This window comes from Flavivirga sp. 57AJ16 (assembly GCF_028736925.1).
Taxonomy (GTDB): domain Bacteria; phylum Bacteroidota; class Bacteroidia; order Flavobacteriales; family Flavobacteriaceae; genus Flavivirga.
Map to the genome: position 1 here is coordinate 1 of NZ_JAQZAT010000001.1, position 57,671 is coordinate 57,671.

The window sequence follows — 57,671 nt, forward strand, 5'->3', positions numbered from 1 at the left end:
ACCTCGAAGCTTTTGTACCCTATCCTTCCGAAAAGTCGGGGACAGCCCTATGGCCTTTTCCCAACAACTAGCAGAGAGACTTGACCGTTCTATAAAAAGCGACCTCGGAGGTTGGCATAGCAGCCTATCTAGGGAGCAAGGGTATAGGGCGAGTTCTTTTTATTTGCGGCTGTGACAAAAGATCATGATTTGTGGGTACACCGTAGCTGCCGGCAGGCAGGTGTTGACATGACAAACAACTGTTTTTCACTCGATTAATTTAATTATTTTCAATAAAACTTACATCGAACTGGCGTTAAGTAATAAAAAAATATTCATACCGTTTCTAATTTAAATTTACTCATTAAAACGGCATTTTTTTGCCTAATATTTCAAAATAAAACAGAACCGTAGCCTTGCTCAATGTCATTAAGCTAAGTCCGTAATGTCAGCCTGAGCCTTTCGGCTCCGCTCAAGACAGGCTAAAGTCGAAGACCTATTGGAATTCTAGTTTTTATTAGCATTTCTGCGCTCAATGTGACAAAAAATGAACAGATTACCTTAACTTAATGACATTGAGCCTTGCTATGCTTGTATTTTCTTTTTATCTTAAAAATCTTCTACTTTTCTTTTGAGTAAATTTAAATCAGAACTGAACTGGTATTACAAATGTGATTTCATTCAATATAATTTTAGGAAATAAAGAATCACTCAAACTAACATAAATTTTCCTATCCTAGATTTACGTTAAATAAGATTATTTATTTTGGCAGTAGCAAAATACTCCTTCCCCCTTCTTTCTTTCAGCTATTAGGAGCCGTTATTGGTCGAAAATTTTTCAACGATCTATTGAAAGCACTATCTTTAATAATTACGATTTTTAACTCAAAAATCAATTAATCTAATAATCAAAACTTTAAATTAAAACGTATGTGTAAAAGATTACTTAATTTTTTAGTCTTTGTGTTTTTATTGTCAAGTAGCACAATAATAGCACAAAGTAAAACGGTTTCAGGTACCATTTCAGATCAGGATGGTTTGGCATTACCGGGAGCTAATGTGATTTTAGAAGGAACTAATACTGGTGTTTCTTCCGATTTTGATGGGAAATACTATATAGAGATACCCAATGATGGTATTTTAGTGTATTCAATGCTTGGTTTTAAAGAGCAGAAAGTATCAACAGCAGGACAGACCACTATTAATGTAACTATGCAAGAATCTACAGAAGCTCTGGATGAGATTGTTGTTACAGCCTTAGGAATAAAGAGAGAAAGAAAATCTTTAGGGTATTCGGTCCAGGAAATAGAAGGCTCCTCGGTCGCTCAAGCCAGAGAACCTAATATGGTAAATGCGCTATCGGGTAAAATTACGGGTCTACAAGTTGTTAAAGGAAGTGGAGGTCCAGCTGGGTCTTCTAAAATTATATTAAGGGGATTTAGTTCCTTAGTAGGAGATAACCAACCATTAATTGTGGTTGATGGTGTACCTTTAGACAATTTTACAGGTTCGTCAAATAACGAGTTTTTTAATACAGGAGAAGATTTTGGAAACGGATTAGGAGACATAAATCCAGATGATATTGAAAGTTTATCGGTATTAAAAGGTGCTTCGGCTGCAGCCTTATATGGTTCGCGTGCAGGTAATGGCGTTATTTTGATTACCACTAAAACTGGAAAAGCTCAAAAAGGACTAGGCATAGCATATTCTGTTACAACTGGATTTCAAAGTATCTTTATGACTCCTGATTTACAAAGTAGTTTTGGTCAAGGATCTCTTGGTACCTATGATGAGCTAAGCGGTAATAGCTGGGGGCCAAAAATTGAAGGACAAACAGAAACTGGACCTGTTAATGGATCTGTAGTCTTCAATGCCTTTGATAATATCAATAATTTTTACAAGAATGGGTTTAGCCAAAACCACAGTCTTTCTTTTCAAGATCAAGTAAGTGAAGCGACTTCATTATACTCGTCGGCAAATTATTTAAAAGACGACAGTAATATCCCTGGAGCCACTTTAGAGCGAATAAATTTAATAACCAGAGGTGTTTCTAAGTTTGGAGAAACTAAAAATTGGACGCTAGATACTAAAGTACAATACAATAAAACGACAGCTAATAATAGACCTCGTAATGGTTTAAACGCATTTAACTCTTATCGTACTATAGTTAACTTTCCAAGATCATTGGATATTAGACAGTTTTCTGCAGGATCAGATGAGTTTGGTAATCAATTATGGTATGATACAAATACAAATCAGATAAACCCATATTGGTTAGTTCATAACAATTTAAAGGAAGACTCAAGAGATCGTTTTATTTTTTCTGGATCTTTAAAACATGAGTTTAATGATTGGTTAAGTGCAGAAATTAAAGGTGGAGCAGATTTATATACAACAAATACAGAAACAAAGCTTTTTTCAGGAAGCCCAGACTCGGCTACAGGACGATATACCTTAGGAAAGAGCACCTTTACAGAGCAAAACTATAGTGCTTTAATTGTGGCTGCTAAAGATAATGTTTTTGGAAAATTTGGTGGTGCTTTTACCCTTGGAGGAAATTTAATGTCTACCGAGAGTAGCGGCATCAGTAGTAACTCTGGTCAACTAGAAGTTCCAAACGTATTTAGCCTGAATAACGGTATAGATCGTGCGACTGTAGAGCAATCATTTAGCAATAAAAAAATAAACTCACTGTATGGTTTGTTCCAATTGAACTATGATGGTTATTTATTTCTTGATCTAACAGGACGTAATGACTGGACATCATCTTTAAGTAAACAGAACAGGTCATTTTTCTATCCATCTATAAGTACTTCTTTTGTCATTTCAGATATGATTACAAAAGAAGGCGGGGAATTACCTAGTTGGTTAACTTTTGCCAAAATTAGAGCTTCGTATGCAGAAGTAGGTAATGATCTAGATCCTTTTCAATTAATAAATGTGTTTTCTGTAGGAAAAGATCCTTTCGACAATACGACTGCCACAACAGGAAATACATTGTTTGATCCTAATGTTGTAAACGAATTAATAAAATCGACAGAATTTGGTTTTGAAGCTCGTTTCTTAAACAACAGAATTGGTGTAGATTTTACCTATTATAAATCTAACGCCACCAATCAATTAATTCCTATTCCACTAGATCCTTTAAGCGGTTTCAATCAAAAAATCATTAATGCCGGTGATATAGAAAATAAAGGTTTTGAATTAACTTTAAAATCAAGAATATTGGATAATGATAATGGCTTAACCTGGGATATGGATATAAACTATTCTAGAAATGAAAATACCGTTAATGAATTAACCGATGGCGTTACTCAATTTGGTTTAGGTGGTTTTGATAATTTAGCGGTGTTGGCAGCAACAGGAGAAGATTATGGTGTAATATGGGGAACTAAATTTAGAAGAGTTGAGGATGAAACAGATCCTAATTTTGGAAGAATATTAGTTGATGGTGATGGTTTACCATTAGCGACCGAAGATAAATTTATATTAGGTTCTCAACAACCTGACGCCTTATTAGGGTTAACCAATTCATTTAAATATAAGAATTTCTCATTAGGCCTTTTAATTAGCGCTAGCATTGGTGGAGAAGTTTTCTCTGGAACGAACCAAGCATTACAAGCATCTGGTTTAGCTGCTGCAACAGTAGTAAATGGAGAAAGAGCTGATATTGTTTTCGACGGTGTTTTTGAAGATACGCCTGGCAATTTTGTTGAAAATACTACTGGAGCAAGCCCTCAAGATTATTGGACAGCCATCACTGCTCGTTCTGGTAATTTAGGTATCACAGAAGCTAACATTTACGATGCCACAAACGTAAGGTTAAGAAATGTAAGTTTAAGTTATGACTTTACGTCTAAATTTTTAGATAGAACGCCTTTTGAAGGTTTAAAAATTGGTGTTTCTGCTAATAATGTATGGATGATTACAAGTCACTTAAATGGTGTTGACCCAGAATCTGTTTTTGCTACAGGTTCAAATGCTACTGGTTTTGAATATCTTTCTTCGCCTACTACACGTACTGTATTCTTTAATGTAGCTGCTAAATTTTAAAAATAAAAAAATTGAATTATGAAAAAAATATTTAAACCCTTTGCATTGTTAAGTACAATGTTGCTGATTTTTTCTTGCAGTGATTTTGAAGAAATCAACAAAGACCCCTTGGCTGTTACTTCAGAGCAAGTTGAAGTAGAGTTTTTTATTAATGCTTCCATTGGTGGTGCACAAATGAATCCGCACATTGCAGAACGTGTATTTTATCTGTACTGGTTAGATGCATCAAAAATGGAAAGAATAGGTGTGTTAACCGAAGGTTCTCATAGCGATTCATGGACAAATGACTATTTTCAAAGTTATGTTTCCAAATGGCTAAAAGATATCAATTCGGGAGTTTCTGTTGCTGAAGAAAGAATTGCTACAGGCAATGTAAAAGAATACACTCACAACTTACTACAGATTGCAAGAATTTGGAGAGCCTATATTATGAGCGAAATGGCCGATAATTTTGGTCCGATTCCTGTAAATGGATTTCAAGCAGTAAACCCTGAGTATAATAGTGTTAAAGATGTATACTATTACATGTTAGCCGAATTAAGTGACGCTGTTAGCGAACTAGATGAGAATAACGATGCCAAGCCAGTAAGAGAAGGCCTTGATCCAGCTTATGGATTTGATTATACAAAATGGAAAAAATACGGTAATTCTTTAAGAATGCGTTTAGCCATGCGTTTATCTGAAGTTGATCCGGCTAAAGCACAACAAGAATTTGAAGCTGCTGCTAATACCGGTTTATATATAGATTCTTCAGCTGATTATTTTTCTGTGCAAGAAAAAGGAGATTGGGACGACTATTCAAATGTGATGTCAAGACAATGGAATAGCCACCAAATCTCTCCAACTTACAAAAATTTGGTACAAGGTTTAGGAGGTATCACTTCTGCTGCACAATTACCGGCTGATCAACATGCTACTATTAAACCCGTAAACTATATGGGTTTAAAATTTGATAACCACTTTACATCTCTTACAAACGATCCAACGGCTGGATTTTGGTTAGATGGTTTGCCAAATACGATCGACCCAAGAGCCTATAAAACATTTGTAATTCCAGGTGATCTTGATAACCCAGACATGAATTATTATCCTACTTGGGCTAATGATCATACAATTACTGAAAGAGATTTAATAATTGGTGAGGTAGATGATGCCGATAATGGTGAAACTGATGATATTACTATAGAGGCTGCTTTCACATATAATGCTTTACCTGTTGGAAATTTAGGAGTACCAGGATCTTTAAACCAGCTTAGTTTCAATGGGACGATCCCTCGTTTAGCTCATCATTTTAGAGATGGTACAGATAATGCAGATCGCCGGATATTTTTTGCTTCTTGGGAATCATTTTTCTTAATTGCAGAAGCAGCGGTAAGAGGTTGGAATACACCCATGGATGGCCAAGCTGCTTATGAAGCAGGTATTGGAGAAAGCTTTGCCTTCTTTGGAGTTTCAGACCATCTTGCAGCATATTTAACCTCTCAAGATTATAACAACAATGGTACTTCTGTTAGCTGGGGACATACTGTAGAGCCACCTGCTAGTGTAACAATGGATTATATCGATGGTTATACAGGTGCAGCAGGAACCGTTAATTATACATACCCTGAAAACACCATTTACGAAGGAGGGACTGTTAAGAATGATCATTTAAATAAAATTATTACACAAAAGTACTTGGCGCAAACACCATGGTTACCTTTAGAAGCATGGAGTGATCACAGACGTTTAGGCTTACCATTCTTTGAAAACCCTGCTGTAGAAAACCCATTACCGGACCTTCCAGCTTTAAACCCTGGAAATGTAATGACAAATCAAGTAGGATTTTTTGGTCAACGTTTAAATTATCCTTCTTCTTTTGAAAACAATGTACCAGCTGGTTTCACACAAGCTGTAGATTTATTAGGAGGCCCTAATGACGTTCATACACCATTATGGTGGGCCCAACAAAATTAAGATTACTAATCAATCCCATTATTCATAGAATTTTTAAAAGGGAGAGCTACTAATGCTCTCCCTTTTTTTATTATAAATTTGATTTTTACATAAATTATGTTGAAACGGATATCACAACTTTTATTTATTGCTATTTTATTAGTTAGCTATAATAATGACTATTGAGCACAGAGAAAACAAACTGCATGTAAACCAAAAGGATAACACTTCTAAAATTGAGTTTTTTTAAAATGATCTCAATCTCCACGCAACTATTTTAAGATTTGGGCATCTACTTACTAAACCTAATATTAAAATAAATTTAAAATGAAAAAATCAAATCTATTGCTAAGTAGTTTCTTGGCAGTTGCCCTATTAACTATTAGCTGTAACAATGATGATGGTCCAAATTGTCCAGAAGATCTAACAGGAGCACTAAGTGATAAAGAAACCTCATTCGCCCATAAGTGGGTGTTGTCGGATATCGTTTCAGAGGAAGAAATAGATTTAACCGATGACAACGAAAATAATCCCAGCACTAATATTTTCGATCAATACTCAGACTGCAACCAAGATGCTTTCTATGATTTTAAAGATGATAGGTCCTTCCAATATAAGCAAGGGCAGAACACATCAAATTGCAGCAATAAACAATCATCGAGCGGAACCTGGAAGTTAACAGAAAATGCTTTAACCATAGTAAGTTTCTGTAATACGCAAATAATTGATATTGAAATTAATACAGATACTACTTCGTTCTTTATTGAAGACACTTTTACCTTTACCGATGTAAATGGCAATCGCATCAATAGCAAAACCAAAATCACTTACAACAAGGAAGTTTCTAATTGATGTAAAATACATGTATTTTGAAAGGTTCTTTTATACCAAGAAAAATACATTTTTAATATTTTGATATTTCAGCATACTCTATGATTGAAATATCAAAATATTTTATCCTAGTAACGTTTGCTCTAGGGTTTAATTAATTATCTTCAACATACTCTAAATCGACCAGCGCCCTTACTAATCCATCAGTCACAGCCATTCCCGAGCTATATAGCTAAATCAATATAAAATAACATGAACCTTCAGAGTAAAAAACCGAATTTCTTCGTTAAAAATACTCGCCGTAACTAAGCTATGACTGCGCTTTTTATCTTGAACTTCAATTTTTTATATCTAAATATTCTATGCCATTTTATAGCGACTTAGCTATACATTTCAAATAGTTTACTAACTGGATGGCCACTGTCGTTCTAGTATCTTCCAAATTATAGTGGCAATAAACATAACTAATAGCATATAAAAAAGTACGTCCCACTTCAATGCCCCCTTTAATACCATTTCCACTTTAAAAGCTACAATATTACCTCCTAGTTCCATTTGTTTTTATCTATGCAAATGGCGACAAAGCAAGTCCTTTCTCCTGCATGAGTGCTACAAATCGATCGTAAGCACTATTTTTGAAAACTCTTTTTGTATACATTTTTTTACATAAAAAAATAGATAATATAAAATATTTACGTAACTTTAAAGTAGATTATTACAGATAGATCATTAGAATAAAGTTTTTTAATTTACTAAAAATCTATCTTTTTTACCGCTAAATTATACCTAAACCACCAATAAGACTTAGGTTAACCAGGCTTATAACAAAATGTTATAGCCGTTCTACTGGTTACAAAGACAAAAATGAAATTGGTTTAATTTTTAAGGATGCTAATCAATCATGATCATCGAAGAGAGATGATCCCAAAAAGATTGATTATGCAAAAACACATATACTATTGTGGAGAACTGAATGCCATTTCTTAAAAGAAATAGGTAAAGAAAGGTTAGTACATATTATAAATATGGGCTTACCATTTAATCAAAAAAATGTATTGAAATTGGAGTGACTCATGTAACTCATTAGACTTTAAAACCATTATAAACCTTAAAACAAACCAAATGAAACACAAACACCTATTATTACCGTTATTGTTCGTCATTTCTTTTATGACACACGCACAAGAAGATCAAAACAAAGCTTTTTATCATGGAAAGATATCTTCTGTAGAGTATATTTCTTCTATAGCATCAAGACCCAATGATCTTATCTCCCCCGATAATTCAGTTAGGGAGGCAAAAGATAAAAGATCATTAGGAAATCAGATTGTATCGGGCAAAGATCCTCAAACAACAAATGATTATTATGTAAGAAATAAGCATAAAAAGGAGCAAAGTGTACAAAGAGCTCCTGCTAGCCTAGTTTTTGACACCTACTCATCAAATTCCCAACCTACAGATCCGTCCATGGCCGTAGGTCCCAATCACATCATGGTGGTTTATAATACAGGGTTTATGATTTATGATAAATCCGGGAATCAATTGTTAGGTGAGACGTCTCCTAATCCAGCTATTTTCCCTTCGGGTGGATGTTGTGACCTTACAGCCTCTTATGATAATGCAGCAGACAGATGGGTCCTTTCATTTTTGGGGTCTGGAGCTCAAGTAGCAGTTTCAGATGGTCCTAACCCATTAACGGCAGGATGGTATATATACAATATCTCAGCCATAAACGATTATCAAAAATTATCTATTTGGAGTGACGGCTATTATATTACCGATAATACTGGAAGCTCCAATAAACTTTGGGTATTAGAAAGAGATGTTATGCTGACAGGAGGTTCTGGAGCTCAAATTATTGGATTTAACCTTCCTGGAATTATAACCAGCGGCTTTTTTAGTCCGCAAGTATTAAATGTTACCAATGGTAATTTACCTGCTCCTGGAGGTGCAACTATAGTCTATTTACAGGACGATGCTTGGAGCGGGGTCTCTCAGGATCATATTAAAGTTTGGACTGCTAATCTAGATTGGAATAACCCAGGAAGTTCGACAGTTTCAAACCCTCAGCAAATTAATACAGCACCTTTTATTAGTGTTTTTGACGGCGGCAGCTTTTCCAATTTAAGCCAACCAGGAGGAGGTACTTCTATTGATGCATTGCAAGCAACTATTATGAATCAAGCTCAATTTAGAAAATTTGCAACTCATAATTCGGCACTATTTAATTTTGTAGTTGATACCGATGCTGGTTCGGGTGAATTGGCAGGAGTACGCTGGTACGAGTTTCGACAAAGTGGGGATAATCAACCCTGGTCTTTACATCAAGAAGGCACGTATACCGCACCAAATGGAAGACATGCCTGGAACGCGAGTCTTGCAATGGATGGGCAGGGCAATATAGGCATGGGATATACATCTATGTCGGGGCCTACAACTTCAACAACAGTTAGGGTCAGCTCTTATTTTACAGGCAGATTGAGTACTGACCCATTAGGTACCATGACAAGTGTAGAACAGCTTATTGCAAATGGAAATGGAAATTTTAGCGGGATTCGATATGGGGATTATAGCAAGATTGATGTAGATCCATCGGATGATGCTTCGTTTTGGTTTATTACCGAGTATATCAACGGTAGTAGAAAAGGTGTTGTTGGAAAATTTCAAATTGAAGCCAGTACTCCTGATACTGAAGCACCAACAAGCCCAACTAATTTGGTTGCTAGCAACATAACATCCAGCGGATCGACACTTAGTTGGACCGCATCCACCGATAACGTAGGTGTAGCTCTCTACAATATCTCTATAGATGGTAATGCTGCTGGTACGTCTACAACGACTACTTTTAATGTTACTGGGCTTTCTCCTTTAACCACATACGTTGCTTCTGTAACCGCTCAAGATGCTGCGGGGAATGTTTCAGGAAATGAAACTGTTTCGTTTACTACCAATGCTAACGATATTAATTATTGTGACTCTGCGAGTACAAATGTAGATGACGAATTTATTAGCAATGTTCAGTTAAGTACTATCAACAATAGTTCTAATGCACAATTTTATTCAGATTTCACTTCAATCTCAACAGATTTAAACGAAGGTGAAACATATACGGTCACAGTTGTCCCGACCTGGACAGGAACCATATACCCTGAAGCATATGCCGTTTGGATCGACTACAATAACAATGGAAGTTTTAATGATGCAGGTGAATTGGTTTGGTCTAAAGCCCCTTCAACAGATGCTTCTAATAGTGGCTCTTTTACAGTTCCTAATGGCACTTCCCAAACTTCGGTTAGAATGAGGGTTTCAATGAAATATAATAACATTCCAACCTCTTGTGAAACTTTCACTTGGGGCGAAGTGGAAGACTATACTATTAACCTTGGAACTGGAAGCTCGGTGAATGCTAACGTAAAAGCATTGAGATCGTTCACTGAAACGGCAAACAAAAATATTACCATACATCCCAACCCGGCAAATTCAAGCTTAACTATTGATATTTTTGAGAGTGATTTTGATAAAGTCACCATATTTGCATCCACGGGAGCAATTATTAAAAAGGTAAATCCGAGTAAAGGTACCCATACTGTTGATGTGTCCCATTTTATGACAGGTATGTATTTTGTAAGGTTTGTTTCTAAAAGGCTGGCTATTACCAAAAGATTTATCAAACAATAATAGGCTCTCATTATAATTATTAAGAGGTCTAAAAAGTGTCGTTCAGAGCATTCCGACAGTTGTCGGAGTCGAAGAATCTTATTAAAAATTAAATCTAAAGATTAGAATTTAAAGAGATTCTTCAGTCGTTCCTACCTTCTGAATGACACTTTTTAAACCTCTTTTTGTAATTATTCTGAATGTATGTACTTCAAAAAATATAGACCCAAATATTCTGTTTATGATTTCTAAAACAAAAAACGATTAACCTAAAGCCTGCTCCAGATCTCCAATAATATCGTCTATATGCTCTAGGCCAACCGATACTCTTACCAAACCATCAGTAATGTTTACTTCCTGTCTATCGGCTTCAGATAGTTTACTGTGCGTTGTTGAAGCTGGATGTGTCACGATGGTTCTTGTGTCTCCTAAATTAGCGGACAATGAACATAGTTTAATAGCATTTAAAAAGCTACGTCCTGCTCCAATGCCGCCTTTAACTTCAAAAGCTACAATATTACCACCTAGTTTCATTTGTTTTTTAGCCACTTCATATTGCGGATGTGATTTCAAAAATGGGTATTTCACCCAATTCACTTTTGGGTGATTCTCTAAAAACTCAGCTACTTTCAAGGCATTTTCACAATGCTTATCCACTCTTACAGCAAGTGTTTCCAAACTTTTTGATAGCGTCCAGGCATTAAATGGTGACAATGCTGGCCCTGTATTTCTTGCGAACAAATAAATCTCACGGATTAAATCGGCATTACCTACCGTAACGCCTCCTAAAACACGTCCCTGGCCGTCCATTAACTTTGTTGCTGAATGTACTACCAAATGGGCGCCATATTTTATGGGCTGTTGGATATAAGGTGTTGCAAAACAGTTATCAATAATTAAAATCAGGTGATGCTTTTTAGCAATAGCTCCCAACAGCTCTAAATCTATAATATCAATCGCAGGATTTGTTGGTGATTCTGCATATAGGATTTTTGTTTTTGGCGTGATACAGCTTTCAATAGTCTCTGGTTTATTGATATCGAAATACGTTGTTTGAATATGCCACTTGGGCAGATATTTTGTAAACAAGGTATGTGTAGAGCCAAACACAGAACGCGCAGACACAATATGGTCGCCACTATCTAACAATGCAGCAAAGGTCGAAAATATCGCAGCCATTCCTGTTGCAAACGCATAGCCGCCTTCGGCACCTTCCATGCGGCATACTTTCTCAACAAACTCTGTGGTGTTAGGGTTTGTAAAGCGACTGTATATATTACGCTCCTTTTCTTCGGTGAAAGATGCTCGCATATCCTCTGCATCTTCAAAAACAAAACTGGATGTTAGATATAACGGACTTGTATGTTCTAAAAATTCGGTACGTTCTAATTGCGTACGAATGGCTTCTGTTTCAAACTGTTTTTTGCTCATCTTTATTTTTCTTAGACCTGTCAGGTCTGTTCTTATTTTCAATTAATATGTTTAGATAGTCTTAGAATATCTCCAAAAACACCTCTTGCTGTTACTTCTGCTCCAGCTCCGGCTCCTTGAATAACAATGGGCTGTTCTCCATAAGACTCTGTAAAAATCTCAAAAATAGCATCAGATCCCTTTACATGACCTAATGTACTGTCTTCTGGGACAGATACTAATTTTACTTCTAAATTCCCTTTGTCTTGAGATAAATCCCCAAATAGATCACCTACATATCTTAATACATGACCTGCTTCCTGTTTCTCTTTTATTTTTTGGAATGCTTCATCTAAAACATCCAACTGTTTTAAAAACTCCTGAACCGAAATGTTTTGGTAGGCTTCTGGAATTAAATTCTGAACGGCCACATCTTCAAATTCATTTTGCAGATCTAATTCCCTTGCTAAAATCAATAGTTTTCTGGCAACATCATTTCCAGAAAAATCTTCTCTTGGATCTGGTTCTGTAAAGCCTTTATCGATGGTTTCTTGAACAATAGCACTAAACGGTTTATCCTGAACCGAAAAATTATTAAATAAATAACTTAATGTTCCAGAAAACACACCGCGTATTCTGGTAATGTTTTCTCCCGATTCATGCAATAACTTAATCGTATCAATTAATGGTAAACCTGCACCAACCGTAGTTTCATATAAATACTGCTTATTATGCTCATGTAATTGCGAACGCAATGTTGTATAAAACTCATGTGAAATGGTATTGGCAATTTTATTTGATGATACCAAATCGAAACCAGCTTCAACCAACGGCACGTAATTCGTGTGGAAGTCTGAACTTGATGTATTATCTACTGCAATTAAATTCTCCAAATGATGGGTCTGTGCAAAAGCAATAATATCTTGAATAGAACTTTCTTTCGATGCAGATTCTATATCGCTTTTCCAACTTGAATTCACACCATTTTTGTCTAAAAGGAGTTTTCTGGAATTAGCAATGGCAAAAACATTTAAGTTAATGCCTTTACGATTTTCAATATCATCTTTAGATTTCAATATCTGATTGATTAAGGCCCCACCTACACCTCCATGTCCAAAAATGGCAATGTTTATTTTTTTTGAAATTCCGAAAACCTCACCATGAATAACATTCATGGCTTTATGCAATTGGTTCTTTTTTACCACTAAGCTTACATTTCTACCCGTCACCGTATTATTAAATAACAACGGTGTAATGTGGTTTTTAATCAAGGCATTAAATGGTTTATGGAATGAGCTTAATTCGATCCCTATAATTGAGATCACAGAAACATCATCTACTATTTCAATCCTATTAACGTCTTGTGAGTAAAAATCGTTTTCAAATTCACGCTCCAGTGCAATAACTGCCTGAGTCGCTGATTCTGCTTTTATAACTAATCCAATACCTCTTTCTGAAGACCCTTGGGAAATAATACTCACACTAATATCATGAATACTTAAGGCTTTAAAAATTCTAGCGTCTACCCCGATCTTTCCTAACAAACCACGCCCTTCAAAATTTAATAACGCTACATTATCTAAAACCGATAAGGATGTTACCTCCTTAGAGCTTGGTTTTGCCGTAATTAAAGTCCCTTCATCATCTGAATTAAAAGTATTTAAAATACGAAGGTTTATATTCTTTTCTACTAAGGGAATAATGGTTTTGGCATGTAAAACATTTGTTCCGAAATTAGCCAACTCATTCGCTTCACTAAATGACAATTCCCTAATTTTTTGCGCATCGGCAACCAAATCTGGATTTGCCGTATAAATACCGTTTACATGTGTATAATTTTGTAGCTCATCGGCATCCAAATAATTAGCTAATAAAGCGGCTGTATAGTTACTTCCATTTCTACCTAAAGTAGTCGTTTCATTTTTCGAATTAGACGCTATAAATCCTGTGACAATATTAACGGTATCTCCGTTATTTTGCTTAAAATAATTTCTAACATTATCTTTAGTTAATTGCGAAATAGGCTGTGCATTACCAAAGGCATCATCTGTTTTAATTAATTGTCGTGCATCTGTAGCTTTTGCTTTAATACCGCGTTGAACAAGTAATTCTTCTAGCAATTTAACAGATAACAATTCACCTTGGGCCAAAATTTCATCTTTTGTTTTTTGACTGCAATCGCGTAATAAGCTAACGCCTTCAAAAAGTTTATCAAGAATTGAAAACTGTTCAGAAAAATCTATTGTTTTTAAAGGGGCTTTTTGGTACACTTTAAAAGCTTCTAATTCGTCTTGAAAAGGCTCCCCTTTTAAAGCTTTATCCAAAATTCCCTCTAATGCATCCGTAGCATTTCCTCTAGCAGATACTACAGCAGAAATCCGCTCACCATTATTAACCTTATTTTCAATAATGGAAATAACTTTATCCAAACCTTCCCCGTTTGCTAAAGATCTCCCTCCAAATTTTAGTACTTTCATTTTTCTCTTTTTAGAATCCGGCACAAAAATGCCTTCTATAATTTTTTCTAATTGTTCGTATTCCATTAAAAAGGCATCATGTCCATGAACGGAATGTATCTCGCTATAAGTTACATTTGGATGCGTTAACGCCAATTGTTTATGGGTTTGTCTATTTTCCTCTGCTGTAAAAAACAAATCAGAATCCACACCTACAATATGGATATTAGCATCGATACGCTCTAAAATAACCTGTGCTGGACTTAATTCTGCATTAAAATCGTTAGCCCTATTTTTAGTAACATCAATCGTTTTTAATAATTGATTCATCAGCTTATAAGCTGACAACTGAAAACGTTCCTGTAATTTTTTACCATGATGCAGTAACCAACTTTCTACATTAAAAATCTCTAAATCCTCGTTTTTGGAACGTTGAAAACGTTCTTTAAATGATTCTGGGGTACGATAACACAGCATAGCATGCATTCTGGCATCATGTACCGGATTTCTTGAGTTTAATAGAAACTGCTCTTGTATTTGACAATTGGCAATTAACCAATCGGTCGATTTCCAATCTGTAGCTACAGGTATTAAATGCTCTGTAACATCTGGCTTTATAGCAGCCATTTCCCAAGCAATACCGCCTCCTAAAGATCCTCCTATAATAGCGAAAAGCCTATCGATCTTTAATTTTTCAAGCCCTGTTAAAAACCATTTTGCGACATCCCTGGCAACAAAATCCTTATAGTTATCAATAACAAAACCATCAAAACCGTTCCCAGGAATATTAAAAGCCAAAACAGTATATAAATTAGTGTCTATGACTTTATCTTTACCGATCAAATCTTTCCACCAACCACCATCTCCAGCAACATGACTATTACCTGTCAAAGCATGATTTACCAAAACGACCGGGGCAGTACCCAACGTTTTACCAAAAAGTTGATAGCTCAATTTAATTTCTGAGACTAAAGCACCACTTTCTGTAGTATAGCTTGGAATTATGATATCTGACAATACGTCTTTCATTAATAATTATTTAGGACTTCAATTTCGCTAAAAGCTGCTTTTAGATCGGCTTTTAAATCTTCTATGTCTTCTATACCAACCGATAACCTGATTAAATCTTTGGTCGCACCGGCCGCTATTTGTTGGTCATCACTTAGCTGTTGGTGTGTGGTGCTTGCGGGGTGTATAATCAATGATTTTGTATCTCCAATATTCGCTAATAACGAGAATATTTTTGTCTTATCTGCTATCGTTTTAGCGGCATCGTACCCGCCTTTAGCACCAAAAGTAACAATACCACTTTGTCCTTTGGGCAAGTATTTATCTGCTAATGCTTTGTACTTGCTACTTTCTAAACCTGGATAATTTACCCAAGCAACTTCGTCTTGTTTTTCTAACCATTTTGCAAGGGCCAAAGCATTTTCACAATGTTGCTTAATTCTTACTGGTAGTGTTTCCAATCCTTGAATAATATTGAAGGCATTTGTCGGACTCAAAGCACCTCCAAAATCTCTCAACCCTTCTAAAATTAATTTAAAAGTATAAGCAGCTGCTCCTAAAGCTTCACTGTAAACTAAACCATGATATCCAGCTGAAGGCTCTGTAAATTCAGGGAATTTCCCATTTGTCCAATCAAAAGTCCCGCCATCAATAATAGCACCTCCTAAAGAAGTTCCTTGACCTCCAATATATTTAGTAAGGGAATGAATGACAATATTTGCACCATGTTTTAATGGATTCAATAATGCTGGTGTTGCTACGGTATTATCAACAATAAAAGGGACACCTGCTGCTTTAGAATGTACGGCAATAGCTTCCAGATCCAAAACATCTAATTTCGGGTTTCCCAAAGATTCCACAAAAAATGCTTTTGTATTATCTTGTACAGCTTCCCTGAAGTTATCTGGATTAGAAGCGTCTACAAAGGTTGTAGTAATCCCTAATCTAGGCAACGTGACATTTAATAGATTATATGTGCCCCCGTATAAACTACTAGATGCCACAATATGGTCCCCTGCTTTTAAAAGGGTTAATAACCCTGTTGAAATAGCAGCTGTTCCCGAAGCAAATACAACAGCTCCAATACCTCCTTCTACAGCAGCTAAACGCTCTTGCAATATTTGATTTGTCGGGTTATTAAGTCTGGTATATATAAACCCTAGTTCTTTTAATGAAAATAGGTTTGCTACATGATCTGAATCTTTAAAAACATACGATGTTGTTTGATAAATAGGCACGGCTCTTGTACCTCCGTTTGCTGTAAAATCGTGACCTGCATGTAATGCGTTTGTTGCTAATTTTTGTGTACTCATTTTTCTAATTCCTTAATTAATTAATTTTCGTCTATACGAGAATAACATTTTTAAAAGTTATCTAAATAAAAACATTTAGAAATTCTTTATGATAAAACCAAAAGTCAAATATGCTATGCATAGCGTACTTATATAGAAAAATGTTAAAAAGAAAATTTAAAATTACTGAAAGTAATTTCGTTTGGTTATCTATCCGTGTAATCCTGAAATAATACTGAAATAAATTCAGTACATAATCCAGAACGGGGTAGAATTTAGCACCTTCTTTACGTATAAAGGGTTGCTAAGGTTTCATAGGGTCTAATCCCTCCGCCTTTCTTGATAACATTTCAATAAGTGATTGAACTTTGTATATGCAAATATTCGTTCAGAAAAATTTAATATCCTAATTTTTTTCGAAAAATTTTATAAAAACTTTATTTCGGTAGACAAATATATTGTTCTAATAAATATTCTCAGGGCAAACCCACGAGGTATTCAATGGAAAAGAACCTTTAAATTCCCGAAGCAGACTTCAAAGCATTAAACCTAAGATCTCGCCGAAAAAGGTGAGATTGGTTTTATGTCTTTTTACAATTTAGGTTCATCGCTGATTCTCAAGAAACTTATCCCTAATAACCAAGTCTATTGGTTTATTTTCGATTTTAGATTCTAACCATGAAATAATATCTAAATACAAGAAGGCACGACTTTGGTAAGGGTCATCTTCATATTGTTTTAATTTTTCATGAAGTTTGACAAACTCCCTTTTCACTTCATTTGGATAAATATCCCCTAAACCTCTTAAAAATTTAATAAATTCTTTTTGCACTTCATATAGGTCTTCCATTTTAATTAAAAACTTATAAGTGCTTCTTATTAAAACATCCAGATTATAGTCTAGACCTGCTTCGTAATGAGCCACAAGATTTAAAATTCTTGAAAAACACAATAAATCCTCGCGCATTTGTAAAGATTTATTACTTATTATTTTTTCTAAAAAGTAAATACACTTTTTATTCTCTCCTGCACCAAAATACATACTCGCTATTTTATAATAGAATACCATAATGTGGTGTTCATCAATGCGGTCTTTATAATCTCTTAGACGTTCTAATAGCTCGTCTATTAAAGGCAAACCTTTTTTAAAACTTCCATCAAAAAAATGGAGATTAAACTTATTATTATAGATGTACAAAAAAGCTAACCCATCTACATTGTCATCTACAGGAAACCATTTTTCTTTTGTAACCGCTTCTAAATTAAAAAGGGTTTCCTTAAATTTTTCATACTGCCTTAAATAAAATAAAGCTTCAAGTAAATAGTGGTTTCCCTTTAAAAAAAAGACAGGATTTAAAATAATCATATCCTTATTTCTATAAAATAAATCCACCCATTTAGAAGCATATTTATAGCTCGCTAAAAAGTCTGAGGTTAAAAAACTATACCACAAATAGGCTTTATACAACCAAAGTTTCTCTCTAAACCCTAATTTATTTATATCGTATTTTGGTAATCTGTTATTAAAATAATTAGTGACTCTTTTATTTTCTTTATCGTTTTTTATATAGCCCGTCTTTAGAAATAAACCGTATAACTGAAGCGACAAATTAGACAATTTACTAGCTATGACATTTTGCTGGCTTAGTTCTTTTGCCTGTACAGATAACTCGTCTGCCCTATTATTTAGGCTTCTGGTAATATATTGGGATTCAATTATTTTTTCTAGCTCTACAATTTCATAAGCAATGTTCTTTTCTTCATTGGCAATAGCCAAGCTTTTGGCTTTATCCAATATTTTCAAACTTTGCTTATAGAGTCCTTTATGATATAAAATAGTGGCAAAATCTAATTGTTCACGAATTTGAATCCTTACATTTTGATGGGAAGGGTTTAATCTTAAACTAATTAAAATTTGTTTATATAGATGTGCCTTTAAATTGGAAAGCTGTTGTTTTTTAACAATCCCTTTTTTAAGAATAACAGATTCGTCGTAGACGGAAAGTTTATCAAGAATATTAAAAAGTGTCAAGAATTTTGAATCTTCATTGACACCTAAACGACCAACATAAAGCTTAAACTGCCTCTTTTCTGATTTAGACAGCGACTTTATCAACACAAACAAATTATCTTTTTGCTCTCTTGTCATAGTTACAAAAACAACATTAATATATTGATTACCAATTTATTAAATAGGACATCCATGAGTTAAACATCGTAGAAATAAAAGCTTTAATTCTGCTTTTAGGAAACCAAAGTATAAATTCGTAGTACAATAAGAAAATATATTTTAAATAAATGTCTAATAATAACGTCCAAATTTTTGATACTACGCTTCGAGATGGCGAACAAGTCCCTGGTTGTAAATTAAACACTGAGCAAAAATTAATCATTGCAGAACAGTTGGATAATTTAGGGGTTGATATTATTGAAGCAGGTTTTCCAGTATCGAGCCCTGGCGATTTTAAATCGGTTGAGGCTATTTCTAAAATAGTAAAACATGCGACTGTTTGTGGCTTAACACGGTCTGTTGAAAATGATATAAAGGTAGCTGCCGAGGCATTAAAATATGCTAAAACACCAAGGATTCACACAGGTATTGGAACCTCTGATTCCCATATAAAATTCAAATTTAAGTCTACACAGGAAGCTATCATAGAACGTGCTGTAAAAGCGGTTAGTTATGCTAAATCTTTTGTTGAAGATGTAGAATTTTATGCCGAAGATGCTGGTAGAACCGATAACGAATATTTAGCACGTGTGTGCGAAGCTGTTATTAAAGCGGGGGCAACTGTTTTAAACATTCCAGATACGACCGGCTACTGTTTACCACATGAGTATGGCGCTAAAATTAAATACTTAAAAGAGAACGTAAAAGGTATTGACAAAGCCATTTTATCCTGTCATTGCCATAACGACCTAGGTTTAGCAACTGCCAATTCTATTGAAGGTGTTATTAATGGCGCAAGGCAAATTGAATGTACCATTAATGGTATTGGAGAACGTGCTGGAAATACTGCTTTAGAAGAAGTGGTCATGATCTTAAAACAACACCCCTATTTAAATCTGGATACTAGAATACAAACCGAAATGCTTTACGGTATTAGTCAATTGGTTTCAGATAATATGGGTATTTACACACAACCTAACAAAGCCATTGTAGGTGCAAATGCATTTGCGCACAGTTCTGGAATTCATCAAGATGGTGTTATTAAAAATCGTGAAACTTACGAAATTATAGACCCTAAAGATGTTGGGGTCACAGAATCTGCTATTGTATTAACAGCGAGAAGCGGAAGGGCTGCTTTAGCATATAGAGCAAAAAATATTGGGTACGAATTAACCAAACTTCAGTTGGATGATATATATATGAATTTCTTAAATTTTGCCGACAAAAAGAAAGAAGTTAATGATAATGATATCCATCAAATTATAGAAAACAGCAAAGTATATAGGGAAATTACTTCTGCTTAAAAATAGAGATTCCCACGTTACTGAAACAAGTTCAGTACATGTCGTGGGAATGACAAAAATGAATAAATGAAATGAAACTAAATATTGCCGTTTTACCAGGCGATGGTATAGGTCCTGAAGTTACAGCTCAAGCCGTCAAAGTCTTGAAAGCTATTGCTATGGAGTTTGACCATATATTTACTTTCGAAACCGGGTTAGTAGGTGCTTCTGCGATAGACAAAACAGGAGATCCTTTGCCAGAAGAAACTATAAGCATTTGCGAAAACGCAGATGCTGTTTTGTTTGGAGCCATCGGCGATGCAAAATACGATATAGACCCTAATGCTAAAATACGACCAGAACAAGGTCTCTTGGGACTTCGTAAAGTACTGGATTTATATACTAATATAAGACCTGTTATAGCTTATGAAGATTTACTGAACAAATCCTCATTAAAGAAAAAACAAATTAAGGACACCGATATTCTTATTTATCGTGAACTCACCAGTGGTATTTATTTTGGTGAGAAAAAACTAAGTGAAGATGGTAATACAGCATCCGATAGTTGTGAATATACACGTTTTGAAATAGAACGGATTGCTCATTTAGCATTTAAAGCTGCTCAATCTAGAAAAAACAAACTAACATTGGTAGATAAAGCCAATGTTTTGGTAAGTTCCCGTCTATGGCGTAAAGTAGTTCAAGAGTTAGCACCGCAGTATCCCGATGTAAAATTGGATTATCTATATGTAGATAACGCCGCGGTAGAACTCATTATTAACCCAAGACAATTTGATGTTATTCTAACCGAAAACATGTTTGGAGATATCCTATCTGAAGAAGCCAGTGTTATTGTAGGTTCTATAGGTTTATTAGCTTCGGCATCGATTGGTGACAAATATGCCATGTTCGAACCCATACATGGTGCTTATACAAAGGCAGCCAACAAAGGCATTGCAAACCCCATTGCATCCATTTTATCGGCAGCTATGTTATTGGATCATTTTGAACTGCATGAAGAAGCCGACCTCATTAGGGAAGGTGTGGATAAATCGTTAAAACTTCATATTACAACCCCAGACCTAAACACAAAATATAGTCATATAACCACCACTAAAGTTGGTGATTTTATAGAAGATTTTATAAATAACCCTGAAGAAACTAATTTAAATTTTACAAACATACATTTAGGACAGTCCACAATTATTTGATTATTTGAGTTAGTCACCAAATTAAAATTGTTGGGATTTACGAAAAGCACATCTAACCGATGTGCTTTTTTAATGCTCTTAACTAATGTGAATCTCGTTTAATACCATTTACACCTTGAATTCACCCAATAAAACACATCTTTTTGTGCTTTATTTCGTTATAAAAATAAACCAGAACTATAGCTATGCTTGATTTTTACGCCCATCTATCACAAAAAATCATCATTTTATTTTTTGATAAATTCAAAGTATAACTGGTATAAGAGTTAAAAATGTCACTTCTGTAAGGGGTTATACTAACTCGGGGACAACTTCGAGTTAAATTTCATAGAAATTTAGTGTCCAGAAACTAGAAATCTTCTTGTTTTCGACACATCAAATCATAGATTCGATAATCAAACTGGTAAAAATTTCAATTGACTTTTATCGACTCCTAGACATGTGTATGTTCTTATAAAATTAAATAAATTCTAACCTGGAAATTTATCACGTATTTTATCCAAACTCAAATTATGAATACTCCCAACATGTGTATGATGTTTAGAGGTATCCGGCACATAAGTCCCATCCTGTACTTGGCCTCCAATTTTTTGATATGCTTCTCTAAAGCTTTGTCCTTCAACAACCAAGGTATTGATATTATCAACGGTAAATAGATATTTATATTTATCATCATTTATATCAACATCCTTTACAATAACCTGTTGAATGGAATAATTAAAAATATCCAAGATATCTTTTACTTCTTCAAAAGCTGCAATGATATTTTCTTTTAATAACTGAAAATCCCTGTGATAGCCACTTGGCAAGTTATTGGTTATTAAAATCATCTCACTCTGTAAAGCTTGTATTTTATTACATTTCCCTCGAATCAATTCAAACACATCCGGGTTCTTTTTGTGGGGCATAATACTACTACCAGTTGTTAATTCATCTGGAAAGGAAATAAATCCAAAATTCTGACTCATATATAAACAGATGTCCATGGCAAAACGAGACATGGTATTACATAGACTCCCTAAACTGGAAGCTATCGTACGCTCACTTTTCCCACGGCTCATTTGTGCAGCTACCACGTTATATTTTAGAGTAGCAAAGTCCATTTCTTTTGTGGTTAACGCTCTATCGATAGGGAATGAGCTTCCATAACCTGCCGCAGATCCCAACGGATTCTGGTCGACCGTTTGAATGGCTGCATTTAATAAATAGACATCGTCTATCATGAGCTCGGCATAGGCAGAAAACCATAACCCGAACGATGATGGCATGGCTACTTGTAAATGTGTGTAACCTGGTAATACTTTATCTTTATAAGTTTCGGCCAATTCAAGAAGTGTTGCAAAGAACGTTTTTGTTTTTTCTTTTACTATACCTAGATTTTCTTTGTAGTACAACTGTAAAGCCACTAAAACCTGATCGTTTCTGGAACGTGCCGTATGTATCTTTTTACCAACGTCCCCTAAAGATTTTGTGAGTTCGAATTCTATTTTGGAATGTACATCTTCAAACTGAGGCTCAATAACAAACGTGCCGTTTTCTATTTGGGTTTTCAAAACCTTTAACCCACCTAACAATTCAACTAATTCTTCGACGGTAATGATACCAATTTTTTGGAGCATTTTAGCGTGTGCCTTGGATGCTATCACATCATATTTCGCAATATGAATATCTATTTCCCTATCATTTCCAACAGTGAACTGTTCTATTTTTTTATCAATTGATATGCCTTTGTCCCAGAGTTTCATTTTCTATACTTTTTTGTCATTCCCGTGAAGACGGGAATCTTTTATATCTTAATATTTCTATGGTGCTTGAGACCCTTCGACTGCGCTCAGGGTGACAACACGTTTCTATTTGTTTAATCGAAATATAGTTCAACAAACTTAAAACCAATATTTAAGACTGCTTCACTTCTAGAACTAAAATTTGAACTTGGACTATAATCCAGTCTATATTCTTGGTTCTATTTTCTTAATTCTTTTTTATAATACTCTTTCTAACAATTCAACATAAATTTTAATACCCTCTTTAATCTCATCCACATAAATAAATTCATCTGCCGAATGTGAACGTGTGCTATCTCCTGGCCCTAATTTTAACGATGGACAAGATAACACTGCTTGATCGGATAGTGTTGGTGATCCATATGTTGTTCTGCCAATGGCGATACCAGCTTTAACCAAATCATGATCTACAGGAATACTTGACGAATTTAAACGTAAACTACGAGGTGTAATGCTCTTACATGGTGACTGTTCTTGTAATATTTCTGCAATTTCTGCATTGCTATAGGCATCATTTACGCGAACATCTATGACTAAATCTAAATGTGCCGGTATAGCATTATGCTGCTTTCCTGCATTAATTTGTGTGACCGTTAATTTTACATCTCCTAGTGCTTCTGATCCTTTTTCAAATTTAAAATCCTTGAACCATTGCAATACCTCAATGGCATTGTAAAGCACATTATCGTCATTAGGATGTGCTGCATGGCTTGGTGTTCCAGAAACGACGGCATCAAAAACGACCAAACCCTTTTCGGCAACTGCTAAATTCATAAGTGTTGGTTCCCCTACAATGGCCACATCTACTTTTGGAATCACAGATAACATACTATTTAATCCATTTGGACCACTGCTTTCTTCTTCTGCGGAAGCGACAATAACGAGGTTGTATTTTAAGTCTTTTTGATTATAGAAATGAGTAAATGTAGCAATTAACGATACCAAACATCCTCCTGCATCATTACTTCCCAAGCCATATAATTTGCCATCTTCTACAATAGCTTTGAATGGGTCCTTGGTATAGCCACTGTTGGGCTTTACAGTATCATGATGCGAGTTTAACAATAATGTTGGCTTACCCTCATCAAAGTATTTATTAATTGCCCAAACATTATTTTCTGTTCTTTTATAATCAATCCCATAACGTTTAAACCAATCTTCTATATGCAACGCTGTTTGATCTTCTTCTGAAGAAAACGACTGTGTTTCTATCAGCCTTTTTAAAAGTGATATGGCATCGTTTGTTAATTTCTGTGGCGTCATGTTATAAAGTTATGGTTGTAAAATTATCATTTTCTTGGGTTAACATGGATGTATTTCCCATATTAATTGTGCTAACGCCATTATTTAAGGCATCGAAGCAATTTTCTAGCTTTGGTAACATCCCATCGGCAATAGTGCCTTGCTCTAACAACTCTGCATACAATTTTGTGTCGATATGCTTAATGACCGATTTTTTATCGTTTATATCTTCTAAAACACCATTTAATTCAAAACAGTAATAAATGGATGTTTCGTATAAATGACTCATGCCTACTGCTACTTGTGATGTAATGGTATCTGCATTGGTATTTAATAATTGTCCGTTACCGTCGTGCGTGATGGCACAAAAAACAGGTGTAAAATCGGCTTGCATTAATTTGTCAATAGATTCGTGAGCCACATGTTTAACATCGCCAACAAAACCAAAATCAACCTCTTTTACGGGTCTTTTATCTGATACGATACTATTTATATCGGCACCAGTTAAACCTATGGCATTGGTGTTTAAGGCTTGTAATTTGGCTACAATATTCTTATTGACCAGACCGCCATAAACCATAGTGATCACTTCCAAAGTTTCGGCATCGGTAATACGTCTGCCGTTTATCATTTTAGACTCAATTCCTAATTTTGATGCGATTAATGTGGCACGTTTGCCTCCACCATGTACCAAGATTTTCTTTCCTTCCAAGTTTGAAAACAGTTTTAAAAACGCCTGTAATGCTGAAGCATCCTCTATAATGTTTCCTCCTATTTTTACGATCGATAGTTTTTCCATGCCTCTCCCTCTGCCCTCTCCAAAGGAGCGGGAACTTTTTAAATTATTTTAAATCTTTCAGTATTTTTTTTAGCACTAATTGCGCGGCATAGGTTCTGTTGTTTGCTTGCTGAATCACCAAAGAACTATCGCTATCTAAAACCGCATCTTCAACAATAACATTTCGCCGTACGGGCAAACAGTGCATAAATTTAGCAGTACCCAATTTTTCTTTGGTAATCATCCAGCTAGGGTCTGTATTTATAATCTTTCCATAGTCTTCGTAGCTACTCCAATTTTTCACATATACAAAATCGGCATCTTTAAAAGCGGCTTCCTGATTATGGATTATAGGAGTGCTACCTACTATATTAGAACTTAAATCATAGCCTTCCGGATTAGCGATTACAAAATCAACATCCATTTTTTGCATCGCCTGAGCAAAGCTATTGGCCACAGCATGTGGTAAGGCTTTAATATGAGGTGCCCAACTCAAAACTACTTTGGGTCGCGATTTTTTAGCATGTTCTGAAATTGTTAGCGCATCGGTCAACCCTTGTAAGGGGTGTCCTGTGGCACTCTCCATATTCACAATGGGAACGGATGCATGTTCAACAAACGATCTTAAAACCTGCTCGCTTTCATCCTTTGCCCGATCCGTTAATGTTGGAAATGCTCTCACTGCAATAATATCACAGTATTGTGACACTACTGCCGCAGCTTCTTTTATGTGTTCTGCAGTACGACCATCCATAATAGTACCATCTTCAAATTCAATACCCCATGCATCACCGGACACATTCATAACGATAGGATTCATTCCTAAATTCAATGCCGCTTTTTGCGTACTTAGTCGGGTACGCAAACTAGAGTTAAAAAATAATAACCCGATGGTTTTATTTTTTCCCAGTGTTATATGTTTTAAAGGATCTTGTTTTAGGGATTTAGCTTCCTCGATCCATGATTGCAAGTTATCTATATCGTGTATGGAGGTGTAGTTTTTCATTGTTTGATTGTTATTTTTTATAGACCTGTTGCCTGGTTTCTTCTTTTTATTTTATTTTAGTAAACGATACTTTATTATGCATGGCGTTTAAGATGAAATTATCTTCCAGCCCATTTACAATCCATGTTTCTACATTTGATTGTTTTGCTACTGTAATGGCATCTATTTTAGATTGCATCCCTCCAGTTCCATGAGTTGATTTAGAATTTACTACTTGGTTTTTTAACTCGTTAAAATCGGTAACTAATTCAATAGTCTTTGGAGTACCATTCTCAAAGGACTCTTTAGTATAAATACCATTTGTATTGGTGGCTATTATAAATAGATCGGCTTTTAAAAGTGAAGCGGTCAAAGCACCTAATTTATCGTTATCCCCAAATTTAATTTCGTCGGTGGCTACCGTATCGTTTTCATTAATTATAGGGATATAATTATTGTTAACGAGTACATTAATGGTATTTACAATATTGGTTTTACTCTCTTGCTTTTTAAAGTCGGAATAGGACAATAAACATTGCGATGTTAGCAATCCGTATTCCCTAAAAATCTCCTGATAAATTCTTATAAGGTGTGGCTGGCCAATAGACGCTAAGGCTTGTTTTACAAAAACGTCTTTTTGCTTACTTTCTAATTTCACAAACTGTTTTGCCACTGCAATAGCTCCAGAACTCACTATAACAAATTCGCAGGTATCCTTTAATTGCGCTATTTGATTTGCAATATCTTCAATCTTACCCCTTGAAATGTTATTTGTTTCTTTGGTAAGCGTATTGGAGCCGACTTTGAGTAATATTCTTTGCTTCTTCATGGTTATCTTGTTTGTCCATTTCCATGAACGTACCATTTATTGGTGACCAAATGCTGTAAGCCTATAGGCCCTCTTTGGTGTAATTTATCTGTACTAATCGCCAACTCGCCTCCCAAGCCCAATTGTCCACCATCGGTAAAGCGTGAGGATACATTATGATAAACGGCAGCGGTATCGACATTCTCCATAAATAATTTCGCTTCCGTTTTGTTGGTGGTTACAATAACCGATGAATGTCCGCCAGAGTATTTATTTATCATGGCAATAGCTTCTTTATTTGTAGCGACCTCTCCAATAGCGATCTTATAATCCAAAAACTCCTCAAACCAAGTCTCATTGGATGGTATGGCAGTCACCTCATCAAATGCACAGATATTTTCGTCTCCTAAAATTTCAACATTAAATGCTTTTAGTCTGGAAATAAGACTTTCTATAAAATCTTTTTTATTAGGCAGGTTTTTATCTATGATAACTTTATCAATGGCATTACACGCCGATATTTTAGCCGTTTTTCCATTCACAATAAGATCTAATGCTATTTGTTGATTTGCTTCTGGATGTACATATACAAAGTTATTCCCGCGCCCACTAATGATGACGGGACAGGTTGCATGCTGCTTTACAAAGGCAATTAATCTTTCACCGCCACGAGGTACTATTAAATCAACTTTCTGTGTTGGTTTCTCTAAAAAAGCTTGTGTTTCTGTTCTGTTGAACTGTAAATATTCCACCCAATCTGTTGATGCATCATTATCCTTTAAAGCTTGATGCCACAGTTCTACAATTTTTAAGTTTGACCTTAACGACTCCTTACCGCCTTTTAATAATATTTTATTACCCGATTTAAAAGCAATACCTGCGGCTTCAACCGTCACATCGGGTCTGGATTCGTAAATGATCATCACCGTTCCAAAGGATGCTGTTTTATTATAGACCTGCATCCCGTTATCATGTTTAAAACTAAAACGTTCTACACCAACAGGATCGTCTTGAGATGCTAAATGCACGACCGAGGCAATCATTTCATCTACCTTGGCATCATCCACTTTTAATCTATCGTACATCGAAATATCATCTCCACTATAAGCTTCTAAATCAGTTTTATTGATAGCAATAATGACGTTTCTTTCTTGCTCTAAAAGCATCGCCATTTTAAGCAGTACGGCGTTTCTTTTTTCTATGGATAATAGGGTGTTCATCTTATTTCGTATTCAGTGTTCAGTATTCAGTGTTCAGTGACGGTTAGTAGTTGGTCTTTTAGCCGCTTGTGAGATTTCTTCTTTCGTCGAAATGACACATTAACTTGATCCTTATTTTATACCGATGCTTCAATTTCTACTACCGTCTTGATTAAAGCTTTAAAAAATTGATCTACGTGTTCTTTTTTAATGGTTAACGGTGGTAAAATCCTTAACAACTTTTTATTGGAGGCTCCACCAGTAAAAATATGTTCATCATAAATAAGTTTCTTTCTTAGGTCTCCAACTTCAAAATCGAATTCCAAACCAATCATCAAACCTCTTCCTTTTATATTCTTTATTTGTGGAATTGCTTTCGCTTTTTCAATAAAATACTCGGAAATATTATTCGTGTTTTCGATAAGATTTTCTGTTTCCATCGTATTTAAAACTGCCAACCCTGCTGCGCATGCTAAATGATTACCTCCAAAGGTTGTACCTAACATCCCATATTGGGCTTCAATATCTGGGTGAATTAAAATGCCGCCTATTGGAAAACCATTCCCCATGCCTTTCGCCATGGAAACAATATCTGGTGTGACATTATAATACTGAAACGCAAAGAATTTCCCTGAACGCCCATAACCACATTGAATTTCATCTGCTATAAACATCGTATTATTGGTTTTACAGAGGACATCTACTTGTTCGAAAAAATCTGCAGTTCCCTGATCTAAACCTCCAACTCCCTGAATAAACTCCACTATAACGGCACAAACATCTCCTTTTTCCAATTCTATTTTAACACCTTCAATATCATTTAAAGGCAAAATTGTGACCGCTTGTTGTGCATTTATCGGCGCAATAATCTTCTGGTTATCGGTTGCCGCTACAGCCGCAGATGTACGTCCATGAAACCCATTACTAAAAGCCACAATGCGCTTCTTACCTGTTTTAAAAGAAGCTAATTTTAAAGCATTTTCGTTGGCTTCTGCTCCCGAATTGCATAAAAACAATTCATAATCTTTACACCCAGACAGTACTTCAAGTTTATCCGCCAGTTGTTTTTGTAATGGATTTTGAATGGCATTGGAATAGAATCCCAAAGTGGTGACTTGATGGGTAATGGCCTTCACATAATTTGGATGCGCATGCCCAATAGAAATGACGGCATGGCCTCCATAAAGGTCTAAATATTCGATTCCTTCGTTATCGTAAACAAACATGTCCTTCCCTGAAACTGGGGTGACATCATATAATGGGTAAACGTCAAATAATGGCATTTTAATTCTTTTTAATTTGATTAATTTTTTCGAACGATGCATTGATCCCTTTAATAAGCGATGAACTTAACCCTTGATGTTCCATTTCATTTAACCCTTCAATGGTACATCCTCTTGGCGTAGTAACTCGATCTATTTCTTCTTCTGGATGCTTACCAGATTCTATAAGCAAACTAGCTGCTCCAAAACAAGTTTGCATCGCTAGTTCATGTGCTTCATGTGCTTCAAACCCCAATTGGATAGCCCCTTGGGTTGTCGCTCGGATTAAACGCATCCAAAAGGCAATACCGCTGGCACAAATAACCGTTGCTGCTTGTAATTGTTCTTCTGGAATTTCCATAGAGCGACCAAGGCTATTAAAAATAGACTTCGCTAATTCCACTTTAGATTTTCCTTTTTCGTTGGTAGAAATACAGGTCATGGATTGCCCAACAGAAATCGCCGTATTTGGCATGGATCGAATAATATACTTATCGGTTCCAACAATCGCTTCCATTTTAGAAATAGAAAACCCTGTAATTACGGAAATCAAGACATGATTTTCTTTTAATAGTGGGGCCACATCTTTTAAAATAGCTTCAAAATGGCGCGGTTGAACTGCAAAAATTATAATTTCTGAATTTTTTACAGCTAAGACATTATCTGATGTTAACGTAATCCCTTCTATACCTTTAAACTCTTGAAGTGTAAAAACACTTCGCTTTGTTAGGTACAATGATGATGTCGCTTTTGTCTTTATCAAGCCTTTTGCTATAGCTTGCCCCAAGCTACCCGCTCCTATTATTGCTACTTTCATAAAATATACTTTTTTTCGTTATTCTCTTTGGCGTTACCCTAAGGATCGCGCTTTTCGCTATATCTTTTTCTCGTTACTCAAAAAAGGATGCCGCTGCAATCGCTAACGCTCCACTGTTATCTTTAATCCTCCCCTAGCCCCTCCTAAGGAGGGGAACGCTTACTCAAACTCTTTTTCTTGTTCCTCCACTTTGGGGAGGTTAAGGTAGGGATTAAAAATACGTCGCTTTTAATTTTAGCCCTTCGGTTTCTTCTAATCCAAACATTAAATTCATGTTTTGAATGGCTTGGCCCGAAGCCCCTTTTAACAAGTTATCAATGATACTTGTAACCAACAATTTATTATGATGCTTATGTAAATGTACAATACATTTATTTGTATTAACCACTTGTTTTAAATGGATGGCTGCATCTGAGACAAAAGTGAACTTGGCATCTTTATAAAAGTCTTTATAAATCGAGATGGCTTGCTCAACAGTCCCTTCAAAATCCGTATAAAGGGTCGCAAAAATCCCTCTTGAAAAATTCCCTCTATTTGGCATAAACAAAATCTCTGAGGAAAAGTTACTTTGTAACTGTTTTACCGATTGATTAATTTCTCCCAAATGCTGGTGGGTAAATGGTTTATAATACGAAAAGTTATTATCTCGCCATGTATAATGCGTTGTTGCCGATAGTGAAGTTCCAGCCCCTGTAGCGCCAGTCACCGCATTGATATGCACATCATTATTTAATAAATTCTTTTCGGCCAATGGCAATAACCCCAATTGAATAGCTGTTGCAAAACAGCCTGGATTTGCAATATAATTAGCAGACTTAATAGCTTCTTTTTCTAATTCCGGCAAGCCATACACAAAGCTTTTACCATTAAAAACCTTATCTTTTTCCAACCTAAAATCATTTCCCAAATCAATAATCTTTGTAGTCCCTGAAAACGTATTGTTTTCTAAAAACTTGACTGAGTTACCATGACCTAAGCATAAAAACAGCACATCGACATCTGGATTGATAGTATCAGTAAATTTTAAATCTAAAGAACCGATCAAATCTTGATGGATATGACTAATTTTATTACCGGCATTGGATGTACTGAAAACAAAATCAATAGTCGTTTTTGGATGATTAATTAACAGTCTCATTAGTTCCCCTGCCGTATAACCTGCGCCACCTATAATTCCTACTTTTATATTTTCCATTTTTAGTTTTATTTCCTATTCTAGATCTGCTAGGTTTTTTATTCTTGGATTGTGGATTCCACCTCAAGTGCAGAATGACAAAACGATTTCAACCTGCTTATCATTTACGAGTTTACTTGTTGATATATCTTATTTTGGTTTCCAAAGATTTTAATGAATCCTTTGGCTTCATCTGCGGTCCAACCTTTGTTTTCCTCACCATAGCTTCCAAATTTAGCACTCATCAAATCATGATTAGAAGAAATACCATCTAAAGTAAAGTGGTATGGTTTTAAACTCACCGTTACGTCTCCACTCACTTTGTCCTGACTGCTTTGTAAAAAGGCTTCCATATCACGCATTACAGGATCTAAATACTGCCCTTCGTGCAAGTGCATGCCATAAAAACTTGCCATGTACTCTTTATGTTGTAACTGCCATTTAGTAAGTGTATGCTTTTCTAACAAATGGTGTGCTTTTATAGTAATTATAGCTGCAGCAGCTTCAAAACCTACACGCCCTTTTATCCCTACAATGGTATCTCCCACATGAATGTCTCTACCTATAGCATAAGCAGAAGCTAAATTGTTTAAGGTTTCTATATTTATTTCTGGATCGTTTTCAATGCCGTTTACCGCTACTAGCTCTCCCTTTTTAAATGTTAGCTTTACTTTTTCTTCTTCGGTATGCTTTAATTGCGAAGGATATGCCTCACTTGGCAGGGGCTTCTCTGAAGTCAAGGTTTCAGATCCACCAACACTGGTTCCCCAAAGTCCTTTATTGATTGAATATTGTGCTTTTTCCCACGACATATCAATATTATTGGCTTTTAAATAGTCAATTTCTTCTTGTCTGGTTAATTTTTCATCTCTAATTGGTGTGATAATTTGTATTTCTGGTGCCAGCGTTTGAAAAATCATATCAAACCGAACCTGGTCATTTCCTGCTCCTGTACTACCGTGGGCAATATATGCTGCGCCTATACTTTTAGCATATTCAATAATTTCGATAGCTTGAATAATGCGCTCTGCACTTACCGAAAGGGGGTACGTGTTATTTTTTAATACATTTCCAAAGATCAAGTACTTTACCACTTTTTGATAAAAGGTAGCCACAGCATCTATATTTTTATAGGTTGTAACCCCCATTTTATAAGCATTCGACTCTATGTGCTCAATTTCTGTTTTTGTAAACCCGCCTGTATTAACACTTACCGCGTGTACATCGTACTCTTTTGACAAACTCACTGCGCAATATGAAGTATCTAAACCTCCACTATAAGCGATGACTAATTTTTTCATGTGTTTATATTTAATTTTTTAAGTGACTTGTAACATCCATATCATCATATTAATTTTTAAAAATTAATATGATGATAAATGTTTCATCTGTCTGATTTATTATCTTTTTTTAAAAACATGGTTTCCTTAATATGCTTTAGCCTATTAAAAACCTTTTCTTTTATTATTTTGTGTTTCTTCTTACCTGCTACCTTGGGATCGTACAACATCCCTGTACATAAACACATCTTTCGATTAGTTCGTGTTAATACATCGTAATTTTGACAGGTCTGACAGCCATCCCAAAAGGACTGATCGTCTGTTAATTCTGAAAAAGGTACTGGTTTATAGCCCAAATCGCTATTTAGTTTCATCACAGCAACTCCTGTGGTTATACTAAACACTTTGGCATCTGGAAATTTGGTTCTGGAGTGCTGAAACACCTTGTGCTTAATTTTTTTGGCTAAGCCTACACCTCTGTAGTCCGGATGCACTATCAATCCTGAATTGGCCACATATTTACCATGTCCCCAAAGCTCAATGTAGCAAAATCCAGCAAATTTATCACCATCTAAAGCTATAACCGCATTACCGTTCTCTAACTTTTTTGTAATGTATTCCGGGGTACGTCTGGCAATACCAGTGCCCCTTACTGCAGCAGATTCTGCTATTGTTTCGCAAATAATTTCTGCGTATTTAGAATGTGATTTATCGGCAATAACAACTCTCATTGTCTTGATTTTGAATTAACTATTATAAAATATTTTCTGTTGAAAAAAGAACCGGACTCACCTGTGTTCCAAATAAGAAGCGCACCCTTATGGGCGACGGGGAAAAAAGCGAAGCTCACCACAAGAAATTATTGCAGTTGAAGTGAAATATAATGATATGTTTAATATATCTGTAAACATCCTTATTTTTAGAAAGGTAAAAGTATTATTTTATTTTTTATGACAAAAATGAATTACCTAATTTTTAACAAATATTATGAATTCCTAAGACAATAAGAACTTTTCTGTAAGAATTTATAAAATTATTATGCTTTTTTATGGTTTTTTAAAATGGTATTACCCAACAAAAAAGTGTTCTTATTTTTAAATGGCAATGCCAACCATGTCTCATTAGAAATGGTATGGCATTGCAAATATCACTTGAAAGGATAGAGTAATCTGTATTTTTTTTTATGACCTACGAATAAACATGCTTAAAACCAATAGGTTTGTTTGTTATTCGAGCTCCCTTACCCAAATATTACGATAGCTTACCCCACTATTGTCACCATGGTCCTGAAGCATTAACGGGGCTTTACCATGTGGTTTGTTTTTAGGCCAACCAATGTATTCTGTAGTCCCTTTAATCTCTACATGATCCTGAATTAATACATTGTTATGAAGTATTGTGACGGTAGCCGATTTTGTTTTAATACCGTTAGCATCAAATTCGGGAGCATGATAAATAATGTCGTAGGTATTCCATTCGCCCGATGGCACAGAAGCGTTAGCCAATGGCACATGCTGTTTATAGATGGCTCCCACTTGGCCATTTACATAAGTATCGTTATTATTGTTATCAAGCACCTGAATCTCATAACGTTTTTGCAAAAACACACCGCTATTGGCTCTGCTTTGACCAGTGCCCCTTACATCTTTAGGTGATCGCCATTCTATGTGTAACTGTACACTTCCAAAACTACGTTTAGTTTGTATGCTACCTGACCTATCCTTAACAGTCATGCTGCCGTCACCATTTAACAACCACTCAGCGCTGCTAGAACCGTTGTCCCCCACCCATTCATCTAAGTTTGAACCATCAAAAAGGACAATCGCATCAGAAGGGGCTGCGTCATGATGCCCTGGAATTACGGTTTTTGGCTTAGGCTCATAAACCTCTGTATCCTCTGGCTTTGTAGGCTCTATAGCCGATGCTGCATCTCCGCCCTGCTTTTGTGCATATGCAGAAAATGATAAACAAACTCCTAAAATTACTAGAATATACTTCATATGACTCACTGTATTTAAAGTTCCTTAATTTTAATATTTCTGTACCAAACTTTATCGCCATGATCTTGAAGGCCTATATGTCCTGTTCGGTATTTTCCAAAACCTTTCCAGTTTTTAAACTTTGACCTTGCAACCATAGCGTCCCAAGCTTCGCCATGAACTGCAAATTCGGCGATCACTGTTCCGTTTAATGTGACACTTCCGAAATTTAATTTATGATCCACCTTAATTAAACAGGCATTCCATGTTCCTGCTGGCTTACAGACATCGCTAGTGGGTTGCACCATGTCATATAATGCACCTGCTTGATGATAATTAGGATTTGCTTTGGCATCAGGATGTTTTTCGTTGTCTATTATTTGAATTTCCGGTCCTGTGTGATAGGGTTTTGAAAAGGTTTTATCTTCAAAAACACCCCAAAAAACACCACCATTACCCCTTTCAGAAATCTTCCATTCTAGCGATAAAACAAAATTGGTATATTTTTCTTTTGTAATGATATCTTTTCCACCATGTCCTCCTGGCGTAAAGACCATAACGTTATCTTTAATTGACCATTCTGAAGGCATACTATCTGATAAATAGCCACGCCAATGATCGAGAGATGTTCCATCAAAAAGGGGGATCCATTCTTCAGTCATTTTTTTTTCAACAACTTGAGCGGTCTCTTTTTGTAGTTTACAGGAAACCGTAATAAGCAATGTAATTAGTAGATAGGTTAATGATTTCGCAGGCATTAACTTTAAGCGTTTTAAAATCATAATTTCGCATTATATATGTTCATACTTAACTAATCAAATTCCCTTCATCATCCCATTTTGCAATATCGCCTCTATTGGATTGATCTACACATTTAGCCAACCAGGCCTCCTCGTATTCAAATCCATGTTTTTTAAGAACCTCTTCGGGGACGCCATCCCAAATATTTGGCGTATTCCCTTTATATCCTAACTCTTTGATACCTTCTTTTGACGTGTAAAATCCTGTGAGCGTTAAATTACGTATTCTTGTAAAAAATACTTCTCCTTGTATAAGCTCTGGCTTTGTTTTTTCTGGATAGGCTATTCGATCACAAATATCATATTGTTCCTCGTTCGTACATGCTATAAATTCTTTGTTATACAACTTGTTGCTAAAACTATCCAGCCACATAATACCGCCTCTTAAAGGTATTTGTTGGTCTTCCATATCTCTAACAATAAAATCTATAAACTCCTTTACACCTGCTTCTGTAGCGGAAACATATGGATCGCTCTTGGGAAGTATAATATCACACAAAACGGCTATTGTGGCGAGCTCGTGCTCATTAAAAAAATCGGATTCAAACAATTCCTGATCTCTTAAGATTTCCTTTTCAGTTCGACCATAGAGGGGCGTTTCTTTAACCTCAGGTAACCCATCCACAGATGATGTTTTTGTCGTACATCCATTTATTACCAGCCCTGTGGCTACAGAACCTAATAATATTGATTTAATGCTATCGCGTCTATTCATATGTACAATATATTAAATATTTTGTTTTTTCAGTTCACTTACAATATAATCACAGGTTCTCCATGACAAAGCCAATATGGTCCATGTTGGATTTTTGTCTGCTTGTGATACAAAAGGGCCAGCGTCCACAATAAAAACATTATCAACATCATGTAATTGTTGATACTTATTGGTAACCGACTTTTTAGGATCGTCTCCCATCCTTGTTGTTCCAACTTCATGTATAATCCTTCCTGGAGCTAACAACCCATAATCATCTTCTTTACTTGGTCTATCTCCTAATGCTTCTGCACCCATACCATCAAAAATTTCTTCAAATGTTTCGTGCATATGATTTGCCTGCAGTTTTTCATATTCACTCCATTTGTAATGAAACCTCAATACAGGAATCCCCCATTCATCGACAACATCGGGATCTATCTCACAATAATTACTTTCCACCGGAATACTTTCACCTCTGCCGGCAAGCCCTATAACTGATCCATAAAATTTCTTAACATCATTTCTTAAAGCATTTCCATAGCCTCCAACTTGACCTCCAACAAATTTATTTAAAGCATTGGCATCAAATCCAAATCCATAAGAGGGCATCCCTAGTCCGCCCCAAGATTCAATATGATAGCCTCTGGGGAAATTTAGTTTCTTATCGTTGCCCCACCAGGGTGTATATACATGCATCCCTCCTACACCGTCTTCGTTATAAGTCTCTCTATTCATTAATTCGGGAACAAATGCCATCCGATTAGTACCTGTAGAATCGTGTAGGTATTTACCAACCAATCCGCTACTGTTTCCCAGTCCATCTTTATGAACCTTACTTTTAGAATTTAACAAAATCCTTGCGGTACTACATGCCGAGGCTGCCAAGACAATTACTTTGGCATTTAATTTGTATTCTTTTCTATCTAGCTTATTAATAAAAATAACACCAGTTGCTTTACCGGAATCGTCTGTAACAACCTCTCTTACCATAGAATCTGTATAGAGTTTAATCTGCCCTCCAGATTTTTGTGCTGGAAATATCAAGCAAGATCCTGACGAAAAATCGGCATAGACACTACATGATCTACTACATTGCCCACAATAAAAACAAACCCCTCTACTATCATTAATGGGTTTTGTTAAAATTGATAAACGTGAAGGGTATACAGGTATATTAGCCTTTCTTGCCCCTTTAATATAATACATTTCATGTAGTCTTGGCTTTGGTGCTGGCAAAAAGAAGCCATCAGGGTCATTGGGTAAATTTTCCTTACTTCCAAAAACACCAATAAGCTTATCCACCTTGTCATAATAAGGCTTAACATCATCATAAGAAATAGGCCAGTTATCACCTAAGCCATCTATACTTTTTCTTTTAAAATCCAATGGGCCAAACCTTAAGGAAATTCTTCCCCAGTGATTGGTTCTTCCTCCTAACATTCTGGACCTAAACCAATCAAATTCTGTTCCGTTTTTTTTTGTATATGGCTCACCTTCTATATCCCATCCTCCATAAGCAGCATCAAAATCGCCAAAAGGCCTTGTTGTTGAAGCACCTCTTCTTGGCGATTCATAAGACCATTTTAGTTGTGTTCGTGACACGGGGTCTGCAGGATCATAAAATGGTCCAGCTTCTATTACTGCTATGTTTAAACCTGCTTCAGAAAGTATTTTAGTAGCCATACCTCCACCTGCGCCAGAACCAACAATAATAACATCGAAAGTTTCCGGAGATTCTTTAATTTGCATAATGTTAATTTATTTATAAAGATTGTTATAATCCAAGTATTTTCTTTAATTGTTCTTTATCTGTTTTGCCACCGGCAAAATCGTCAAACCCTTTTTCTGTAGCTTCAATAATATGCTCTTGAATAAAAGGCGCCCCTTCTTTAGCGCCTTGAGCAGAAGATTTTATACAGCATTCCCATTCCATAACCGCCCAAACATCGCATTCGTACTTTGTTAATTTAGAAAAAATACTCTTAAAATCCACTTGTCCATCGCCTAAAGACCTAAATCTCCCTGCTCTATCTTTCCAACTTTGAAAACCACCGTACACACCACTTTTTCCCGACGGATTAAATTCTGCATCTTTTACATGAAACATTTTAATAAACTCGTGGTAATAATCAATGTATTTTAAATAGTCTAATTGTTGTAATACAAAATGGCTTGGGTCGTACAATATATTAACACGTTTATGATTTCCCGTGGCTTTTAAGAAACGTTCAAATGTTACACCATCATGTAAATCCTCTCCAGGGTGTATTTCATAACAAAGGTCTACCCCATTATCCTCAAAAACATCTAAAATAGGAAGCCACCGTTTAGCTAATTCTTCAAAACCCATTTCTACCAATCCTTTTGGTGCTTGGGGCCATGGATACATGGTATGCCAAAGTAACGATCCAGAAAATGTGGCATGTACTTTAATACCTAAATGCTTACTGGCAATTGCAGCGTTTTTAACTTGCTGTACTGCCCAATCCGTCCTCTTTTTAGGATTGTTTTTACAATGATCTGGCGCAAAATTGTCAAACATTAAATCGTATGCTGGATGTACCGCAACGAGCTGCCCTTGTAAATGGGTTGTCAGTTCAGTTATTTCCAGGCCATAAGACTGTACTTTCCCTTTTAACTCATCGCAATAGGTTTTGCTTGACGCCGCTCTATCCAGATCTATTAAACGAGATTCCCAAGTGGGAATTTGTATGCCTTTATACCCTAGACCTAAAGCCCACTCACACATCCCATCCAAACTATTAAATGGCTTATTATCCCCTGCAAATTGTGCTAAAAAAACAGCAGGTCCTTTTATTGTTTTCATGTATCTTTTATTATTGTTTTTTAAGATTCCCAGTGCCTAATACCATTTCTAACTTAAAATTACTTACTAATACCAAATAAACTTCAAAATAACTGGTTAAATCCGTTTAGCTCACTATCTTTTATTTTTATAATTGGTGTTCTTGAATCTTCGATTTCTATTTCCTTTATATTTCAATAAAAAACATATCCTTAACTAGGCTATGCTTATGTTTTTTATCTCTTCTAATGAAAATATAATTCAAATTTATTTCCTATCATTTTAAAATTCATTTGGTATAACATTTGCCCTTTTTCGCCTATGCTTCAAAATAAAAATCCTCGGGGCAAGGCAGACCCACGAAGTATTCAATCGAAAACTTCGACAAAAAAATAGGCGCATTATTTTTCAAACTTTGTCCATGCCGCATTGTTAGCATCGCTTTCTACTGCTGCATATATAAACCTCATGCCCCGGACACCATCTTTTACTGTTGGATAATCTGGCTTCTCAATGGTTGCTCCATTTAAGACAGCCATTAAATGGGTTGCGAAATTTTTATAAATGGTAGCAAAAGCTTCCAAGTAACCTTCTGGATGCCCCGCCGGAATTCTAGATACATGCAATGCTTCAGGGTATAAATTGTTTCCATTTGATGTAAAAACCTTAACAGGGGCTCCAAGCCAACGTGTTATTAATTGATTTGGATTTTCCTGGTGCCATTCTAAACTTCCTTTATCACCATAAACTTTAATGGCCAAGTTATTTTCTTCGCCTAAGGCTATTTGAGAAATAGACATCGTGCCTTTTGCGCCATTTTCCATACGAAGTAACAAATTACCATCATCGTCTAAAATTCTTCCTTCTCCAAACTTCCCTAAATCGGCAGCCAATTCATCAATTTTTAAGCCTGTAATATATTCTACCAGATTTTCAGCATGGGTTCCAATATCACCTAACGCACCACCAATTCCAGAACGTTTTGGATCTACCCTCCAGGAGGCTTGCTTATTATCTGTAGACTCCACTGCTGTAGACATCCAACCTTGCAAATACTGCACTTGAACTTTTCTAATAGTTCCCAAGTCGCCATTAGCAACCATCGCCTTGGCTTGCTTTACCAATGGGTGTCCTGTATAATTATGTGTAAGGGCAAATAATTTTCCGCTTTTACTCACTATTTTTTCCAAGGCAATTGCTTCTTCTAACGTTAAAGTCATTGGCTTATCGCAAACCACATGAAACCCATGCTCTAAAGCTAGTTTTGCTGGCGGAAAATGCATGTGATTTGGGGTTACAATAACCACAAAATCCATACGCTCATTTTCGGGAAGCGCTTTTTCTTTTAAAATCATTTCTTCATAACTCCCGTAGCATCTATCTTCGGGAAGGTACAAGGCTTTTCCTGATGTTATTGATTTTTCCGCATTACTGCTAAAAGCACCACATACCAAATCTATCATTCCGTCAATGGATGCCGCTTTTCTATGCACATCTCCAATAAACGATCCTGCTCCCCCACCGATCATTCCCATTCTTAATTTTCTAACCATATTCTAATTACGCTTCTGCTGTTTGATTTCTTTTTTTCATATAAATACTTAACCCTAAAAATGCGACAATTAAAATGGCAGGCAGAATAGACATGGTTCTTAAAGCTTCAGAAATACCGCCTTCCCCGTCCATAAGCCTTCCCATAATCGGTAACACTATCGAAACAGAAAACATACCTGCTCCTCCCATAATTGAAAGTCCTAAAGCTCCTGTTTGAGGCAAATACTCTGCCACAAAACCCAGCATAGTAGGCCAGAAAAAAGTAACCCCCATCGCAAAAATAGCAGCTGCAACAAAAATCATCCCCCCACTTGTTACTGTCAACATCCACAATCCAATAAATGTGAATATAGCAGAGTACAATAACATTCCTGAAGGCTTTAATTTATGGACAACCTGGCCAGCAAATAATCTACCTAAAGCCATGATGCCATTTATAAAAGCTAATACCAGTAGTGGTTTTGCTACAGATTCTTTTAATAGTGATTCTATACGTTGGGTAGTTCCCAACTCTGAAGCTGCAGTAAGAAACATGCAGGCAACCATAAAAAGAAATAAAGGGTTTAAAATACTACTAAACATTTTTTTATTACTAACGCCTAATTGAACTCGTTCTGTCACAGGAATCTTTTGGCCTATAAACAAGGCTCCATAAACAATTAACGGTACAAACAAAGTTCCTACCATATAATACCAAGATAATTCAAGAACATCCATAATCAACCACCCTAAAAGTGCCCCGATTACAATACCTCCCGGAAACCACACATGAAACCTATTGAGCATTTTGGTTTTACTATCGGGGTACATAGAAGCAACCAAAGGGTTTAATGCGGCCTCAACCATACCGTTACCAATTCCAACGAATAAGGTCGCTATAAATAAAGACATCATAGAATCTGCCATAAGTGTTAAGACAATACCTATCGCATGTGTTATAAAAGCGATCCATACAATTTTTCTTATCCCAAGTAAATCCACCAAAGGACCCCCTATAATCATTGCTATTGTAAAACCGAAAAAAGCAGGCGCAAATGCATAACCTAATTGCTCCAAAGTTAAACCTACGCCTTCGGGTCCGAAAACAGTTTCCAGTTTCGCACGAATAGCAAAGGTCATAGCTGTAGTAATTAAAGCAAGACAACTTGCTAAAAACAACCTGTTTTTATTAATCTGTTCCATATTATTATTAGTTTACTTAGTTTTTTTTTAAGCAAGTTGTTTTCCAACACGAATCAACAAATCCCTAGTCAATTCAATACCTTCATCTTCGGCGAATGTATTTCCCTCATATTCAATACCAACAAACCCGGTATAACCTGATGCCTTAACCATTTTCATCATTCTAAGATAATCTATATTAGTATCTTCCCCCTTTTCATTAAAATCATAGGATTTTGCACTCACCGCTTTAGCATAAGGCAGCAGTTCTTTCGTTCCCAAATATTTATCGTATGCCTCTACACAAACGCCTTCATTATTTCTCTCTATACAGAAGTTCCCAAAATCTGGCAAGGTACCACAGTTTTTATTTTTTACCTGTGAAAACACATTTGTCATCCACTTTCCATCTGAAGAAAACCCACCATGATTCTCGACTAAAATATTGATTCCAGATCCTTTTGCAAACTCAGAAAGTATATTTAAAGAATTGATACTTGCTTTAACGGCTTCATTTTTATCTATCCCTCCTGCTAAATTAACCCGAATAGCATGACAGCCTAGAAAATGAGCGGCCTCAACCCATTTATAATGATTTTCAATAGCCTTAATTCTTTCTTTATTATTTGTATTGGCAAGCTCCCCTTCACCATCAATCATGATTAAAACATTTTGCTGGCCTTCTGAGTCAGCACGTAAGTTCATCTCTTTTAAATAAGACATGTCTTTAGCTTTATCTTTAAAAAAAGCATTTACATATTCCAGTCCTTCTAAACCAAAGCTTCTGGATTTTGCAGCAAAGTCTAAAGTATCCATTTTATTTGCAAATAAGGTGCGATGCAATGACCACTGCGCTAAGGATATTTTAAAAAACAAAGCTTCCTCTTTAACAATTTGATTAGATAGCGCTTCTTTTTTTCCGGATTTTTTACATCCGTACGAACCCAATAATGACAGTGCAGCAGTTGCATAAGCCGTTTTTGTAACAAAATCTCTTCGTTTCATAAAAACATTTTTAAGTGAAACATCCTAACCATTAACACCTTTCTTGTTTGGAATTGCTGTAAAATAAAAGGGGCATTTATCACAATTATCTTAAACAAAAACTAAGGTATAAGATGACCATGTGAAACTATGAATTTGAATTTAAAATAATGTATATTTTTATTCAGTGAAAGAATTTAAACATTTATAAATACTTTTTTTGACTTAATTCCGACTCACCAAAGGCTCAAAACCACCTGACCAACAGAAACACAAACCCCATGCCGTCTTACACAAATTTAGAATGATTCCTGCCATCCCTGCCATTCGATCACACCAATAAAAACAAGGCAGCACATAAAAACAGGATTAGCCCGCGAATACCTATCTTGAATTCAGACTAATTGAAGATTACTGCCCGCCCATTTTAACCGGTATTCATTAGGCGTACATTTTTCATGTTTCTTAAACACTGTAGCGAAATATTGACTCGAAGCAAACCCACACATATAAGCTACTTCGGCCACTGTTAAATCTTGGTCCTTTTGAAGTATTTCTTTAGACATCTCCAAACGCTTCATAGTTAAATAGCGCATCGGAGTTAAATTCGTTAACCGCTTACAATGGTGCGTAAACCGTGTTAAACCTACGCCTGCAGATTGCGCCATTAACTCAATGGTCCAATTCTCCGAAAGGCTTTTTTCAAGCTCTTTCAAAAAGAATTTCACACTTCTGGAACTATCTGTAAGCGATTCGTTTAAAACAATATCATCTGTATTCAACAAATCAAGCAATAAGATCAATAAGTAATTTACAAGCAGCCTTATTCTAGAAGCACTATTGCCATTCACATCTGTATTCACCGCTTTATTTATCCGCATAAAACAATCCCGAACACGTTGATCTGTTTTCCAAATGGATTTTTCATTTTGCCTTAAAATCGTGGTAAGCCTTGTTAAATCTGAAGGCGTTAAAGTAATCCAGTCCGGCCATACCCATTCCTGATGCGGCCTACGAACACCTAAATCTATAATCACCCAATAAAATTTCCCCATACCAATATGTGGATTTCCTACCTTATGAGCTTCCCATGGACGCGTAATAGTTAAATGATTTGGAGTCAATAAAACTTCTTTGTTTTCCTGGGCATAAGGCATCGATCCCGATTCTAAAAAATGAAACTCTATCCCTTCATTTCGATGCCAATCCAAACCCCAGTCCTGTGGTTCGTTAGCATCCCAATACCCTATACTATTAAGACCAAGTGTATTTTCATCTAATCTATCCCCTGGGTAGGTATGTCGCGCAAGCGCTTTAAATTTTAATTTATTACGCATATAGGCATCAATTAACGGCAAACAAGTGTCTGCGTGATAAACAACACCGTCTGCTTCGTAAGGCTCTATTTTTTGTATGTTTGCTTTCATTGAAATAATTTGAACATCGATATCACGCAAATTAATTAATTTCACTTTAATTACGAAGTTAAAATATTATTTTCTCAGTTTTTAACAATGAATATTATCAAATTATAAGTTTGAATAATTATTTAGAAAAAGGCATTCATACTCAATTACACTAAGCACTATAATGACCAATGACATCAAAGAAAACCCTGTAGCTTATGACGCTATCATTATAGGTACAGGAATTAGCGGAGGCTGGGCAGCCAAAGAACTTTGCGAAAATGGATTAAAAACACTGGTTTTGGAACGAGGCCCCATGGTAAAACACATTAAAGACTATCCTACCATGCATATGGATCCATGGGATTTTGAATTAAGAGGGCAAGCTTCGGTAAAAGATAAAGCGAAACAATTAAAACAAAGCAGAACTGGTTATACAACCAATCCCGAAAGCAAACACTGGTTTGTTAATGACTTAAAGCATCCTTATAACGAAACAAAGCGTTTCGATTGGATGCGTGGCTACCATGTAGGAGGCCGCTCTATTACATGGGGCAGGCAGAGTTATCGATTAAGTGATTTAGATTTTGAAGCCAATAAAAATGATGGACATGGTGTGGATTGGCCTATTCGCTATAAAGATATTTCACCTTGGTACGATTATGTAGAATCGTACATTGGTGTTAGTGGCGAAAAATTAGGACTTTCACAATTACCAGATGGTATTTTTAGTCCTCCCATGGAACTTAATTGTGTAGAAGACTACTTTAAAAGTAGTCTTTCAGAAAATTTTGATGACAGGTTACTTACCATTGGAAGAGTTGCACATATAACTGGAACCAAAAATCATGATGGCAGAAGCAAATGTCAATTTAGAAACAGGTGCATGCGAGGCTGTCCTTTTGGCGCCTATTTTAGCAGTAATTCCTCTACATTACCAGCAGCAGAACTTACCGGCAATATGACGCTTAGACCCAACTCTATTGTTCATGAAATTATATATGACGATTCATTAAAAAAAGCCACGGGCGTAAAAGTTATTGATGCCGAAACTAAAGAAACACTTGTTTTTAACGCAAGTATCATTTTTTGCTGTGCATCGTCCATGGCATCGACATCTATATTGTTACAATCCAAATCCGATAGATTCCCAAATGGATTAGGTAATGATTCGGGAGAATTGGGACATAATATTATGGATCATCATTTAGGCGCAGGCGCTTCAGGAACATTTGATGGATTTCATGATAAATATTATAAAGGAAGGCGTCCAAACGGCATTTACATTCCAAGGTTTAGAAATTTAGGCGATCATAAAACCCATAAAAAAGATTTCTTAAGAGGTTATGGCTATCAAGGTGGCGCAGGGAGAGGTGACATTTCCGAGCATGTTGCAGAGTTAGCATATGGTCCAGAATTTAAAGAAAAAATATTAGAACCGGGCGAATGGAGTATGGGATTAGGTGGTTTTGGAGAATGTTTACCTCATCATGATAACAAAATGACCCTTAATTACGAAAAACTAGACGAATGGGGCTTACCTACTATTACTTTTGATGCTGAATGGAAAGAAAATGAGCTTAAAATGCGGGAAGACATGATTCAGCAAGCGGCAGATATGTTAGAAAAAGCTGGTTTTAAAGACATCCAAACATTCAACAATCTAGCGGCCCCTGGTATTGGGATTCATGAAATGGGAACAGCTCGAATGGGCAGGGATCCAAAAACTTCTATATTAAATAAACATAACCAAATACACACAGTTCCTAATGTATATGTAACCGATGGCGCTTGCATGACCTCTTCTGGATGCCAAAATCCATCACTTACCTATATGGCTCTAACAGCTAGAGCAGCCAATCATGCAGCAAAACAATTTAAAAGTTTGTAAAATGAATAGAAGAGATGTATTAAAAGGATTAGGGCTTACACTAGGTTATACTATTGCTACTCCTAGTATTATGAGCTTGCTTCAAAGTTGCAAAACAGAAGTCAAATTGTGGACGCCTAAATTTCTATCTGTAGATGAAGGCACTGTTGTAAAAAACCTTGTGGATATTATGCTTCCAAAAACGGAAGCGACTCCAGGAGCCCTAGATGTGAATGTTCCTGAATTTATCGATTTATATACTTATAAAGTTTATAATGAACAACAACAACTTAAATTTAAAAAAGGCCTTAACGCTATTATAAAAGCACTAAATACTCCCGCAGAGGGGGTTTCTGCATTAGAATATAAAGATTACGACATCTTATTAGCTAAATATTTAAAAGCCTCAAAAAAACAAAGGCTTGCTTATCAAAATGGAAGTGATAAAGATGATGAAGACACCATTGTTTTTAATGCCCTTTTAGAACTAAGAAACACTGCTGTTTGGGCTTATAAAACTAGCGAACAGATTGGAGAGACCGTCTTGGCATACGACCCCATTCCAGGGGCACAAATAGGCTGTGCTCCTCTTGAAGAATTAACCAATGGCAAAGCATGGTCCTTATAAAAATTATAAAAACATGAAGAATTGTTCACGCTTAGTTTATGTTTTATTTGTTTTACTTGTAATGAGTTGCAAAGAAAAGTCGAACACAGAAAAGACCAAAACCATAGAGGTCACTGAAAAATGGGTTTCTCTATTTAATGGTAAGGATTTAAGTGATTGGACGGTTAAAATAAAAGGGCGTCCGGTAGGAGACAATTACAAAAACACTTTTGTAGTGGAGAATGGCTGCCTAAAAGTTAATTACGATGCATATAACGACACATTTAATTCCACCTTTGGTCATATTTATTATAACAAAGTATTTTCTAATTACAAACTGCGCCTACAATATCGTTTTACAGGAAAACAGTTAAGTGACGGGCCTTCATGGGCAACTGCAAATAGCGGCGTGATGATACATTGCGAAGACCCTAAAAAAATTGGATTAGACCAAGATTTTCCTGTATCAATTGAAGTGCAGCTTTTAGGAGGGCTAGGCGTTGGCGAAAGGCCTACTGGTAATTTATGTACACCTGGAACCCATGTGGTTTTAGATAATAAAATGGCCACTGACCATTGTTTTGAATCATCCTCAAAAACATACCATGGCGATCAATGGGTTAAACTTGAAATTGAAGTAAGAAACGATTCTATTATTAAGCATTTAATTAATGATGAAACTGTACTCGTTTACACCAAACCTCAGATTGGCGGTTCGGTAGATTACAATAAAGATTATTGGAAAAACAAAGAAGGCATGCCTTTAAAAAAGGGATATATTTCTTTGCAAAGCGAAAGCCATCCCATAGAATTTAAGAATATAGAACTATTAGAATTGTAAATTAATGAAACCAAAAAATTATCTAAACTTTAGCTTGGCCATTTGTACTCTCTTTCAAATAGAAATGGCTACTGCTCAAAACTTTGATAGCTATACACAAACTATAAAAGGTGAAAGTTTTTCTATCGAAATGGTACCAGTAAATGGAGGCCCTTTTATAATGGGAGCTTCTAAAAATGATGCCTCTAGAAATGATGATGAAAAACCACAGCATGAAGTGATTGTTGATGATTTTTGGATGGGTAAATACGAAATTACCTGGGAGCAATATGATGCCTTTGTTTATGGTGAATTTGACACAGAGCAATTTAAAAACATCAAAAATTCAAATAACTTGGGAATAGATGCCATTTCTGGAGCAACTGCACCTTATGTTGATATGAGTTTTAATATGGGAAAAGAGAGCAATCCAGCTGTAAACATGACCCAATATGCAGCTATTATGTATTGTAAATGGTTAACTTTAAAAACAGGTAATTTCTACAGATTGCCCACTGAAGCCGAATGGGAATACGTTTGTAAAAAAGGAAAAACAGAGCAAGCCCCAAACCTTAATGATATTGGTTGGTATACTGAAAACACCTCTCAAAAATATGAAAAAACAGGATTGAAAAAAGCTAATAGTTTAGGCATTCATGATTTATTAGGAAACGTTTCAGAATGGGTCATGGATCAATACAACCCAAATTACTATAAAACTTCACCAACTAAAAACCCTTGGAATCGACCAACAGAATTATACCCTAGAGTTGTGAGAGGCGGATCATGGAAAGACACCAAAGACAAATTATGCTGTACTTCAAGAGAGCCATCTAAACAAAAATGGAAACGTAGAGACCCTCAAATCCCAAAAAGTGATTGGTGGCATACCAATGCACCGTTTGTTGGATTTCGTGTAGTACGCCCCAAAATTCAGCCCTCAAAGGAAGAAATAAAAACCTATTGGCTTGATGCCATTGAAGATTATGGATTAAATTAAAAAGGATTTAAACTCATGGACAAAAAAAAGAACAACTTAACAAGACGTGATTTTGTAAAAGGCTCGTCTTTAGCAGCTGGAGGCATTTTACTTACACCTTCCCTACTCACCGCCACACCTATATTTAACAAAGTTAAAAAGTTAAAAATAGCTGTTGTTGGATGCGGAGGAAGAGGTACTGGTGCTGTAAGTCAAGCATTGAGAGCAGATGAAAATGTAGAATTAGTAGCCATGGCCGATGCTTTTAAAGATCGTCTGGAGGATTCTTTTTCGAACCTATCAAAAATGTTCCCGACCGGTAAAATAAATGTAAAGCCATCCCATAAATTTATTGGATTTGGATCTTACAAAAAAGCCATAGATGCAGCCGATGTGGTTATTTTAACAACACCTCCAGGGTTTAGACCTCAGCATTTTGAATATGCCATTTCTCAAGGTAAGCACGTATTCATGGAAAAACCTGTCGCTACTGATGTCGCTGGAATCAAAAAAGTATTAGAATCCGCCAAAGTCGCCATGGCCAAAAAGTTAAATGTAGTTGTTGGTCTCCAAAGACATTATCAAGCCAGTTATTTAAAAGCATATCATCATATTCAAAAAGGAGACATTGGTCAAATTGTATCAGGTCAGGTTTATTGGAATGGTGGTGGCGTTTGGGTGAAACCTAGAAAAGAGGAATGGACCGAAATGGAATATCAAATGCGAAATTGGTATTATTTCAATTGGCTTTGCGGAGATCATATTTTAGAGCAACATATCCATAATATTGATGTCGCAAACTGGTTTATTGGGGAATACCCTATTAAAGCACAAGGCATGGGTGGTAGAGAAGTTCGAAAAGGAAAAGATCATGGACAAATATTTGACCACCATTTTGTGGAATTTGTATACCCAAGTGGTGCTATTATTTCAAGTCAATGTAGACATCAAAAAGGGTGTTTATCTAGAGTCTCAGAATCGTTTCAAGGTACAGCAGGAACCTCATATACAGATGGTGGAAATACAGCCACTTTAAACTCTTATACCCAAGGTACTATTTATTCACATGATGGTTCAAACGACAAAAACCCTTATCAAGTTGAACACGACCGTCTCTTTTCGGCAATTCGAAAAGGACATGTTATTAATGATGCAGAGAACGGAGCTAAAAGTACTATGTCGGCTATTTTAGGAAGAATGGCAACCTATTCCGGCCAAGAAATAACATGGGATGAAGCTATGGGGACAGATTACAAAATAGTGCCTGACGAAAACACCTTGTCCTTCGATTCCTTACCTCCCGCTATACGTGATGAGCATGGAAACTATCCCATTCCAGTACCAGGAAAAACTAAATTTTTATAAACCGTGAAAAAAGCTATTCACCTTAATAAAGTATTTTTATTAGCACTACTTATTTTATGCAGTACTGGTTATGCTCAAGAAGAATCAAATGTCATTGTTTTTTCTAAAACAGCAGGATACCGTCATCAAAGTATTGAAACTGGGGTTGAAGCATTAAAGAAATTAGGAATAGATAATAACTTTTTAGTAGATGCTACTGAAGATGCTAATGAGCTTACCAAAAATTTAGAAAAATATAAAGTGGTTATATTTTTATCAACAACAGGAACTATTTTTAATAAAAATCAACAAAAAGCTTTTAAAAAATATATTAAAAATGGTGGTGGATTTGTAGGTATTCATGCAGCAGCAGATACCGAATATGATTGGGCTTGGTACGGAAAATTAATTGGAGCTTATTTTCTAAGCCACCCTAAACAACAAAACGCAGTGATTCATGTTATGAACCACGATCATAAAGCAACTTCTTTTCTGAGTAATGAATGGCAGAAATTTGATGAATGGTACAACTACAAACAAATAAGCCCAAACATTAATGTTTTAATGACTTTAGATGAAACATCTTATTCGGGAGGTGAAAATGGAGAAAACCATCCCATTTCATGGTTTCATGAGTATGAAGGCGGTCGTATTTTTTACACCGGATTAGGGCATACTAAAGAAAGTTATGCAGATAAAACATTTTTAAAACATATCCTAGGTGGTATTCATTATGCCATGAAAAAAAATTGAATGTGTAAAAAACAATATCATTATGAAAAGAAGGTCATTTATTAAAAAAAGCACCTCTGCCACTTCCTTATTATGCATGAGCCTTACGGGCGCGCATGCCATAAACACATTAGGATCTACTACAAATACCAATACTTTTAAATTAAATTTTGCACCACATATAGGCATGTTTAAGCATCATGCAGGCAACAACCCTATTGATCAATTAAACTTTATGGCAGATCAGGGTTTTACCGCTTTCGAGGATAATGGCATGAAAACCCGTCCTATCGAAGTCCAAAAAAGTATGGCAAAAACCATGGTTGATAGAAACATGACCATGGGGGTATTTGTTGCCCACAAAATTTATTGGAAAGAAGCTAATTTGGCAAGTGGCAACATTGATAAACGGCATGAGTTCTTAAATGACATTAAAGAATCCGTTGAAGTGGCAAAACGGGTGCATGCCAAATGGATAACGGTTGTTCCTGGCCATGTAGATTCAAGCCAACATATGGATTACCAGACCGAGCATGTTATTGAATCACTAAAGCAAGCATCGGCTATTTTAGAACCGCATGGAATAACCATGGTATTGGAGCCCTTAAATTTTCGAGATCACCCTGGCTTATTCTTAACAGAATCACCTCAGGCATTTCAAATTTGTAAAGCGGTAAATTCGCCTTCGTGTAAAATATTATTCGATATTTATCATCAACAAATACAAGAAGGAAATCTAATACCCAATATAGACCTATGCTGGGACGAAATTGCCTATTTCCAAATTGGTGACAACCCAGGACGTAATGAGCCTACCACAGGAGAAATAAATTACAAAAATGTATTTAAGCATATTCATTCAAAAGGGTTTAAGGGCATTTTAGGAATGGAACACGGAAATTCCGTAAGCGGAAAGGAAGGCGAAAAAAACGTTATAAACGCATACATAGAAAGCTCTAAATTTTAAATATAAAAACACAATATCACATGAAAAACAGTAGACGATCATTTGTAAAAAAAACAGTAGTTGCAGCTACTGGAATTAGTATTATACCCAGACATGTTTTAGGTCAAGGGTTTATTCCTCCAAGCGATAAATTAAATATCGCTGTTATAGGTGGTGGCGGTAAAGGCTACTCTGATGCGGTTAACGCATGGAATAACGGCACATCAAACATAGCTGCTATTTGCGATGTAGATTGGAACTCAGCCTCTAGAGCTTTTAAGAAATTTCCAAAGGCAAAAAAATATAAAGACTACAGAAAGGTATTAGACGATATAAAAGATCTTGATGCTATTACGGTGTCAACACCAGACCACACACATGCTGTTATAGCCATGGCTGCCATAAAAATGGGGAAACATGTATATGTACAAAAACCTTTAACGCATAGTATACACGAGGCCAGAATGCTTACTGAAGCAGCTAGAAAACATCAAGTGGTAACACAAATGGGCAATCAAGGTGCTTCTGGAAATGGTGTTAAACAAATGATTAAATGGTTTGATGAAGGTAAAATTGGTGCGGTAACAAAAGTGCATGTTTGGACCAACAGACCTGTTTGGCCCCAAGGTATTGAAACGCCTACAGATAAACCAGCATTGTTGGACGGTTTAGACTGGGATACTTGGATAGGACCTGCTAAAATGGTCGATTACCACCCATTATACCACCCATTTAAGTGGCGTGGCTGGTGGAATTTTGGTACAGGAGCTTTGGGAGATATGGGATGCCACTTAATAGACCCTCCCTTTAGAGTATTGGGACTGGGCTACCCTACCGAAGTTGAAAGCAGTGTAGGAGCTGTCTTTAAAAAAGATTGGACCCCTGAGTATTTACCTGAATCCTGCCCTCCTTCCTCAAGGACCCAGCTAAAATTCCCTGCTACTTCTAAAAACCCATCAGAAATTACTTTAACATGGTCTGATGGTGGCCTAAGGCCATTTCATCCTGACTTGATTCCCGCAGATCATCCCATTGGAGATGATGACAGTGCGAATGGTGTTATAATGATTGGAGAAAAAGGCATCATGACTTGCGGTACCTACGGAAAAACACCTAAAGTTTATTTAAATAATGGTGACCTCTTAACTTTTAACGATACAGAAGAAAATAAGTTACCGGACAATGGACATCAAGCCTCTTGGGTTGAAGCATGTAAAGAAGGCTTTGGTAAAGCGAAACACAAAGCATTAACGTCTTCATTCGATTTTGCAGGTCCTTTAACCGAAAGTGTTTTAATGGGGAACCTTGCTATTAGAAGTTACAATTTAAGAAAGCCTAAAGGGAATGGGTTTGAATACCCTGGCCGTAAAAAATTATTATGGGACGGTCATAACATGAAGATCACAAATTTTGATGAAGCTAACCAGTTTGTAAAGAGAACCTATAGAGATGGTTGGAAACTCTAGGTTTTAATTGAAAAGAATTTTCCAAGATTATAAATTAAAGGAAATTCTTGCCAACAAAAAGCTTATCTTGACTAGTCCTAAATAACCATTACGGTTTTTACTAGGATTAAAATTACTAAACCCCTGAACAAACCATGGTTTGTTCAGGGGTTTTCTTTTTATAGGTTTTTATTTGGTATTTATTTGGTGTATCTCCTCAATGCATTAATAGGTTGTACCCATAGTATACCTGAGCAAATTTCCATCGCTAAAAGTGAAGGCTTAGATAAAAACCTAAAAGCGTTTAAATTTTTAATTGATTGTCCGTAATTTGTCATAAACCTAAAAATATATTGTTTTTGTCATCCCGAGGCAACGAGGGATCTCATTGATTATCAACAGATTCCCTGCCTGCCAGCAGCTACGGTGTACCCACATCTTTTTTCAATATAAAGAACAAAGTTTATTTCCCTTTTTACTTACTTTTAGCTCACTGATCTTATTTGATAAATAGGTGTTCGTGAATCTTCGATTTCTTTGCTCGTCCAAAGAAAAGTAACAAAAGAAAAGACGCCCTTTCGTGAGGGATTTCTTCTCATGCTGTCGCCAGAGAAGAACCGGGCCCAAAACTTCGCGTCGCCCCACCGCCATGGCCAACGCCAATGCTCCTGTTCCTCGAAGCTTTTTAGTCCTTCGCGCAGTCTGGCACCTACGCTAAAATAGTCCACCGGACTATTTTTAAACGCTCGGTCCCCTTCCGAAAGGTCGGGGACAGCCTTATGGTATTTTTCCAACAGCTAGCAGAGAGACCTGAGCGCTCTATAAAAAGCGGTCTGCGAGGCTGGTACGGCAAACCTATACAGAAAGCAAGGGACATAGAGCAAGTTCTTTTATCTGTGGCTGCGACAGATGATCATGATTTGTGGGTACACTGTAGCTGCCAGCAGGCAGGTTCACTTCGTTATGAATGACAAAAGTATCACTAATCATTACTATTAACAAGATTTAACAAAACCGCCTTTTTATTTTTTTCGTAAGTATGCCTGAAAGTCAAAATTAATATTCAAGTCATTTAAAATCCATTAACAAACAACCTCAAAAATCATGAAAAATTTAAAGAGAATCTCAAAAATTGGAGTTATTGCGATAGCATGTACCTTCATTATTGCGGCAGATCATATAGATGCCCCTGCTGTACAAGGTGGTAATAGTGATATTACCGATTTTTATGCCTTTCAGGGCAAAAACACGGACAACCTGGTTTTTGTCGCTAATCTTCAAGGCCTGTTAAGCCCCAGTGCAACCTCATCGGCTACGTTCGATGAAAATGTCTTAGTGGAGTTTAACATTGATAATACTGGTGATCATGTTGAGGATTTAGTTATTCAAGCTATTCCAAGAGATGGTAAAATGTATTTTTTTGGACCTATTGTGCCCTCACAAACTGGAATTAATAGTACTGTAGAAATCTCGTCAACAGTTGGTGGTGTTGTAGACATTACAACAGGTTCTAATGCTATCGTTGCTACAAAAAACGGCATGAGCTTTTTTGCCGGTCCTCGCGACGATCCTTTCTTTATGGATTTCGCCCAATACTCAGCTATTATTGGTGGTACGTCCACAAGTTTTAATAGCCCAGGAGCCGATACATTTGCTGGCACTAACGTGATGTCTATTGTAGTTGAAGTGCCTAAATCAATGATCGGAGAATCTGGAACTATTAACACATGGGTAGAATCTAAAAGAAAATAAAAATAACTGTTTAAGAAAACAATCATGAAAACTATAAAAATATTTAGCTTCGCACTAGGAATGTCATTAATGACATTTAATTGTTCAAATAATGATGACGCTGTCATGGAAATTAAAACACCGGATTTTTCTGGAACTTATGCACAAGAAGACCAAATGGGTAGACCAGCAGTAAATACCGTTTTTGTGTCTGCTGCCTCAAAAGATAATTTTAATGTTACCATACCATCAGCGCAACAAGCAGCTTTTCAAAGTATGTTTCAAACCAATTTAGAAGCTTTAAGCCCTGCGTTTGCCAATCCAGGAGATACTAATGCGCTTGGGCAAACCTCGGCAGCGTTTACTGGACTTTTAGCTACCGACGTATTAAATGTATCGCTAGATGGAACAACAACTTTTTACGATGGAACCCATGTTTTAACAGGTCGTGCATTGGCCGATGATGTTATAACCGTAGAATTATTATTAATTTTTGGTGGAGAAGATTTTTCTGAAAACCCCGGACTATCAAACGATAATGTAGATGCAAACGACAAGTCTTTTTTTACCTCTTTTCCTTATTTAGCCTCGCCATGGTAATGGGCTAACTTCATCAGAGCGTGTTTTTATTGAATACGCTCTGATATTTTAACCTGCTTATAAACCAAAAACACACCAAATCATAAAACCAATAATATATAATATTTTAAAAAGTAAATCATAATGAAATTTTTAAAAACTCAAACCTTTCTAGCAGCGTTCTTCTTATTCAATCTTAATTATGCTCAACAGCTAAAAGGCCTGGTCATAAACGAGCACAACCAGCCCTTAGAGGGAACCTATGTATATAATTTAAATTCAAAAAGCCATACCCATGTTTTAGATAATGGCCTATTCATTTTGAATGAAACAAAAGCGGGCGATTCTATAAAATTTGGTTTATTAGGGTATAATACTAAAATTTTAACTGCTGGCAATTTAAATGAAACCATAAAAATTGTGCTAGCAGAAAAATCCTTTCAATTGGATGAACTGGTCATTTCAGAACAGTTAAACGCCTTAAATACCGTTACAAAGCTAGACTTGAAAATAACCCCTGTAAACTCTTCTCAAGAAGTATTAAGAAAAGTACCTGGATTAATAATAGGTCAACATGCTGGAGGCGGAAAAGCAGAACAACTATTTCTTAGGGGTTTTGATGTAGATCATGGTACAGATATATCCCTATCTGTAGACGGTATCCCTGTAAATATGGTATCTCACGCCCATGGGCAAGGCTATAGTGATCTACATTTTATAATCCCAGAAACCATAGGTAAAATAGGCTTTGGGAAAGGGCCCTATTACCCCAAAGAAGGTGATTTTAATACGGCAGGCTATGTTGATTTTTCTACAAAAGACTATATAAAAGAAAGCTCCATTTCATTTAGTGCAGGACAGTTTAATACTTTACGCACCTTAGGAATGTTTAATTTGTTGGAAAATATTAAAGCCCAAAACGCATACATAGCTTTAGAGTATTTAACGGGAGATGGGCCTTTTGATTCGCCACAAAACTTTAATAGGCTTAATTTGTTTGGTAAATATGTTATGTTTACCCAAAACAATGATAAATTATCGCTTACAACTTCTCATTTTACCAGTCGTTGGGATGCTTCCGGGCAAATACCACAACGAGCAGTTAATGCTGGCAGTATTTCTCGTTTTGGATCTATTGACGATACAGAGGGAGGTACAACTTCCCGAACCAATTTTAACTTGGAATTCACGAAACAAGTATCGGATTATACCACATTTAAAACCAATGCGTTCTATTCAAATTATAATTTTGAGCTATACTCCAACTTTACTTTCTTTTTGGAAGATATTACAAATGGCGATCAAATAAAGCAAAAAGAAAACAGGGACGTATTTGGGGTTAACACAGCCTTTTCAACAGAAACCTTTTTAGGAAAAACACCATTAAATATAAACTATGGCTTGGGTTTAAGACATGATATTTCTAATGACAATGAGCTGTCTAAAACCATAAACAAAACCATAATAAAAGAGCGTGTTCAATTAGGGGATATAAATCAAACCAATATAGATGCTTTTATTAATGCAAAGCTTGAGTTTGGAGCATTTACCGTATCTCCAGCTTTACGTTTCGATTATTTTAAGTTTTTATATAACGATAAGTTGCAAAACGACGGAAAAACATTATTTAAAACCAAATTTATAGTAAGTCCTAAGCTTAATTTCTTTTATAATGCCAACAATAATCTACAATGGTTTTTAAAATCCGGTATTGGGTTCCACTCTAACGACACCAGGGTCGTAGTTACAAATAAAGAGGAAAATATTTTGCCACGTGCTTATGGTGTGGATCTAGGAAATATCTGGAAACCTTCCCCTAAATTAATGATAAGCACAGCTGCATGGTATTTGTTTTTAGAACAGGAATTTGTTTATGTGGGCGATGCAGGTATAGTAGAACCCAGTGGAAAAACAGAACGCTTGGGCTTAGATTTTGGAGTCCGTTATCAGTTTAATGATTGGTTGTTTTTTGATACCGATGCTACCTTAACAAAGGCGAGAAGCAAAGACGATCCGAAAGGGCAAAATCATATTCCATTAGCACCAGATTTTACCATGGCAGGTGGTTTATCGATTAAAGATAACAAAGGGTTTTCTGGAAGCATTAAATACCGATATATTGATGATAGACCGGCTAATGAAGACAATAGTATAATAGCAGATGGGTATTTGGTAACCGACCTAAATGCTAATTATAGTTTTAGCAATATTACCTTGGGAGTGGTTATTGAAAACCTGTTTGATACCCAATGGAATGAAACACAGTTTGCAACAGAATCTAGGTTACAAAATGAAATGCAACCTGTTGAGGAGATTCATTTTACACCGGGGACACCTTTTTTTATTAAGGGCTCTATTACATATAAATTTTAGAAATCTGAACGAAGTGAAGAATATATTGATTTTGTAATCCCTCGAGATCCCTCGTTGCCTCGGGATGACAAATTCAATATATTTTTAGGTGTATGACAAATTACGGACAACCAAATAAACTATTTAAAGTTTATTAACTATGGCGAAAATGAGTCATAAATTCAATAGCGGTTAGATAGGTAGCCACAATAGTCCGCTGTTACTATAGCTAATTCAATATAAAATAACATGAACCTTCAGTGTA

General features: G+C 36.0%; 39 protein-coding genes, 2 pseudogenes and 1 riboswitch. Of the genes and pseudogenes, 17 read left to right on the plus strand and 24 right to left on the minus strand.

Annotation, left to right across the window (positions count from 1 at the left end; genetic code table 11):
- Positions 1 to 909: 909 nt before the first annotated feature.
- The 4 genes from PQO00_RS00005 (at position 910) to PQO00_RS00020 (ending at position 10,476) form a co-directional block, all read left to right on the plus strand.
- On the plus strand, positions 910 to 4,032 hold the full coding sequence (locus PQO00_RS00005; protein WP_274182764.1) for a SusC/RagA family TonB-linked outer membrane protein: 3,123 nt from the start codon (positions 910 to 912) through the stop codon (positions 4,030 to 4,032).
- An 18-nt stretch (positions 4,033 to 4,050) separates the two neighbouring features.
- Positions 4,051 to 5,988 (plus strand): SusD/RagB family nutrient-binding outer membrane lipoprotein, encoded by a 1,938-nt coding sequence (locus PQO00_RS00010; protein WP_274182765.1) that lies wholly within the window; start codon positions 4,051 to 4,053, stop codon positions 5,986 to 5,988.
- 306 nt (positions 5,989 to 6,294) lie between these two features.
- Entirely contained in the window at positions 6,295 to 6,819 is a 525-nt protein-coding gene (locus PQO00_RS00015; protein WP_274182766.1) for a DUF5004 domain-containing protein, read from the plus strand.
- 1,101 nt (positions 6,820 to 7,920) lie between these two features.
- Positions 7,921 to 10,476, plus strand: coding sequence for a GEVED domain-containing protein (locus PQO00_RS00020; RefSeq protein WP_274182767.1), 2,556 nt, complete (start codon positions 7,921 to 7,923; stop codon positions 10,474 to 10,476).
- Positions 10,477 to 10,719: 243 nt separating this feature from the next.
- Here the strand turns inward: PQO00_RS00020 and PQO00_RS00025 are convergent, their stop codons facing one another.
- The 4 genes from PQO00_RS00025 to PQO00_RS00040 form a co-directional block, all read right to left on the minus strand.
- On the minus strand, positions 10,720 to 11,886 hold the full coding sequence (locus tag PQO00_RS00025) for a PLP-dependent aspartate aminotransferase family protein (RefSeq protein ID WP_274182768.1): 1,167 nt from the start codon (positions 11,884 to 11,886) through the stop codon (positions 10,720 to 10,722).
- A gap of 38 nt (positions 11,887 to 11,924) precedes the next feature.
- On the minus strand, positions 11,925 to 15,350 hold the full coding sequence (thrA, locus tag PQO00_RS00030; protein WP_274182769.1) for a bifunctional aspartate kinase/homoserine dehydrogenase I: 3,426 nt from the start codon (positions 15,348 to 15,350) through the stop codon (positions 11,925 to 11,927).
- A complete protein-coding gene (locus PQO00_RS00035) occupies positions 15,350 to 16,642 on the minus strand; it encodes an O-acetylhomoserine aminocarboxypropyltransferase/cysteine synthase family protein (protein ID WP_274182770.1) in 1,293 nt (430 codons plus the stop codon). Before PQO00_RS00035 ends, thrA begins: the two co-directional genes overlap by 1 nt.
- 182 nt (positions 16,643 to 16,824) lie before the next feature.
- Positions 16,825 to 16,970, minus strand: a riboswitch (SAM riboswitch).
- Between the two features lie 255 nt (positions 16,971 to 17,225).
- Positions 17,226 to 18,770 carry a hypothetical protein gene (locus PQO00_RS00040; RefSeq protein WP_274182771.1) on the minus strand — a complete coding sequence of 515 codons (1,545 nt, stop codon included), beginning with the start codon at positions 18,768 to 18,770 and terminating at the stop codon, positions 17,226 to 17,228.
- A 149-nt stretch (positions 18,771 to 18,919) separates the two neighbouring features.
- Here PQO00_RS00040 and PQO00_RS00045 point away from each other — a divergent pair, with 149 nt between their 5' ends.
- Together PQO00_RS00045 and leuB are read left to right on the plus strand one after the other, a co-directional pair.
- Positions 18,920 to 20,095, plus strand: a complete 1,176-nt coding sequence (locus tag PQO00_RS00045) for a 2-isopropylmalate synthase (protein ID WP_274182772.1) — start codon at positions 18,920 to 18,922, stop codon at positions 20,093 to 20,095.
- Between the two features lie 71 nt (positions 20,096 to 20,166).
- A complete protein-coding gene (leuB, locus tag PQO00_RS00050) occupies positions 20,167 to 21,285 on the plus strand; it encodes a 3-isopropylmalate dehydrogenase (RefSeq protein WP_274182773.1) in 1,119 nt (372 codons plus the stop codon).
- Positions 21,286 to 21,755: 470 nt separating this feature from the next.
- Here the strand turns inward: leuB and argH are convergent, their stop codons facing one another.
- From argH to PQO00_RS00150, 20 genes are all read right to left on the minus strand, one after another.
- Positions 21,756 to 23,030: an argininosuccinate lyase gene (argH, locus tag PQO00_RS00055; protein ID WP_274182774.1), complete on the minus strand. Its 1,275-nt coding sequence runs from the start codon at positions 23,028 to 23,030 to the stop codon at positions 21,756 to 21,758.
- Between the two features lie 237 nt (positions 23,031 to 23,267).
- Entirely contained in the window at positions 23,268 to 24,332 is a 1,065-nt protein-coding gene (locus PQO00_RS00060; protein WP_274182775.1) for a M20 family metallo-hydrolase, read from the minus strand.
- Position 24,333: 1 nt separating this feature from the next.
- Entirely contained in the window at positions 24,334 to 25,110 is a 777-nt protein-coding gene (argB, locus tag PQO00_RS00065; RefSeq protein WP_274182776.1) for an acetylglutamate kinase, read from the minus strand.
- 43 nt (positions 25,111 to 25,153) lie between these two features.
- Entirely contained in the window at positions 25,154 to 26,095 is a 942-nt protein-coding gene (locus tag PQO00_RS00070) for an N-acetylornithine carbamoyltransferase (RefSeq protein ID WP_274182777.1), read from the minus strand.
- Positions 26,096 to 26,141: 46 nt separating this feature from the next.
- Positions 26,142 to 26,903 (minus strand): glutamate 5-kinase, encoded by a 762-nt coding sequence (gene proB / locus PQO00_RS00075; protein ID WP_274182778.1) that lies wholly within the window; start codon positions 26,901 to 26,903, stop codon positions 26,142 to 26,144.
- 2 nt (positions 26,904 to 26,905) lie between these two features.
- Positions 26,906 to 28,102, minus strand: coding sequence for a glutamate-5-semialdehyde dehydrogenase (locus PQO00_RS00080; RefSeq protein WP_274182779.1), 1,197 nt, complete (start codon positions 28,100 to 28,102; stop codon positions 26,906 to 26,908).
- Between the two features lie 116 nt (positions 28,103 to 28,218).
- Positions 28,219 to 29,364 carry an aspartate aminotransferase family protein gene (locus tag PQO00_RS00085; protein WP_274182780.1) on the minus strand — a complete coding sequence of 382 codons (1,146 nt, stop codon included), beginning with the start codon at positions 29,362 to 29,364 and terminating at the stop codon, positions 28,219 to 28,221.
- A gap of 1 nt (position 29,365) precedes the next feature.
- Positions 29,366 to 30,160, minus strand: coding sequence for a pyrroline-5-carboxylate reductase (gene proC, locus PQO00_RS00090; RefSeq protein WP_274182781.1), 795 nt, complete (start codon positions 30,158 to 30,160; stop codon positions 29,366 to 29,368).
- A 211-nt stretch (positions 30,161 to 30,371) separates the two neighbouring features.
- Positions 30,372 to 31,355 (minus strand): N-acetyl-gamma-glutamyl-phosphate reductase, encoded by a 984-nt coding sequence (argC, locus tag PQO00_RS00095; RefSeq protein WP_274182782.1) that lies wholly within the window; start codon positions 31,353 to 31,355, stop codon positions 30,372 to 30,374.
- Between the two features lie 104 nt (positions 31,356 to 31,459).
- Entirely contained in the window at positions 31,460 to 32,635 is a 1,176-nt protein-coding gene (locus PQO00_RS00100; RefSeq protein ID WP_274182783.1) for an argininosuccinate synthase, read from the minus strand.
- Between the two features lie 83 nt (positions 32,636 to 32,718).
- Positions 32,719 to 33,345, minus strand: coding sequence for a GNAT family N-acetyltransferase (locus PQO00_RS00105; RefSeq protein WP_274182784.1), 627 nt, complete (start codon positions 33,343 to 33,345; stop codon positions 32,719 to 32,721).
- 495 nt (positions 33,346 to 33,840) lie between these two features.
- Positions 33,841 to 34,614 (minus strand): DUF1080 domain-containing protein, encoded by a 774-nt coding sequence (locus tag PQO00_RS00110; RefSeq protein ID WP_274182785.1) that lies wholly within the window; start codon positions 34,612 to 34,614, stop codon positions 33,841 to 33,843.
- Positions 34,615 to 34,628: 14 nt separating this feature from the next.
- Entirely contained in the window at positions 34,629 to 35,375 is a 747-nt protein-coding gene (locus PQO00_RS00115) for a DUF1080 domain-containing protein (protein WP_274182786.1), read from the minus strand.
- Positions 35,376 to 35,400: 25 nt separating this feature from the next.
- On the minus strand, positions 35,401 to 36,108 hold the full coding sequence (locus PQO00_RS00120) for a gluconate 2-dehydrogenase subunit 3 family protein (RefSeq protein ID WP_274182787.1): 708 nt from the start codon (positions 36,106 to 36,108) through the stop codon (positions 35,401 to 35,403).
- Between the two features lie 12 nt (positions 36,109 to 36,120).
- On the minus strand, positions 36,121 to 37,839 hold the full coding sequence (locus PQO00_RS00125) for a GMC family oxidoreductase (RefSeq protein WP_274182788.1): 1,719 nt from the start codon (positions 37,837 to 37,839) through the stop codon (positions 36,121 to 36,123).
- A gap of 25 nt (positions 37,840 to 37,864) precedes the next feature.
- Entirely contained in the window at positions 37,865 to 38,917 is a 1,053-nt protein-coding gene (locus tag PQO00_RS00130) for a sugar phosphate isomerase/epimerase (protein ID WP_274182789.1), read from the minus strand.
- Between the two features lie 380 nt (positions 38,918 to 39,297).
- Positions 39,298 to 40,449, minus strand: a complete 1,152-nt coding sequence (locus tag PQO00_RS00135; protein ID WP_274182790.1) for a Gfo/Idh/MocA family protein — start codon at positions 40,447 to 40,449, stop codon at positions 39,298 to 39,300.
- A 7-nt stretch (positions 40,450 to 40,456) separates the two neighbouring features.
- A complete protein-coding gene (locus PQO00_RS00140) occupies positions 40,457 to 41,632 on the minus strand; it encodes a sugar MFS transporter (protein WP_274182791.1) in 1,176 nt (391 codons plus the stop codon).
- Positions 41,633 to 41,659: 27 nt separating this feature from the next.
- Complete coding sequence (locus PQO00_RS00145; RefSeq protein WP_274182792.1) at positions 41,660 to 42,616, minus strand: sugar phosphate isomerase/epimerase; 957 nt, start codon at positions 42,614 to 42,616, stop codon at positions 41,660 to 41,662.
- Positions 42,617 to 42,990: 374 nt separating this feature from the next.
- Positions 42,991 to 44,022, minus strand: a complete 1,032-nt coding sequence (locus tag PQO00_RS00150; RefSeq protein ID WP_274182793.1) for a helix-turn-helix transcriptional regulator — start codon at positions 44,020 to 44,022, stop codon at positions 42,991 to 42,993.
- 163 nt (positions 44,023 to 44,185) lie between these two features.
- Between PQO00_RS00150 and PQO00_RS00155 the strand changes: the two genes are divergently transcribed.
- The 11 genes and pseudogenes from PQO00_RS00155 (at position 44,186) to PQO00_RS00205 (ending at position 57,427) form a co-directional block, all read left to right on the plus strand.
- A complete protein-coding gene (locus PQO00_RS00155; RefSeq protein ID WP_274182794.1) occupies positions 44,186 to 45,892 on the plus strand; it encodes a GMC oxidoreductase in 1,707 nt (568 codons plus the stop codon).
- A 1-nt stretch (position 45,893) separates the two neighbouring features.
- Positions 45,894 to 46,499, plus strand: coding sequence for a gluconate 2-dehydrogenase subunit 3 family protein (locus PQO00_RS00160; RefSeq protein ID WP_274182795.1), 606 nt, complete (start codon positions 45,894 to 45,896; stop codon positions 46,497 to 46,499).
- Positions 46,500 to 46,512: 13 nt separating this feature from the next.
- A complete protein-coding gene (locus PQO00_RS00165; RefSeq protein WP_274182796.1) occupies positions 46,513 to 47,319 on the plus strand; it encodes a DUF1080 domain-containing protein in 807 nt (268 codons plus the stop codon).
- Between the two features lie 4 nt (positions 47,320 to 47,323).
- Complete coding sequence (locus tag PQO00_RS00170) at positions 47,324 to 48,298, plus strand: SUMF1/EgtB/PvdO family nonheme iron enzyme (RefSeq protein WP_274182797.1); 975 nt, start codon at positions 47,324 to 47,326, stop codon at positions 48,296 to 48,298.
- Positions 48,299 to 48,313: 15 nt separating this feature from the next.
- Positions 48,314 to 49,642 (plus strand): Gfo/Idh/MocA family protein, encoded by a 1,329-nt coding sequence (locus tag PQO00_RS00175; RefSeq protein WP_274182798.1) that lies wholly within the window; start codon positions 48,314 to 48,316, stop codon positions 49,640 to 49,642.
- A gap of 3 nt (positions 49,643 to 49,645) precedes the next feature.
- The gene (locus PQO00_RS00180; RefSeq protein WP_274182799.1) at positions 49,646 to 50,374 is read left to right on the plus strand and encodes a ThuA domain-containing protein; all 729 of its coding nucleotides are present in this window, start codon (positions 49,646 to 49,648) and stop codon (positions 50,372 to 50,374) included.
- Between the two features lie 22 nt (positions 50,375 to 50,396).
- Positions 50,397 to 51,320 carry a hydroxypyruvate isomerase family protein gene (locus PQO00_RS00185; RefSeq protein ID WP_274182800.1) on the plus strand — a complete coding sequence of 308 codons (924 nt, stop codon included), beginning with the start codon at positions 50,397 to 50,399 and terminating at the stop codon, positions 51,318 to 51,320.
- A gap of 20 nt (positions 51,321 to 51,340) precedes the next feature.
- Positions 51,341 to 52,765 (plus strand): Gfo/Idh/MocA family protein, encoded by a 1,425-nt coding sequence (locus PQO00_RS00190; protein ID WP_274182801.1) that lies wholly within the window; start codon positions 51,341 to 51,343, stop codon positions 52,763 to 52,765.
- Positions 52,766 to 53,848: 1,083 nt separating this feature from the next.
- A pseudogene (locus PQO00_RS00195) lies at positions 53,849 to 54,121 on the plus strand (DUF4331 family protein); the annotation flags it as partial.
- A gap of 33 nt (positions 54,122 to 54,154) precedes the next feature.
- Positions 54,155 to 55,075 (plus strand): annotated as a pseudogene (locus PQO00_RS00200) (DUF4331 family protein).
- Between the two features lie 123 nt (positions 55,076 to 55,198).
- Complete coding sequence (locus PQO00_RS00205) at positions 55,199 to 57,427, plus strand: TonB-dependent receptor (protein WP_274182802.1); 2,229 nt, start codon at positions 55,199 to 55,201, stop codon at positions 57,425 to 57,427.
- Positions 57,428 to 57,671 lie beyond the last annotated feature (244 nt).

Excerpts from the sequence above, each read along its gene's own strand:
- PQO00_RS00105 (WP_274182784.1), bottom strand. The coding sequence starts at position 33,345 with ATGAGAGTTGTTATTGCCGATAAATCACATTCTAAATACGCAGAAATT.
- PQO00_RS00045 (WP_274182772.1), top strand. The coding sequence starts at position 18,920 with ATGTCTAATAATAACGTCCAAATTTTTGATACTACGCTTCGAGATGGC.
- PQO00_RS00170 (WP_274182797.1), top strand. The coding sequence starts at position 47,324 with ATGAAACCAAAAAATTATCTAAACTTTAGCTTGGCCATTTGTACTCTC.
- PQO00_RS00060 (WP_274182775.1), bottom strand. The coding sequence starts at position 24,332 with ATGACGCCACAGAAATTAACAAACGATGCCATATCACTTTTAAAAAGG.
- PQO00_RS00165 (WP_274182796.1), top strand. The coding sequence starts at position 46,513 with ATGAAGAATTGTTCACGCTTAGTTTATGTTTTATTTGTTTTACTTGTA.
- PQO00_RS00125 (WP_274182788.1), bottom strand. The coding sequence starts at position 37,839 with ATGCAAATTAAAGAATCTCCGGAAACTTTCGATGTTATTATTGTTGGT.
- PQO00_RS00145 (WP_274182792.1), bottom strand. The coding sequence starts at position 42,616 with ATGAAACGAAGAGATTTTGTTACAAAAACGGCTTATGCAACTGCTGCA.
- PQO00_RS00005 (WP_274182764.1), top strand. The coding sequence starts at position 910 with ATGTGTAAAAGATTACTTAATTTTTTAGTCTTTGTGTTTTTATTGTCA.
- argH (WP_274182774.1), bottom strand. The coding sequence starts at position 23,030 with ATGAAACTCTGGGACAAAGGCATATCAATTGATAAAAAAATAGAACAG.
- PQO00_RS00155 (WP_274182794.1), top strand. The coding sequence starts at position 44,186 with ATGACCAATGACATCAAAGAAAACCCTGTAGCTTATGACGCTATCATT.
- PQO00_RS00070 (WP_274182777.1), bottom strand. The coding sequence starts at position 26,095 with ATGAAAAACTACACCTCCATACACGATATAGATAACTTGCAATCATGG.
- PQO00_RS00100 (WP_274182783.1), bottom strand. The coding sequence starts at position 32,635 with ATGAAAAAATTAGTCATCGCTTATAGTGGAGGTTTAGATACTTCATAT.
- PQO00_RS00130 (WP_274182789.1), bottom strand. The coding sequence starts at position 38,917 with ATGAAAACAATAAAAGGACCTGCTGTTTTTTTAGCACAATTTGCAGGG.
- PQO00_RS00185 (WP_274182800.1), top strand. The coding sequence starts at position 50,397 with ATGAAAAGAAGGTCATTTATTAAAAAAAGCACCTCTGCCACTTCCTTA.
- PQO00_RS00040 (WP_274182771.1), bottom strand. The coding sequence starts at position 18,770 with ATGACAAGAGAGCAAAAAGATAATTTGTTTGTGTTGATAAAGTCGCTG.
- proC (WP_274182781.1), bottom strand. The coding sequence starts at position 30,160 with ATGAAAGTAGCAATAATAGGAGCGGGTAGCTTGGGGCAAGCTATAGCA.
- PQO00_RS00110 (WP_274182785.1), bottom strand. The coding sequence starts at position 34,614 with ATGAAGTATATTCTAGTAATTTTAGGAGTTTGTTTATCATTTTCTGCA.
- PQO00_RS00035 (WP_274182770.1), bottom strand. The coding sequence starts at position 16,642 with ATGAGTACACAAAAATTAGCAACAAACGCATTACATGCAGGTCACGAT.
- PQO00_RS00120 (WP_274182787.1), bottom strand. The coding sequence starts at position 36,108 with ATGAATAGACGCGATAGCATTAAATCAATATTATTAGGTTCTGTAGCC.
- proB (WP_274182778.1), bottom strand. The coding sequence starts at position 26,903 with ATGAAGAAGCAAAGAATATTACTCAAAGTCGGCTCCAATACGCTTACC.
- PQO00_RS00020 (WP_274182767.1), top strand. The coding sequence starts at position 7,921 with ATGAAACACAAACACCTATTATTACCGTTATTGTTCGTCATTTCTTTT.
- PQO00_RS00135 (WP_274182790.1), bottom strand. The coding sequence starts at position 40,449 with ATGGTTAGAAAATTAAGAATGGGAATGATCGGTGGGGGAGCAGGATCG.
- PQO00_RS00080 (WP_274182779.1), bottom strand. The coding sequence starts at position 28,102 with ATGAACACCCTATTATCCATAGAAAAAAGAAACGCCGTACTGCTTAAA.
- PQO00_RS00115 (WP_274182786.1), bottom strand. The coding sequence starts at position 35,375 with ATGATTTTAAAACGCTTAAAGTTAATGCCTGCGAAATCATTAACCTAT.
- argB (WP_274182776.1), bottom strand. The coding sequence starts at position 25,110 with ATGGAAAAACTATCGATCGTAAAAATAGGAGGAAACATTATAGAGGAT.
- thrA (WP_274182769.1), bottom strand. The coding sequence starts at position 15,350 with ATGAAAGACGTATTGTCAGATATCATAATTCCAAGCTATACTACAGAA.
- argC (WP_274182782.1), bottom strand. The coding sequence starts at position 31,355 with ATGGAAAATATAAAAGTAGGAATTATAGGTGGCGCAGGTTATACGGCA.
- PQO00_RS00205 (WP_274182802.1), top strand. The coding sequence starts at position 55,199 with ATGAAATTTTTAAAAACTCAAACCTTTCTAGCAGCGTTCTTCTTATTC.
- PQO00_RS00025 (WP_274182768.1), bottom strand. The coding sequence starts at position 11,886 with ATGAGCAAAAAACAGTTTGAAACAGAAGCCATTCGTACGCAATTAGAA.
- PQO00_RS00010 (WP_274182765.1), top strand. The coding sequence starts at position 4,051 with ATGAAAAAAATATTTAAACCCTTTGCATTGTTAAGTACAATGTTGCTG.
- PQO00_RS00160 (WP_274182795.1), top strand. The coding sequence starts at position 45,894 with ATGAATAGAAGAGATGTATTAAAAGGATTAGGGCTTACACTAGGTTAT.
- PQO00_RS00190 (WP_274182801.1), top strand. The coding sequence starts at position 51,341 with ATGAAAAACAGTAGACGATCATTTGTAAAAAAAACAGTAGTTGCAGCT.
- PQO00_RS00140 (WP_274182791.1), bottom strand. The coding sequence starts at position 41,632 with ATGGAACAGATTAATAAAAACAGGTTGTTTTTAGCAAGTTGTCTTGCT.
- PQO00_RS00175 (WP_274182798.1), top strand. The coding sequence starts at position 48,314 with ATGGACAAAAAAAAGAACAACTTAACAAGACGTGATTTTGTAAAAGGC.
- leuB (WP_274182773.1), top strand. The coding sequence starts at position 20,167 with ATGAAACTAAATATTGCCGTTTTACCAGGCGATGGTATAGGTCCTGAA.
- PQO00_RS00085 (WP_274182780.1), bottom strand. The coding sequence starts at position 29,364 with ATGCCATTATTTGACGTTTACCCATTATATGATGTCACCCCAGTTTCA.
- PQO00_RS00150 (WP_274182793.1), bottom strand. The coding sequence starts at position 44,022 with ATGAAAGCAAACATACAAAAAATAGAGCCTTACGAAGCAGACGGTGTT.
- PQO00_RS00015 (WP_274182766.1), top strand. The coding sequence starts at position 6,295 with ATGAAAAAATCAAATCTATTGCTAAGTAGTTTCTTGGCAGTTGCCCTA.